The sequence below is a fragment of the Limnohabitans sp. Hippo4 genome (assembly GCF_003063605.1).
Lineage (GTDB): Bacteria > Pseudomonadota > Gammaproteobacteria > Burkholderiales > Burkholderiaceae_C > Limnohabitans_A.
Window position 1 is genome coordinate 226,997 of sequence record NZ_NESE01000004.1, and the last position, 56,844, is coordinate 283,840.

The window sequence follows — 56,844 nt, forward strand, 5'->3', positions numbered from 1 at the left end:
ATTGGGGCAAACCATGGCAGTGCAGGCGTTGAAATTTGGGCTGGCTTGAAAGAGGGTGAGTTGATTGCCGTGGATGCCATTCAAGCCGGCATGAAAGGCGCACATGTCGCACGATAAACATCAGGATCAGCGGCCTGACCCCAGCAAGTTTGGCTTTGCCGGTCAGCTGGCCGCCAAGTTTCAAAACAACGCACTCACGCCTTTGTTGGCCATCGTGGCATTGCTGATGGGCTTGTTTGCCGTGATGGTCACACCCCGTGAAGAAGAGCCGCAAATCAATGTGACCATGGCCAATGTGCTGATTCCGTTTCCCGGCGCGAGCAGTGAAGACGTGCAAAGCAAAGTGGCCCGACCTGCCGAACAAGTGCTTGGACAAATTGCCGGCATTGAACACACTTATTCGGTGTCGCGTCCGGGCATGGCCGTGCTCACGGTGCAATTCAAAGTGGGTGTTCCGCGCACAGAAGCTTTGGTGCGTTTGTATGACGTGCTGAATGCCAATCAAAACTGGTTGCCGCGTGACCTGGGCACCTTGGCGCCCATCGTCAAACCCAAAGGCATCGACGATGTGCCGGTGTTGGCGGTCACTCTGTGGGGCAAAGATGCACCGTCAGCGCTAGAGCTTGAGCGTGTGGCTCGCAGTTTGGAGATGGATTTGAAGCAGGTGAAGGGCACACGTGAAGTGCAAACCATCGGCGGCCCAGGCCGAGCCGTTCAAGTGAACTTGAACCCGACACGCATGCGTGAGCGAGGTTTGGACATGCGCAGTGTGCAAAGCGCCTTGGCGGGTGCCAACGTGGGCGCACTATCGGGGTATGTGATGAACCCCGATCAATCAGCTGGCCAACGCATCCACATTGAAACGGGTTACTTTTTTGAGTCGGCCCAAGACGTTGCCGATGTGGTGGTGGGTGTGCACGCAGGCAAACCCATCTATTTGAAAGAAGTGGCGCAAATTGAAGAAGGTGCGCAGCAAGCCCAGCAATTTGTGAGCTACATGCCTGGCGCTTCACAGGCTGATTTGAAGGGTCAGATGTACCCCGCTGTGACGATGACCGTGACCAAGAAGCCGGGTGAAAATGCGGTCGATGTGGCGCGTGCTGCTCGTGCACGTGTTGAGCAAATGCGCAACACCGTATTGCCCCAAGGCATTGAAGCCACCATCACACGCGACTACGGCGAAACCGCTGCAGAAAAAGCCAACAAGCTGATTCAGAAGTTGGCCTTTGCCACCGCCTCGGTGATTTTGTTGGTGGGTTTGGCACTAGGCAAACGGGAAGCCATCATTGTGGGCGGCGCAGTCATTTTGACCTTGACCGCCACTTTGTTTGCCAGCTGGGCATGGGGCTTCACCCTGAATCGGGTGAGCTTGTTTGCCTTGATTTTCTCCATCGGCATTTTGGTCGACGATGCCATTGTGGTGGTGGAAAACATTCACCGCCATCAACAGTTGTACCCCAACAAGTCATTGAAAGACATCATTCCAGCGGCGGTGGACGAAGTGGGTGGCCCCACCATCTTGGCCACGCTCACGGTGATCGCCGCCCTGCTGCCCATGGCTTTTGTGTCGGGCCTCATGGGCCCCTACATGAGTCCCATTCCCATCAACGCCAGTTTAGGCATGGCGCTGTCTTTGTTGATTGCCTTCACAGTCACGCCATGGTTGGCCCTGAAGTGGATGAAGTCACACCATGGCCGTCACGACCATGAAGCCGCACACACAACTTTGCATGCCCCCGTCACAGGCTTTGCCGCGCGCTTGCCAGATTTGTTTGGTCGCATCTTGCGCCCCTTCTTGAACAGCAGCCGTCAACGCTGGAAGCTCTTGGGCGGCATTGTGTTGGCCATGTTCTTGTCGGTGGGTTTGGCTGGCATGCAGTGGGTCATCATGAAGATGCTGCCCTTTGACAACAAGAGCGAATTCCAAGTGGTGGTCGACATGCCTGCTGGCACGCCCTTGGAAAACACCGCCGCTGCATTGCAAGACTTGGGCGCCTATTTGTCGCAGCAAAAAGAAGTGTTGGACGTGCAAACCTATGCGGGTACCGCCAGCCCCATCACCTTCAACGGTTTGGTTCGCCAATACTATTTGCGTGCCGATGCCGAGCAAGGTGACTTGCAAGTCAATTTGGTCGACAAACACCAACGCTCAGAAAAGAGCCATGCCATTGCACAGCGCTTGCGTCCTGCTTTGGAAAAAATTGCAGCCGAACATGGTGCCAACATCAAGGTGGTTGAAGTACCACCCGGCCCGCCCGTGCTCAGTCCCCTCGTGGCTGAAATCTATGGTCCCGATGAAGCGGGTCGTCAGGCCTTGGCGGCCCATGTGGCAAAAATCTTTGCGCAATCGCCTGGCATTGTGGGTGTGGACACCTCACTGAAAGCAGATGCACCTCGGCAATGGTTGCAAGTGCGCAGACAGCGCGCCGAAACCCTGGGCATCTCTGGTGGTGCCATTGCTCAAACGGTGCAAGGTGCACTGCAAGGTGTCGATGCCACATACTTGCACGATGGCATCAGCAAAATGCCTGTGCCTGTCAGGTTGCAATTGCCGATTCAATCACAAGTAGGTTTGAAAGATCTGTTGGCCTTGCCCCTGCGTGCCGCCAATGGTCAGCTGGTGCCTTTGTCTGAATTGGTGGAAGTCAAATCGGGCGTGATTCAAAAGCCGCTGTTCACCAAAGACTTGCTGCCCGTGAGCTATGTCATGGGTGACATGGCAGGCTCACAAGACTCGCCTTTGTATGGTTTGTTTGGCATTCGTTCTCATCTCAAGGATGCCGCACTGCCAGGTCAAGGCGCATTGGGCGAGTACTGGACGCAGCAGCCTAGCGACTCCTACCGTGAGTACGCCATCAAATGGGATGGTGAATCGCAAATCACGTACGAAACATTCCGTGACATGGGTGCAGCCTATGGCGTCGGTTTGATTCTGATTTATCTCTTGGTGGTGGCGCAGTTCAAGAGCTACCTCACCCCCTTGGTGATCATGGCGCCCATTCCGCTCACCCTGATCGGTGTGATGCCAGGTCACGCTTTACTCAACGCTCAGTTCACCGCAACCAGCATGATTGGCATGATTGCCTTGGCCGGCATCATCGTGCGCAACTCCATCTTGTTGGTGGACTTTATTGAGCTGCAAGTGGCGCAGGGCATGGCCTTCAAAGAAGCCGTCATTCAATCGGCCGCAGTGCGCGCCCAGCCCATTGTGCTCACCGGCTTGGCCGCCATGATTGGTGCGTTTTTTATTCTGGACGACCCCATCTTCAATGGCTTGGCGGTGTCCCTCATCTTTGGCATTTTGGTGTCCACCTTGCTCACCTTGGTGGTGATTCCTGTGCTCTATTTTTCATTGTTCCAACCGAAGGAGTCTGTATGACTGTTGAACGCTACATCCGCATCATTGCTGGTTTATTTATCTTGACCTCACTGGCCCTGGGCATTGAGGGGAGCCCGCTGTTTGTCAGCTCGTGGGCCTTGGCCTTTACAGCTTTTGTGGGCGCTAACTTGTTTCAGTTTGGTTTCAGCAATGTGTGTCCGATGGGCTGGATTTTGCGCAAGTTGGGCGTGCCTGATGCCGCCCCTTGTTCCGCTTCAGAGTAAAGCGACAAAAAGAAACGGTTTGAAAACTCAGGCTTCCGCTGTCTCAACTTGACTGTGTGTCGACAAGCCCGTGCTGGCAATGACTTTTCGCCATCGTTGAATTTCAGTCTGCACATGTCGTGAGAGTTGTTGCGGTGTACCTGGCTTCACCTGCGCACCATCTTGCGCCATTCGGGCCCGCACTTCAGGATCGTTCAGCACTTCATTCAGTGTTTGATTGATCTTGTCCACAATCTCAGGTGAGGTGCCGCTTGGGGCAAACAAGGCGTACCACTGCGTCAGGTCGAAATCGTCCAAACCCCATTCTGACAAGGTGGGAATGTCTGGCCATTCTGTGAGGCGGTTGGGTGTGGCAATGGCCAGCGCTTTGACCTTGCCACTCTTCAGGTAAGGCAAGGCACTGAACAAACTAGGAAACATCCATTGGGCTTGGCCGCGCACCAAGGCATTGATGGCTGGCGCTGCGCCTGCATGGTGTTCACCCGCAGTCAAGCTTGAGCCTTCAACTGACAGTGTTCTGCGTAGCATTTCCGCGGCCAAGTGCGGAATGGTGCCTTCGCCTGCGGAGGCATAGTTCAAGGGCTTGTCAGTGGTCCTCATCAGGTCCATGAAGTCTTGAAAATTCCGAACAGGCAAGGCCGCATTCACTATCAGCAGTGTGGGCGAGTAACCGACCATGCCGACAGGTGCAAAGTCTTGCTCAGGGTTGTAGCGCAGCGATTGCATCACCGGGTTGATGCCATGCGTTGCGATGTAGCCAAACATCAGTGTGTGACCATCGGGCTGAGAAGCCGCAACATACTCTGCGGCCACACTGCCGTTAGCGCCTGTTCGGTTGTCCACGCTCACCACATTGCCCAACAAGGGGCCAATTTTGCGCGTGATGATGCGCGCCATGGTGTCGTTACCGCCCCCAGCACTGGTGGGCACAATGATTTTGACCTCGTGCTGTGGGTAATGGTCTGCCAATTTCTGTGCTTCAATTTTTTCTGAGCTTGGACTTGGAAACACGTACTGCGGCAAATGCAATTCGCCTTGCATGATTTTTCGAGCAGTTCGGACCAAGGCTGCACGCACCACATTGAGGTTGACGCCTTCGCCTGTGAGTTCAACGTCCAAATCAATTTGTCCTTGCGGGTGCACCACTGACAATGGATGCCGGCCTGCTATGCGCGTGATGCCACTGGCCACAGTGCCGGGCATGGCAAAAGCGGTCACCACGCCAATGGCCCCTGTGACCGCGTGTGACATGTGGCATTTGTGCGGCGTGAAATATCTGGAAACAATGCTGTCAGCTTGATCCCCCTCACTCACCAAGACAGGTTTGGGAATCACGCTGTTTGTGACATCGCCCAAGCCCATGCGCCGCCCCATTTCAAGTCGGAGTTTTTCAATGCGCTCTAAGAGGGGGCGGTTGGCGTCCAATTCAGCAGGACGTTCCCGCCCCGTCACGCCCATGTCTTTCGCACGCAAAATCATCAAAGGCATGGCGGCATCAATGCAAGTGATTTCTAAGCCATCGACAACATCAATGCGATTGCCTGTTGGGAAAACTTTGCCAGTCACTGCGCCCCAGGCGTCCAAGAAATTCAGCAAGATGGGTGCAGCGGTACCAGCAACACCGTCAATGCGTGCGTCGCCTTCGTAAGTGACTTTGCGACCTGGCGTGCAAACCGTTGACTCAATGGTGGCGCCCGTGTTGACGTTGTGAATGCGAACGGTGGTGGTGCCTTCTTGCGCTTCAATCAGTCCTTGCTCAATTGCAAAGGGTGCGACGCCGGCCAACATGTTGCCGCAATTAGGCCGTGTGTCGACAGACTGGTGACCTACGCCAACTTGCGCAAACAAATAATCCAAGTCACAGCCGGGCTTTTGGGAAGGAGAGACGATGGCGACTTTGCTGTTCAAAGTGCTGCCTCCGCCCAGTCCATCCAGTTGCAAAGGATCGGAGGCGCCAATCGCGCCAATCAAGGCTTGATCGCGTTCAGCATCGTTGTCTGGTAGCCATTCACGAAGAAAGAAAGGCCCACGAGACGTTCCTGCGCGCATCAACACGCATGGGATGTTGCGATGGGTCATCATCAATCCGCTTGCAGTTTGGCGCGTTGAACGACGCTTCGCCATTTGGCCAGATCTTTTTTAACCAAATCACCCAGCTGCTCGGGGGTGCCCGACTCAACGTCGGCACCATGGCCTTCCAAACGTTTGATGATTTCAGGATCGGCCAGCGCTTTGTTCAAGCTTTGATTCAGTTTGGCAATGGTTTCTTTGGGCGTTTTAGCGGGTGCAAAAAAACCGTACCACTGTTCTACATCGACGCCGTCAATGCCCTGCTCTTTCAGAGTGGGAACGTTAGGCAAGACACTTGAGCGTTTCGCGCCCGCAATGGCCAGGCCGTTGAGTTTGCCTGATTTGATGTAAGGCAAGGCTGTAAAAAGACTGGGGAACATCAATTGGGTTTGACCTCCAATGGTGTCTGTAATGGCTGGTGCTGAGCCTTTGTAGGGCACATGCAGGGGTTGCGTTTGGGTGGTCAGTTTGAACAACTCTGCCGTGAAGTGGGGTGCTGTGCCATTGCCAGCAGAGGCAAAGCTGTAAGCGTCAGGCTTGTCCTTAAGCAACTTGACCAATTCCTTGACATCTTTGGCCTTCACTGTGGGGTTGACGACCAAAACAGTGGGGGAGTAACCGACCAGGCCCACTGGCTCAAAGTCTTTGATGGGGTCGTAACGCAATTTTTGCAAGGCAGGGTTCATGCTGTGCGTCGCAATGTAACCAAACATCAAGGTGTTGCCGTCGGGTGCTGCGCGTGCAACGTACTCGGCCGCCAAAGCGCCGTTGGCGCCTGCTTTGTTTTCCACAATCACGGTTCGACCCAGCAGCACACTCATTTTTTGTCCAACCGTGCGTGCCATGGCATCGTTGCCACCGCCGGCCGCTGTCGGCACGACGATGGTGATCGGTTTGTCGGTTTGAGCCCAAACGGCCATTGCAGGCAGCAAACAGATTGCTGCGATCCATTTTTTCATTGTCATCATGTGAGGTCCTTGGTGGCGCTGAATGCAAACACTGCTCAGCGAATGACCCCGATCTTCGCGAAAAAAATTGTTTTGTTGAAGTGCAATTTTTAATATGATTGATGCATGAAACGCATCAATTTCGATTTGCAGCAGTTGCAAGCCTTCATCGCTGTGGCCGAACGCGGTAGCTTTCGCTCAGCTGCCGATCACATCCATTTGTCGCCCCCTGCGCTCAGCCGACGGATTGAAAAGTTGGAGTCCATCATCGGAACTCGCTTGTTCAATCGCACCACGCGGGAAGTGGAGTTGACCAGTTTGGGTCGGGTTTTTCTAGACCGGGCACGCTCGGCCATTGATGACCTTGAATCGGCCATGCTGGGTATTTCTGACATTGCGGCCACCCGAAGTGGTCGCGTGACGGTCGCCTGTGTGCCTTCTGCTGCACTTTATTTTTTGCCACAGGTTATTCGCAGTTTTTCTGCCAAATACCCGTCCATCCGCATTCGTGTAATTGACGAGTCGATGAACCAGACTTTGCAAAGTGTTTTAACGGGTGAATCAGATTTCGGCATCGGCTTCATGAGCAATCTCATGCCAGAAATCACGTTTGAAGCCATTCACAGCGATCCATTTGTCTTGGCGATGAGAAGGGACCATCCGCTGGCCAAGCAAAAAACCATCAGCTGGTCGGCGATCGAGGGAGAACAACTGATTTCTGTTTCTCGCAGCAGCGGCAACCGTCAATTGTTGGACGATGCCATGACCAAATCGGGCATGCACCCCGACTTTGCCTTTGAGGTCAGTCACATTGGTACTTTGTTGGGCATGGTAGAGGCTGGCCTTGGGTTGGCAGCGGTGCCACGCATGGCCCTGCCCGTGAACCATGCCGCTGTGATTGGCCTTCCCTTACGGCAGCCCACCATTTCTAGAAGTTTGGGTCTGTTGCGCAAGCAAGGCGCTGCGTTGCGACCCGCCGCAGCCATGTTCCATGAGCATTTATCATCTGCACTGCGCAGAAAAAAACAATTGGCCTAGGCTTATTGCTGCCAAGCAGCTTGAATATTTTCAAAATTAGGTAAGCTTGCAACGCTTTTTATCCACCAACTTTCAATCGACGGAATCGCATCATGGATTTGCAACTCAAGAACAAAACAGCACTGGTCACGGGCGCCAGTGTGGGCATTGGCCGCGGTATTGCGAAAGCATTGGCTGCCGAAGGTGTGAGGGTTGCCATCTCTGCACGGCGCAAAGAAAAGTTGGAGGAATTGGCGCAAGAAATTGTGGCCTCTGGTGGCTTGCCGCCAGTGATCATTGAATCGGACTTGTATGCTGAAGACGCCGCTGCCCAACTCACATCAGCTGCCATTCAAGGCTTGGGCCATGTCGACATTTTGGTCAACAACGCTGGCGGTTCACGCAGCTTCAAAGATTTGCATGTGAGCGAGGAAGCCTGGCAAGAAGCCATCACTTTGAACTTTCACCGCCCCCGCCAAGTGGCCGATGCCTTGATTGATCAGATGATTGCACGCAAGTGGGGCCGCATCATCAACATCACAGGCAAGAGCGAACCCGATCACGTGAATGGTGCTTTCTGTGCCAAAGCGGGTATTCACAGTTGGGCCAAAGGCTTGTCGCGCATGGTGGGACCCCACGGCATCACCGTGAACTGCATACCGCCTGGCCGCATTCACTCCGAACAAATTTTCCGCAACTACACCCCTGAATACCGTCAGTGGCAATGCGAAAACGAAATTCCCATGGGCCGCTATGGCGAACCTGAAGACATGGCCAACTTGGTGACCTTCTTGTCGTCCCCCTTGGCCAGCTACATCACAGGTGCCGTGATTCCTGTGGACGGTGGTTTGCGCCGCTATCAGTTCTAAAAGGCAAATAACGCAAGATGTGACTAAACTGTTTGCATCAAAGGAGACACACATGACACAAGAAAAAAAGTACAACCGCCGCGAAGTCGGTACCTTGGCGATGGGCGCTGCATTGGCAACGGGTGGTTTAGGCCTGGCAACATCCAGTGCCCAAGCGCAAAGCAATTGGCCCAGCAAAGCCATTCGCTTTGTAGTGCCCTTTGCCCCTGGCGGCACCAGCGAAATTGTGGCGCGCTCCGTGGCGGCCGAGCTCACCAAGCAATTGGGTGTCAGTGTCTATGTTGAGAACAAACCCGGCGGTGCTGGCGTAACGGCCATGGTGGACGTGTCCAAGGCTGCACCCGATGGACACACCATCATCTTGGGTCACGTGGGCACCTTGGCGGTCAATCCATACATGCTGAAAAACCAACCCTACGACGTCAACAAAGACTTCATGCCGGTCACATTGCTGGCCAAAGTGCCCAATGTGTTTGTGATTCACCCCGATGTGCCCGCCAAAAACTTCAAAGAGTTTGTGGCCTATGCCAAGAAAAATCCAGGTCAACTCAATTATGGTTCTGCAGGCAATGCCAGCGCAGGTCATTTGGCCATGGAGTATTTGAAGTTGGTGACCGGCATGTACATCACGCACATTCCTTACCGCGGCACGGGCCCTCAGTTGACGGATTTGTTGGCCGGACGCACACAAGCTTCTTCTGCGGGCATGCCCGCATTGGGTGCGCACATTCGCAGCGGCAAATTGCGCGCCATTGCGGTGGGTACGCAGCAGCGCATTCCTGCATTGCCCGATGTGCCCACAGTGGCTGAGTTGGGCTTTAAGGATTTCGAAACCTCACAGTGGTACGGCATCATGGCCCCCGCTGGCACACCGCCTGAGATTGTGAAGCGCTTGCAAGAGGAGTCTTACAAAGCGCTCAAATCAAGTGCAGTCACAGAACGCTTCGCGACTGACAACGCGGTGGGCGGTGGCGGCCCTGCGACGGAATTTGCCGCTTTCATTAAAAATGAGCAGCGCATTTGGAGCGACATCGTTAAACGCGCAGACATCAAGGCCGATTGATGTCAATGCAAGCTAAGTTGGAGTTGGCATGAGTTTGGATGTCTTGGTCATTGGAGGTGGAAACGCCGCGTTGAGTGCGGCGTTGATGGCCAGAGAAGCTGGCGCCAGTGTCATGGTGCTCGAATCTGCGCCGCGTGAATGGCGTGGTGGCAACTCGATGCACACACGCAATTTGCGCTGCATGCACGATGCACCGCAAGATGTGTTGGTTGACGCCTACCCAGAAGAAGAGTTTTGGCAAGACTTGCTCAAAGTGACTGGCGGCCTCACCGACGAGCACATGGCGCGATTGGCCATTCGCCACTCCCACCATTGCCGCCCTTGGATGGTCAAACATGGTGTGCGCTTTCAGCCCTCTTTGTCGGGTGCCTTGCACACAGCGCGAACCAATGCGTTTTTCATGGGTGGTGGCAAAGCGCTGATCAATGCGTATTACCGCAGCGCCGAAAAACTCGGCATTCAAATTCACTACAACGCTGAAGTCAACGAACTCGAGTTGGAAAACGGTGTCTTCAAAGCCGCGTTGGTGAAGCACAAGTCACCCCAAGGCGAGGTCTTGCGCACCGAGCGCATCACGGCCAAAGCCTGTGTCATGGCGGCGGGTGGTTTTGAATCCAATATTCCTTGGCTGAAAGAGGCATGGGGTCAAAACGCGCAAGGCGAATTTCCGGCGGACAACTTCCTCATTCGCGGCACCAAATTCAACCAGGGTACTTTGCTCAAGCATTTGCTTGACAAAGGTGCTGACCAAATTGGCGATCCCACACAAGCCCACATGGTGGCCATTGATGCGCGTGCGCCTTTGTACGACGGCGGCATTTGTACCCGCATTGATTGCGTTTCCTTGGGTGTGGTGGTGAACAAAAATGCCGAACGCTTCTACGACGAAGGCGAAGATTTTTGGCCCAAGCGTTATGCCATTTGGGGCCGCTTGGTGGCGCAGCAACCTGGTCAAGTTGGTTACTCCATCACGGATGCCAAAGCCGTAGGCCGCTTCATGCCGCCCGTGTTTGAAGGCACTGTGGCGCAAACACTGCCCGATTTGGCGCAGAAGTTGGGCTTGAGTGTTGACACCTTCATGGCCACCTTGAATGCCTATAACCAAGCTTGCGTGCCCGGTCATTTTGACCACACCGTGCTGGACGATTGCCATACCGAAGGCGTGACGCCGGCCAAAACACACTGGGCCTTGCCGCTCGATACCGCTCCTTTTTATGCGTATCCCGTCAAACCTGGCGTCACTTTCACGTACCTTGGTTTGAAGACCGACGAGACCACCGCTGTCAGGTTTCAAGACCAAGCCAGCCCCAACTTGTTTGTGGCGGGTGAGATGATGGCCGGCAACGTGTTGGGCAAGGGCTATACCGCCGGTGTGGGCATGACCATTGGCACCGCTTTTGGACGCATCTCCGGTGAACAGGCTGCGCGTGCTGCCTTGGGCACACCCGCTTCAGTGCCCACCTTGGCACAGCGTGTCATGCAAGGCACTGCCGACTTAGACACTTTCGTGTCTGCATGAGAAGAACAACAATGCAAACACTTCAGCAATTGACACAAGAAGCACAAGCTTTGGCGCGTGGCGAAATCGTTTTAACGGGTTCTGAAAAAGAGGTTGCCCGTCAACTTCAAATTTGCAATGGCTGCCGTTATTGCGAAGGCTTCTGTGCGGTATTTCCGGCCATGACGCGGCGCTTGGAATTTGGCAAAGCCGACATTCATTACTTGGCCAATTTGTGCCACAACTGCGGCGCGTGTTTGCACGCCTGTCAGTACGCACCGCCGCATGAATTTGCCATCAATGTGCCCAAGGCCATGGCCACCGTGCGCGGACAAACCTATGCCGATTACGCGTGGCCGCCAGCGCTTGGCACGCTTTACCAACGCAATGGTTTGACACTGTCTTTGGCCTTGGCGGCCAGTTTGACTTTGTTCATGTTGCTGGCGTTGCAAAGCAATGGCACCTTGTGGGGTCCGTTGGTGCAAAACGGCCAACAAGGTTTCTACGCCATCTTTCCGCACAACCTCATGGTGAGTTTGTTTGCGCCTGTTTTCTTGTGGGCTGTGTTTGCGCTGGGCATGGGCGTGCGCAAGTTTTGGAAAGATGTGACCCCTGCCACCAGTGGCGCGCCTTTGAGTACACCTGCAGCAGCCGAGGCCACGCACGATGCGCTGAAGTTGAAGTACTTGGGTGGTGGTCATGGCGATGGTTGCAACAACGAAGACGACGCCTTCACCTTGGCGCGCAAACGCACGCACCACCTCACGTTTTACGGGTTCATGTTGTGCTTTGCTGCGACCAGTGTGGCCACCCTGTACCACTATGCTTTTGGCTGGCCAGCGCCTTACGATTTCACCAGCCTGCCCAAAATCTTGGGCACCATCGGCGGCATTTCTTTGGCGCTTGGCACCTTGGGCTTGTGGCGTCTTAATTTGGCACGCGACCCCAAGCACGGCGATGTCCAACAACGCCCGATGGACCGTGGCTTCATTGCTCTGTTGTTCTTGATCAGTGTCACAGGCTTGACCTTGATGCTGTCCAGAAACACCGCCGCCATGCCTTCATTGTTGGCACTGCATTTGGGCTTGGTGATGGCCTTGTTTTTGACTTTGCCTTACGGCAAATTTGCACACGGCATTTTCAGAACGGCGTCGTTGCTGCGTTTCTCTGTGGAGAAACGTCAGCCTAGCAAATTGGCGCTGGGCAACGACTGAGTTTGTTCAGGCCAGCGTGGTGGCGGCGTTGATCACGCCTCCGCCCAAGCACACTTCGCCGTCGTACAGCACTGCACTTTGTCCGGGCGTCACAGCCCATTGGTGCTCATCAAAGGCCAGTGAAAACTCGGCCACTTGCGACGACGTCAAGTGACAAGCGGCATCCGCTTGGCGATAGCGTGTCTTGGCGGCATAGCGTCCTGCAACGGGTGCAGTGCCTGCGCACCAACTGGCATCGGCCGCATCCAACTGCGGCGACAAGAGCCATGGATGGTCATGCCCTTGCACCACCCACAAAATATTCTTCGCCATGTCTTTGCGCGCCACAAACCAAGGCGTGTGTTCACCGCCGCCGCGCTGCGCGCCTTTTTCTTTGATGCCGCCAATCCCTAAACCTTGGCGTTGACCCAGTGTGTAAAAACTCAAGCCCACATGTTTGCCGATGGTGCGACCCGTTGGATCTTTAATAGGACCTGGCTCTTTCGAAATATAGCGATTTAAAAACTCACGAAAAGGTCGTTCGCCAATAAAGCAAATGCCCGTCGAGTCTTTTTTCTTGGCATTGGGCAAGCCAATCTCTTCCGCAATTTGGCGCACTTGCGTTTTAAGTAACTCGCCCACAGGGAACAAAGTTTTGGACAACTGCGCTTGGTTCAAGCGGTGCAAAAAGTAGCTTTGGTCTTTGCTGTTGTCCAGTCCTTTAAGTAATTCATGCAAGCCCGTGGCTTCGTTCAATCGCACACGCGCATAGTGTCCCGTTGCAATTTTTTCGGCCCCCACGTGCATGGCGTGGTCTAAAAAGGATTTGAACTTGATCTCGGCATTGCACAGGATGTCGGGGTTGGGCGTGCGGCCTGCTTGGTATTCGCGCAAAAATTCGGCAAACACACGGTCTTTGTAGTCAGCGGCAAAATTGACATGCTCAATCTCAATGCCCACCACATCGGCCACGGCCGCGGCATCGACAAAGTCGATGTTGGACGAACAAAACTCACTGTCGTCATCGTCTTCCCAGTTTTTCATGAAAATGCCGACCACTTCGTGGCCTTGCTTTTTCAACAAATGGGCGGTGACGGCGGAGTCGACGCCGCCAGACAATCCCACAACGATACGGTGATGCTTCATGGCTTCAATTATCTCTTGATCAACCCCCTGGCGATGAAGAATCTATACTTGGGCGAATCATGAACCCGCCAAGCAGCCCGACCGCCATGCACAAACTGCGAGTGGCCATCAGCACTTTTGTGCGCGATGTGGCCCGCGGCGTGCTGACGCTGACCCACAGTGGCTTGGCCATGTTGGGCTTGGTTTTGGTGGTGGGGCTGGGTGGCGCCGTCTTTCGCCCCGATTTGCTCAGTCAAGCCGAAACCTCGGTCTATGCGTTTCTGCGTGAGCGTCAATTGAGTTTGTGGTGGGAGCCTCAAAATACGGCCGATCGCGCCACAGCGACCGATTTGAAAGACATCCCCAGCAGGCAAGCTGCGGTGGCAGCCTGGCTGGCCAAGAAATACAAGGTGGCGCCTGAGCCCATTGCCGCCTTGGTGTCGGAGGCTTATGCGCTGTCTGAAACCTCACGTTTAAAACCCCACTTGATTTTGGCGGTCATGGCCATCGAGTCGAGCTTTCACCCTTATGTGCAAAGCCAGGCCGGCGCGCAAGGTCTGATGCAAGTCATGACCGAGATCCATGCCCAAAAATACCAAAAGTACGGTGGCAAGCTGGCCGCTTTCGATCCTTTGACCAACATGCGCGTGGGGGTGGCGGTCTTGCAAGAGTACATCCGACTCAAAGGCGGCTCGGTCGAGCAAGGCTTGTTGTTCTATTTGGGCGGTGACAGCATCCAGGGCGAAACCGATTACGTCGCCAAAGTCTTGGCCGAACAGGCCAGGTTGGACCAAGTCGCCGCAGGCATCAAAGTCAGCACCCAGCCCTGAACCGACTGTTGGCCTGGCATTCTCTGACCTTGTAAGTGGATTTAAACCCCTTGCATCCCTTTTCGTGTGATATCGAGCACAATACAGAAACCTGTAAGTTTTGTAAGTTTTCAGAAGACATGATTAAAGCGACCCCATGATGAATGCAGCGCGCGTTTGGTTAGACAGTTACCCTGAGGGCGTACCGACTGACATAGACGCCTCTCAATACGATTCATTGGTGGGCTTGATGGCAGACAGCTTTGCCAAATATGCCGACCGCACCGCCTACAGTTACATGGGGCAAGACATCAGTTATTCGAAGACTGATGTCACAAGCCAAGCATTGGCGGCCTATTTCCAATCCTTGGGTTTAGAAAAAGGCGACCGCGTGGCCATCATGATGCCCAACGTGCCGCAATACCCGGTGGCTGTGGCCGCCATCTTGCGTGCCGGCTTGGTGGTGGTCAACGTCAATCCGCTGTACACCCCCCGTGAACTTGAACACCAACTCAAAGACTCTGGCGCTAAAGCCATAGTCATCATTGAAAACTTTGCCATCACTTTGCAGAAGTGCATTGCAGAAACGCAAGTCAAACATGTGGTGCTGTGCGCCATGGGCGATATGCTCGGCTGGCCCAAAGGCGCCTTGGTGAATTTTGTGGTTCGCAATGTCAAAAACTTGGTGCCTAGCTTTGACTTACCGGGTGCCATCAAATTCAATCAAGCTGTGCATCGCGGCAAGGACGCCTCGTTTGTCAAACCGGTGGTCAAAAGCGATGACATCGCGGTGTTGCAATACACCGGCGGCACCACCGGTGTGTCAAAAGGGGCCGTGCTTCTGCATCGCAACGTGATTGCCAACTTGTTGCAATCGGAGGCGTGGAACGATCCCGTCATGAAGCGTGTGCCGGCCAACGAGCAGCCCACCTCGGTGTGCGCACTACCGCTGTATCACATCTTCGCTTTCACTGTGAACATGATGCTGGGCTTGCGCACGGGCGGCAAAAACATTTTGATTCCCAATCCCCGTGATTTACCAGCGTTGTTGAAAGAGTTGTCTCAGCACACCTTTCACAGTTTTCCGGCGGTCAACACCTTGTTCAATGGGCTGGCCAATCACCCCGACTTTGGCAAAGTGAATTGGTCCAATTTGAAGGTGTCGGTGGGCGGCGGTATGGCTGTCACCAGCGCAGTGGCTGCGCTGTGGCTTGAGAAAACAGGATGCCCCATTTGCGAAGGTTATGGCTTGTCAGAGACCAGCCCTTCGGCCAGCTGTAATCCCACCACCAGCACCCAATTCACCGGCACCATTGGCGTGCCCTTGCCCAGCACCTTCATGAAGTTGTTGGACGATGAAGGCAACGAAGTGACAGAGCTAGGCCAACCTGGTGAAATTGCCATCAAGGGCCCGCAAGTGATGGCCGGCTATTGGCAGCGCCCCGATGAAACAGCACGTTGCATGACGACGGATGGTTATTTCAAATCCGGCGACATTGGCATTCGCGATGCGAAAGGTTTCTTCAAAATTGTGGACCGCAAGAAAGACATGATTTTGGTCAGTGGCTTCAACGTCTACCCCAACGATGTTGAAGAAACCGTGTCTTTGTGCCCCGGTGTGCTTGAATGTGCCGCGGTCGGTGTGCCCGACGAGAAGACGGGCGAAGCGGTCAAATTGGTCATTGTCAAAAAAGACCCCAAGCTCACTGAAGATCAAGTGCGCGTTTATTGCCGCGCCAACATGACAGGCTACAAACAGCCCAAAGTGATCGAGTTCAAAACCGAGCTGCCCAAAACCGCAGTTGGAAAAATTCTGCGACGTGAGTTGCGCGATGCCCCCAAGTGACAGTGTGCCGCGCATGGCCCTGATCGGGGCCATGCAGGAAGAGTTGTCGGCCGTGCTGGCACTGATGCCAGATGCAAGTTGCCAAACGGTGGCCGGGCGTCAATTTTGGCAAGGCCATTTGCACGGTCATGCGGTTGTGGCGGTGTTGTCTGGCATTGGCAAAGTGGCGGCGGCCATCACGGCCACCGTGCTGATTGAAAAATTCCAAGTCAATAGAATTTTGTTCACCGGTGTGGCCGGTGGTTTGGCGTCACATGTGAAAGTAGGTGATGTGGTCGTTGGCAAAGAATTGCTTCAACACGACATGAACGCCTCACCCTTGTTTCCTCCCTACGAAGTGCCCTTGTTGGGACGCGCAAGATTTCAGACTGACGATGTCATGACGCAGTGCTTGATTGAAAGTGCAGCGCTGGCCTTGCCGCACGCTCAAGTGCATACAGGCCTCATCATCAGTGGCGATCAGTTTGTCTCAAGTGCATCTGAAAGCCAACGCTTGCAATCTCACATCCCTGATGCATTGGCGGTTGAGATGGAGGGTGCCGCACTGGCGCAGGTTTGCCATGCGTACGGCATTCCGATGGCTGTGGTGCGAACTTTGTCAGATCGCGCAGATGACGATGCGCACACGGACTTCGTCCAGTTCGTGAAGGCTGTGGCCAGTCCCTTCAGCGCCGCCATTGTGTCGGCGTTTTTAAAGCGATTGCCCACAACGTGAAGCGCCGCCATACGGCGGCGAATCCCATGCGATTATTTCAACCAACCGCGTCTGCGGAAATACCACATCGGCACCACCGCACTGGCCACCATCAGGCAAAGCGCATACGGATAGCCCCAGGTTTGCGACAGCTCAGGCATGTACTGAAAGTTCATGCCGTACAAGCTGGCAATGAGTGTTGGCGGCAGCAAAGCCACGCTGGCCACCGAGAAGATCTTGATGATCTTGTTCTGGTTGATGTTGATGAAACCGACGGTGGCGTCCATCAAGAAGTTGATCTTTTCAAACAAGAACTCGGTGTGTGAGTCGAGCGAGTCGATGTCGCGCAAAATTTGACGCGCTTCTTCAAACTGTTCGGCATTTAGCATCTTGCTTCGCATCATGAAGCTCACCGCACGGCGGGTGTCCATGACATTGCGGCGAATGCGGCCATTCAAATCTTCTTGTCGCGCAATGGCGCCCAGCACTTCGCCGGCCATGGCGTCGGTCACGTCGCCTGACAGCACCAGCTTGCCGGCAATTTCCAATTTGTCGTAAATGTTTTCTAGCGTGTCGGCGGAGTACTCGGCGTCGGCGTCAAACAACTTCAGCAACACTTCTTTGGCGTCTTCCAACAAGCCCGGTGCACGGCGCGCGCGCAAACGCAGCAAACGAAACACGGGCACGTCTTCGTCGTGAATGGAAAACAAGACACCGCGGCTGCGCAAGTCGGCATTGTGTTGGTTCAAGATGAACGCACAACGCACGGTGCGAGGTTCGTCTTCGTCGGCAATCAAAAAGTCAGAGCGAATGTGCAACTCGCCGTTGTCTTCTTCGTAAAAGCGCGCCGATTCCTCAATGTCCTCGTCCATCGCATCTTCTGGAATGGACAGGCCATAGTATTGTTTGATCCAGCGTTTTTCTTCAACGGTGGGTGACTCCAGGTCCACCCAAATAGGCTGGAACTTGGACAACTCTTCCAGAGATTCAATCTCTTCTTGGACGAGGCGGCCGTTGGCCAATGTGAAAATGTTGAGCATGGCAGATCTCCTTCAGCCCCCAAAAAAACGGGGAGCCAGGTGTTCGATAAGGCGGCAGTGTGATGAAGCAGCTTTCGAACGACTGGCAGGGCTGCAGAGCGCTGAAGTGGCGCTAGGTGCAGCGAAGAGACCATATCATTCGAAAGCTACCAACTAGGGTGGCTTTCCACGGAGCAAACTCCAAAATAATGATGGGTGCGATTATGGCACCGCATCGTCGGCAATGAAACCCTGGTCTTGGTTTAGTCGGCAAAAAAAGCCAGAAGCTCTTCTTTTCGCTGCATCACATCGTGTGCGCCCAAGGCCATCAAGGCGCGTAAGAAGCCAGGCTCAAACAGCAAGTAACTGGAGAGCGATGCACCCGAGCCTTTCAAGGCTCCCAAGCCTTCTAAGACTCGGCGCACGGGGCGAGGCAGTTCGTGCACATGGGCCTGTGCCAAGGCATCCAAGGAAGCGCTGGGTTGCAGTGCCAGCACCTCCACTTCATGAAATGGCAAAGATTGCGCCAAGGCGGGGCTGTGATGGTCACTTAAATGGTGCTTGAGTTGCTGGATGCTTTGGTTCACGCGTTGCACCTGCTCCACATCGGCCAGCAAGGTGTCGTTGAAGACGCTGGCCATGGCGTGCCCTGCAATGTTGCCGAGGCTGGGGCGCCGACTGGCCGTGGGGCTTTCATGGGCTTGACCCAGGCGCCCGCGTTGGGGTTGCCCCACCCCAATGGCCAATATTTTGTTGGCGCCCAAGTGAACGGCGGGCGACAAAGGTGAGCTTTGCCGCATCGAGCCATCGCCAAAGTATTCCATGTTGCCATCGACCCAAAGGGGTGTGGCCGGAAACAAAAAAGGGATGGCACTGGACGCCATCAGGTGTTCGATGGTGATGTCTTGCAGTTCAGCGCGGCGACCCGGCCGGCTCCAAGCCGTGGGTTCAATTTGCGCGTGGGTCTGGCAAAAGGTCCAGTGCACACCTGTGGTGTAACTGGAGGCCGTCACGGCCAAGGCTTTCAAATGGCCGCTGTCCAAAGCTTGTGCAATGTTGTTCAGTGCAATGCGGCGATGCAGGGTGTCGACCAAGGGCATGCTGTCCAATGCGGCACCTTGCCGCCTCACCGACAAGGAAACGCCTAAGGCGGTGGCCCATCGGCTGAACTTGGCCAATGGTGTGTCGGGCAGGTGGTACACCAAGTGCGAATGCAGACCATGCCAGAACTCACCCAAGCCATTCAAGGCGTCCAGCCCATCTATGGCGCGACTGGCCAGGTACGTGGCATTCAATGCACCGGCGGAGGTGCCGACCAAAATTTGAAAAGGAAAACGTGTTGCACCCGCTTTCAGGGCCGAGGCAGAAGGCCCTGACGTTTGCTCAGCAGCCAACAATTGGGCCAAGGCCTGCAAGGCCCCTGCTTGATAAGCCGTGCGTGCGCCGCCGCCCATGAGCACCAAGCCGCGCGTTGAATTTGGAGGGCTGTGTTGCGATGGCCCACCCAAAGGGGCATTGCGTGTCAAGTCATTCAAATGCATGGTCGAATGATAGAGTCAGTGGTTCAGGAACACCATAGATGACGACACTTTTGACGCCCCAACGAGAGCGCTGGCTCTTGCTGACTTTGGCCAGCATCCAATTTACCAGCGTGCTCGACTTCATGATCATGATGCCACTGGGGCCCCAACTGACGCAGTTGTTTGGCATTTCGGCGGGTCAATTTGGCTTCTTGGTGTCTGCCTATACCTTCTCAGCGGGTTTGTCAGGATTTTTGGCCTCCACCTACATTGACCGCTTGGGTCGCAAGCGCATGATGCTGACCTTCTACCCCTTGTTTGGCCTTGCCGCCTTGGCTTGCAGCTTGGCACCTTCCTTTGGTTGGTTGATGGTGGCGCGAGTGGCATCTGGTTTCTTTGGCGGCGTATTAATGGCTTTGTCGCAAACCATTGTGGCCGAGGTGATTCCATTCGAACGACGCGGCCGGGCCATGGGCGTGGTCATGACATCTTTCTCGGTGGCCACGGTGGCCGGTGTGCCTCTGGCCTTGTTCTTGGTGTCGCACTTCAATTGGCATGCGCCCTTTGTGGCCATCGCCATCATGGTCGCTGTGGTGGCCACAGTGGCCAGCCAAATTTTGCCCAGTCTCAAAGGCCATTTGCAAACGCACGCTGATGGCAACGCATTGCGTGTGATCTTGGCCAATTTGCGGGCAGTGGTGGTTGACCCCAATCACTTGCGCGCCTTTGCCATGTCCGCCAGCATGGTGTTTGCCGGATTCGCCGTCATCCCCTACATCACTTTGTATTTGCAGGCCAATGCAGGCTTTCAGGCTGAGCAAATCCCTTATGTCTACTTGTTTGGGGGTATCAGCACCTTGGCCACGGCACGCTGGATTGGCCACTGGTCAGATCGCGCAGGCAAGGCCTATGCCTTTCGCCGCTTGGCTTTGCTGATGCCTTTGCCTTTGTTGGGCATGACCCTGTCTGCCGAACTGCCGAAAGCGGGCGTTTTGGTGGTCTCGTCGATCTTGTTTGTCGTGATGAGCGGTCGCATGATTCCGGGCATGGCGCTGATCGGCGCATCTGCTGACCCGCAAAGGCGTGGCAGTTTCATGACCTTGAACTCCGCGGTGCAATCTCTGGCCATGGGCAGCGCAGCCTTGGTGGGCGGCCTGATCTTGGGCCGAGACGGCAACGGTCACCTGACCCATTATTGGGTGGCGGCTTTGGTGGGGGGAAGTGCCAGTGTGTTGAGCTTTGTGCTCTCGTCTAAGCTGCGCCTGCATGGGACCACGGCGCCTTAGGGTTTGGCTTCAAGATGGGAATCTATCAGCTTTTTGGCTGAAAAACCGAACTCCCGACCAAGTTCGAGGGCTTAGCCCCGCTGGCTTGCTTTTCTGAAAGGTGGGGCGCATAGTGGCTTCACCCCACCCCCTTTTGCAGGGTGGTGGTTGTTCAACAAAGAGAGCATCAGGAGGCTATTTATGAATCTCACGATCAGCGGTCATCATCTTGAAGTGACACCCGCCTTGCGAACATATGTGACGGGTAAATTGGACCGCATCACGCGACATTTTGACCAAGTGGTTGATGTCAAAGTCTTGCTCACTGTTGAAAAGCAAAAAGAAAAGGAAAAACGCCAGCGCGCTGAATGCAATATTCATGTGAAAGGCAACGATCTGTTTGCAGAAAGTGCCCACGAAGACTTGTATGCCGCAGTCGATGAGCTGGTCGACAAATTAGACCGCCAAGTGATGAAGCACAAAGACCGCATCACGGACCATCATCACAGCGCACCCAAGCGCATGATGTGAAATTTCATTGCCATTTCCTTTAGCTGGGCCCTGCCGCACCTTCATCGGTGCGGTTTTTTTTCGTCGGTCCCTTGCCAAGGGTGCATAATCCGCCCTCGATATGAACAGACTTGCAGCCATCCTCCCTGTTGAACAAGTGCTGGTTGGCGTTGATGCCACCAGCAAGAAGCGTGCTTTTGAAGAGGCGGGCTTGTTGTTCGAGAATTTGCATGGTCTGTCGCGAGCGCTGGTCACCGACAGTTTGTTTGCACGCGAGCGCTTGGGCTCCACAGGCCTCGGCCATGGCGTGGCCATTCCGCATGGCCGGATCAAGGGTCTCAAAGCCCCCATGGCCGCTGTGTTTCAGCTGGCCCAGTCCATTGGCTTTGATGCCCCCGACGAGCAGCCCGTGAAGCTGCTGATCTTTTTGTTGGTGCCCGAAGCGGCCACCCAAAAGCATTTGGAAATTTTGTCTGAAATTGCCGAGTTGCTGAGCAATGGCAGTTTGCGCGATGGTTTGCTAGGCAGCCCCAGCGCAGATGCCTTGCACAGCCTCATTGCCCGCTGGTCTCCTGCCAGCTAAGGCGCCCTACAGTTCCTAACGAGACGAGGTTGCGATGAAGCCTACCGCTGTCAGCGCTGATGCGCTGTTTGAAGACCACCGAGGCAAACTCAAGTGGCAGTGGATTGCAGGCTTGGGTGCTTCAGAGCGCCGCTTCGATGAAGTGGCCGTGCGCGCTGCGCGTTCGGGCGCCGACTTGGTGGGTTACCTGAACTACATCCATCCTTACCGCGTGCAAATTTTGGGTGAACGCGAAGTGGCCTATTTGACGCGTGGCACGGAAGAGGATTGCGTCCGCCGGGTGTCGCGCATTGTGACCCTCGAGCCACCGGTCTTGGTGCTCGCCGATGGCCAAACGGCGCCTGAAGCTTTGTACCGCGTTTGCGAACGAGCCCAAATACCGATGTTTGCCACACCCGAGTCGTCGGCTTTTGTGATCGATGTGCTGCGGGCGTATTTGTCCAAACACTTTGCCGATCGCACCACCATGCACGGCGTGTTCATGGACATTTTGGGCCTGGGCGTGCTGATCACAGGCGAGTCAGGCTTGGGCAAAAGCGAGTTGGGTTTGGAGTTGATTTCGCGTGGCAATGGCTTGGTGGCCGATGACGCGGTCGATTTGTTCCGCATCAACCAAACCAACATTGAAGCCCGATGCCCAGAGTTGCTGCAGAACTTGTTGGAAGTTCGCGGCATTGGCCTGCTCGACATTCGCGGTATTTTTGGCGAAACCGCAGTGCGCCGAAAAATGCGCTTGAAACTCATCGTGCACTTGGTCCGCCGTGAAAACTTTGAACGTGATTACGAGCGCATTCCCACAGAACCACTCACCCAAGACGTGTTGGGCATTCCCGTGCGCAAGGTGGTGATTCAGGTGGTGGCCGGTCGCAACATTGCGGTGTTGGTGGAGGCTGCAGTGCGCAACACCATTTTGCAAATGCGCGGCATTGACACCTACCAAGACTTCATGGCGCGGCAACGCGCCGCCATGGGATAAAGCCCTTGCGTGCTAGCCTCGTTCCCGATGGGGGCAGGGGTTGCGCGTGCAATGGGCATACAAGCTCAGGGCATGGTCGGCAATGACAAAGCCTTTCGCCAAGGCCACATCGTGCTGTCGCTTTTCAATTTCGGCATCGTAAAACTCTTCCACTTTGCCGCAGTCTAGGCAGACCATGTGGTCGTGGTGCTGACCTTCGTTCAACTCGTAGACCGCCTTGCCGCTTTCAAAGTGGTTGCGGCTGAGCAGGCCCGCTTGTTCAAACTGTGTCAGGACCCGGTAGACGGTGGCCAAGCCAATGTCGGCATTGTCCTTGAGCAACTGCTTGTACACATCCTCGGCGGTCATGTGCCGCTGCATGCCTTTTTGGAAGATTTCCAAAATTTTCTGCCGGGGCACGGTGGCTTTCAAGCCTGTACTTTTGAGTTCGTCCATGTCTTTTCGGTTGCAATTGAAAGTGAGAGGGGATTGGCCCGGGCAAATGTGCCAGAGCCAGATGCTACCGCTACAATGACCCGATCATATGGCCTGCCAAGCATCCATGAAAAAACAAATTCGTCATCCTTTGCGCTCTCCCTGGACCTTGGGTCTTGTCATGCCCTTGCTGTTGGGCTTGCTCAGTGCCTGCAGTGTCCCCCGCTTGAATGTGGCCGCCGATGCGGTTTTGTACATCCCTGAGGTGGTTCAAGGCAACTTTGTGTCCAAAGAGCAAAAAGACTTTCTCAAGCCAGGCATGTCCCGCTTGCAAGTGCGTGAAGTTTTGGGCACCCCCTTGGTGTCCAGCGTGTTCCACGAAGACCGCTGGGACTACGTGTTCACCATCCGCCGGCAAGGTGTCCCACCCCAAAACTTCAGCTTGAGTGTTTGGTTCAAAGGCGAGCTCTTAGACCGGATCACTGGCGATGAGTTGCCTAGCGAAAACGAGTTTGTCACCAAATTGGTGACGCAAAAGCCCAACCTCAAAGTGCCCACGCTCGAAGCCAAAGACGAAGACTTGCGCAAATACCCTGTGCCCGTTCGCAAAGCCGAGTCTGCCGCTGCGCCTGCTGCGCCCTTGCCCTCTTCTTATCCTCCGCTAGAACCCGCTTCGCGTTGATGAACCCCATGACCACAGTTTCTACACATTCTTCAGGCGCTGCGATGCACGCCATTGCCGTGGCTGGCGCCTCTGGCCGAATGGGCCACATGCTCATTGAAGCCATCACCCAATCTGACGACTGCCGCTTGTCGGGCGCATTGGACCTGCCCACCAGCCCTGCTGTGGGCACAGATGCCGGCGCGTCTTTGGGCAAAGCCAGTGGCGTTTTGGTCACAGGCGATCTCAAGGCGGGCTTGCAAAACTCTCATTACCTGATTGACTTCACACGACCCGAAGGCACCTTGGCGCACCTCAAAGTGTGTCAAGCCTTGGGCGTTAAGGCGGTGATTGGCACCACCGGTTTTTCCGATGCCGAAAAAGCCGAAATCAAAGCCATCTCCAAAGACATCGCCATCGTCATGGCGCCCAACATGAGCGTAGGTGTCAACGTCACGCTCAAGCTGCTTGAAATGGCTGCCAAAGCTTTGGCCACAGGCTACGACATCGAAATCATCGAGGCGCACCATCGCCACAAGGTCGATGCGCCCTCGGGCACCGCCCTCAAAATGGGCGAGGTCATTGCGGACGCCTTGGGCCGCGATCTCAAAGATTGCGCCGTTTATGCCCGCGAAGGCGTCACCGGTGAACGCGATCCTTCCAGCATAGGCTTTGCCACCATTCGCGGTGGCGACATTGTGGGCGATCACACGGTGTTGTTTGCCGGCACGGGCGAGCGAATCGAAGTGACGCACAAGTCTTCCAGCCGTGCCACCTATGCCCAGGGCAGCTTGCGGGCGGTGCGTTTCTTGGCAGGCCAACAAACCGGCCTGTTCGACATGTTTGACGTGCTCTCCCTTCGTTAAGTCTGCCCATGAGCTTGCTTACCTTTTGGCTGCAAGGCGACTTTGTCATCCGTCTCGTGGCTGTGGCGCTGCTGGCGCTGTCGGTCAGCACCTGGGTCGTCATTGTTTGGAAGTGGGCAGTGTTGCAACGTGTGCAGCACGACGTGCCTCAAAGCATTGCGGCATTTTGGCAAGCAGCGCAGTTCGATGACGCCTTGCAAAAAGTGGCGCAATTTGACCGCGACCAGTGCGTCAAACCCATGCTGGACGCCACGGTCTTGCCGTTGGGCGGCACTTTGGCCGCTGCGGGCGAGCGCGACCACCAACTCACCCGTGTACTGCGCGACAGCATGCAGGCCACGGTTCGTCGCCTGCAATGGGGCCAATTGATGTTGGCCACTGCAGGCGCCATCTCTCCCTTCGTGGGTTTGTTGGGCACGGTGTGGGGCATTTTCAACGCCCTCAGTGGCATGGCGGAAGCCGGACAAATTACCCTCGACCGCGTCGCGGGCCCTGTGGGTGAAGCGCTGGTCATGACCGCTGCGGGTTTGGCAGTGGCCATTCCTGCCGTGCTGGCCTACAACGTGTTGGGCCGCAAAGTTGCCCACATTGAAATTGAGTTGGAAGGTTTTGCCCAAGACCTGTTGAACTTGCTCACAGGTCGTCAGCGTTAACGCAGCGCTTCCACCCCCCCACCCGCCATGGCCTTCGGTCGCTTTCCCCGCCCCACCCCCGCCAAACCCTTCAGTGACATCAATGTCACGCCTTTGGTGGATGTGATGCTGGTCTTGTTGGTCATTTTCATCCTCACGGCGCCCTTGCTCACCAGCGCCATTCGCTTGGATTTGCCACAAGCCAAGGCGGCCCAAGCAGGTGAAGCGCCTGAATCGCTCACGCTCAGCCTGAATCAGGCGCAAGAGCTGTTCTTAAACGACCAACCCATTGCCCTGACCGCCTTGCCCGAGGCCCTGCAGCGCATGGCCACGCAAAAGCCGCAGCTCGAGGTGCAGCTTCGGGTAGACCAATCGGTGCCCTATGGCCAGGTTTTAGAACTGATGAGCCTGGCCCAGCAAGCTGGGTTGAGCCGCATTGGCTTCGTGGCGGCGCCAGGATCGGGCAACAGTCCTGCACGCTAATGGCCCTGTGCCTGCCTTGACGGGGAATTCACCCCGCCAAACACCTACAATTTGCACCATCATGCAAGACAAGTACAACCACCTCGAAGTTGAGCCCGCGGCGCAAAGCCAGTGGAACGCTCGCGATGCCTACCGCGTTACCGAAGACGCCAGCAAAAAGAAGTTTTACGCCTGCTCCATGCTGCCCTACCCCAGCGGCAAGCTGCACATGGGCCACGTGCGCAACTACACCATCAACGACATGCTCACGCGCTATTTGCGCATGAACGGCTACAACGTGCTCATGCCCATGGGCTGGGATGCGTTTGGTTTGCCCGCTGAAAACGCCGCACTTAAAAACGGCGTGCCGCCCGCCAAGTGGACCTACGAAAACATCGCTTACATGAAGAAGCAGATGCAGGCCATGGGCTTGGCCATCGACTGGAGCCGCGAAGTGGCCACCTGTGATGCCAGCTACTACAAGTGGAACCAATGGTTGTTCTTGAAGATGCTCGAGAAGGGCGTGGCCTATCGCAAGACTCAGGTTGTCAATTGGGACCCGATTGATCAAACCGTGTTGGCCAACGAGCAAGTGATTGACGGCAAAGGCTGGCGCACAGGTGCGGTGGTTGAGAAGCGCGAGATCCCTGGCTACTACTTGAAGATCACCGATTACGCTGAAGAGTTGCTCGACTTTGTCACCGGCGACAAGTTGCCCGGTTGGCCCGAGCGCGTGAAGCTCATGCAAGAAAACTGGATTGGCAAATCCACTGGTGTGCGTTTTGCCTTCCCGCACGACATTCGTGGAGCCGATGGTCAGCTGATTCAAGACGGCAAGATGTATGTGTTCACCACACGACCCGACACCATCATGGGCGTGACCTTCTGCGCTGTGGCCCCGGAGCATCCATTGGCTGCGCATGCAGCCCTTACGCAACCTGCTTTGGCGGCCTTCATTGAGACCTGCCAAAAGGGCGGCACCACCGAAGCCGAGATGGCGGTCAAAGAAAAAGAAGGCATGCGCACGGGCTTGACGGTGACGCATCCACTGACAGGCAAGCCTGTGGAAGTGTGGGTGGGCAACTATGTGCTCATGAGCTATGGCGATGGCGCCGTGATGGGTGTGCCGGCGCACGACGAGCGCGACTTTGCGTTTGCGTTGAAGTACCAATTGCCCATTCAACAAGTGGTGGCCTCCAAAGGCGTCACTTTCAGCCACACCGAGTGGCACGATGGTTTTGGCGACAAGGTCAACGGCGTGCTGGTCAACTCCGGCAAATACGATGGCTTGAATTTCAAAGACGCCTTAGAAGCCGTGGCCGCCGACTTGGCTGCCAAAGGTTTGGGCGAGAAGAAAACCACTTGGCGTTTGCGTGACTGGGGCATCAGCCGTCAGCGTTATTGGGGCACTCCCATTCCCATCATCCATTGCGATGAACACGGCGCCGTGCCCGTGCCCGAAAAAGATTTGCCTGTGGTGCTGCCGCAAGATTGCATCCCCGATGGCTCTGGCAATCCGCTCAACAAACACGAAGGCTTCCACGCCGGTGTGGTGTGTCCCGTGTGCGGCAAACCCGCGCGCCGCGAAACCGACACCATGGACACGTTTGTCGATTCGTCTTGGTACTTCATGCGCTATTGCGATCCCAAGAACACCGAGCAAATGGTGGCCGAAGGCGCCGACTACTGGATGCCGATGGACCAGTACATTGGCGGCATTGAACACGCCATTTTGCACTTGCTCTATGCGCGCTTCTGGACCAAAGTGATGCGCGATTTGGGCTTGGTCAAAGTGGACGAGCCTTTCACCAAGTTGCTCACGCAAGGCATGGTGCTGAACCACATTTACTCTCGCCGCACCGACAAAGGTGGCAAGGATTATTTCTGGCCCCACGATGTCGAGCATGTGTTGGCCGACGACGGCAAAGTGATCGGCGCGCGTTTGAAAAATGCCGTGGGCGATTTGCCTGTGGGCACCGCCATCGATTACGAAGGCGTGGGCACCATGTCCAAGTCCAAAAACAATGGCGTCGATCCACAAGACCTGATTGAAAAATACGGCGCAGACACTGCGCGTCTGTACACCATGTTCACGGCACCGCCCGAAGCCACTTTGGAGTGGAACGACGCGGCCGTGGAAGGCAGCTACCGTTTTGTGCGCCGTGTGTGGAACTACGCGGTCAAAGTGGAAAGCGCTTTGAAAGTGGGTCTCACAGTCGACCGTTCTCAGCCCATCACCTTCAGTGCCGAGGCCAAGAAGTTGCGCCTCGAAATTCACTCGGTGCTGCGCCAAGCCAATTACGACTACGAGCGCATGCAATACAACACGGTGGTGTCGGCGCTGATGAAGATGCTCAACACGTTGGAAGACTCTCCGCTGTCGACTTCCAAAGATGTGAACGACAACGCCGCTTTGGCCGAGTGCTATTCCGTTTTGCTGCGCGTGATGTACCCCGCCTGCCCACACTTGGCCTTCCAGTTGTGGAACGAGTTGGGCTACGGCACTTGCTGCGGCGATTTGCTCGATGTGGCTTGGCCTGGTGTGGACGAAACGGCTTTGCAACGTGACGAAATTGAACTCATGTTGCAAATCAACGGCAAGCTGCGTGGCTCGCTCACGGTGCCTGCGAATGCTGACAAAGCCGCCATTGAACAAGCGGCGGCGGCGCATGAGCAAGTGACCAAGCAAGGCACGCAGCCCAAGAAAATCATTGTGGTGCCGGGCCGATTGGTCAACGTGGTGTTGTAAGCACACTGCCGCACGCCAATCGCTTCAAAGCACACACCATGAACAAAGCCCCACAGTTGCTAACCCGTCGCCAATCGCTGCAAACCTTGGGGCGCAGATTGGCGGGTGGCGTGCTGTTGAGTGGCGTGGCCGCTGCAGGCTTGTCGGGCTGCGGTTTTCAATTGCGCCAAAGTGCCGACTTGCCCTTCAAGTCTTTGTTCCTGATCTTGCCGCGTCAATCGGCATTGGGCGTAGACCTGCGCCGTCATTTGGCCAGCAATGCCAACTTGACCGTCTTCACCGAAGCCAAAGACATGGCGGCCAGTGAGGTGGTGCTGGACGTGATGTCTGAAGTTCGTGAGCGCGTAGTGGTCGGCCTCAACGCATCGGGTCAAGTGCGTGAATTGCAACTGCGCTTGAAAGTGAAATTTCGCTTGCGCACACCGCATGGCAAAAATTTGATTCCCGAAGTGGAGTTGCAGCAGCAGCGCGACCTGAGCTTCTTGGAGTCTGCGGCTTTGTCCAAAGAAATTGAAGAAGCCATGATGTACCGCGACATGCAAGTGGACATCGTGCAGCAAATGTTGCGACGCTTGGCCGCCGTGAAGTCGCTTTGACAAGCCTGCACTTGTTGCGCGATTAAAGTTTTCTCCCATGCAACTGGCCCTGCCTCAAATCCAAGCGCATTTGCAAAAAGGTTTGCGCAGCTTGTACACCTTGCATGGCGATGAGGCTCTGTTGGTGCAAGAGGCCGCAGACGCCATTCGCGCCGCAGCACGCAGCCAAGGCTTTACCGAGCGCAGTGTGCATGTGGTGTCGGGTGCGCATTTTGATTGGAGCGAAGTGTTGGCAGCCGGCGGCTCGATGAGCTTGTTTGCCGACAAGCAACTGTTGGAGATTCGCATTCCCACGGGCAAGCCTGGCAAAGAAGGCAGCCCCATGATTCAGCAGCTGGCACAAACCGCAGAAGGCAATGACAGCACCTTGACCTTGTTCATCTTGCCGCGATTGGACAATGCCACCAAGAAAGGTGCTTGGTTTGGTGCACTCGATCAGTACGGCGTCACGGTGCAGATTGATTCACTCGACCGTGCGCAGTTGCCGCAATGGATTGCGCAGCGCTTGAAGTTGCAAGGGCAAAGCGTGGTGGCAGGCCAAGATGGCCAAAATTGTTTGCAATTTTTTGCCGACCGTGTTGAGGGCAACTTGTTGGCGGCCCACCAAGAAATTCAAAAACTGGGATTGCTGTATCCGGCAGGCGAGCTGACGCAGTCCCAAGTTGAAAGCGCAGTGCTCAATGTGGCGCGCTACGATGTGTTCAAACTCTCAGAGTCAGTGTTGTCGGGGCAAGTGGCACGTGTGCAGCGCATGCTCGATGGCTTACAAGCTGAAGGCGAAGCTGCGGTGTTGGTGCACTACACCTTGGCCGAAGACATTCGAGCGCTTAAGCGCGTCAAAGACGCGATGGCCGAAGGAAAGCCCTTGCCCATGGCCTTGCGCGAGCAACGCATTTGGGGCGTTCGTGAAAAACAATTTGAGCGGGTCTTGCCACGTTTGTCGGCCAGCCGCCTGGCGCAATTGCTGCAAAACGCCCACCAAGTGGATGGCATTGTCAAAGGTTTGAAAGTAGCAGATTGGCCTACCGACCCCTGGCAAGCATTGCACCGTCTGGCCTTGCGCGTAGCCAGCGCTTGTGCTGCCAAAAACTAAAGTCATTTGACTTGTGGCGCGCTGTGAGGGCAACTCACAGACGCAAGCTCAAACCCCAGTCATTTGCTTGCAAAGAGGGGGCTTGGGCCTACACTCACCGCATCCCAATTCAGGAGAGACAAGCCATGCCATTTGCTTTTTCGTCGTTGCGCCGTCAAGCCTTATTGACTGTGGCACTGCTCGGTGCCCAAACTTTGTGTTCTGTGCAAGCCCAAACGGCAGCAGACAGCAACTTCCCTTCACAGAGCATCAAAATATTGGTGGGCTTTGCCCCCGGTGGCAGCTCCGACACGGTGGCCCGCATCATGGTGCCCAAGTTGACAGAGTTGTTCAAGCAAAACGTGGTGATCGACAACAAGCCCGGTGCTGGCGGCAACATTGCCACCGACTTGTTAACCAAGGCGACGCCCGATGGTCACACCATCATGCTGGGTACCGTGGGTTCTTTGTCTGTGAACCAGCACTTGAACAAGTTGAACTACGACCCCGTTGCCGACACGGCAGCCTTGACCTTGTGCGTGGTGTTCAGCAATGTGTTGGTGGTCAACTCGGCCAGCGATGTCAAAACCTTTGACGACTACCTGAAACAAGCACGTCAAGAAAATTCCAAGATGTCCTTCGGCTCATCTGGCATTGGCGGCGGCGGTCATTTGGCCGGTGAATTGCTCAAAATTGCGGCCAACTTGAACAACCAGCACGTGGCCTATCGCGGGGGTGCGCCTGCCATGAACGATTTGCTCGGTGGCGTGTTGCCCTCCATCTTCTCGAGCCCCACCGATGCAGTGCAGCACATTCAAACAGGCAAGTTGCGCCCGCTGGCCACCACCGGTGCCAAGCGCTTAGAGGCTTTGCCCAATGTGCCCACCATTGCAGAGTCAGGCTATCCTGGTTTTGAAGCAACCAATTGGTATGCCTTTGCGGCACCTGCCAAAACTTCACCTGAAGTCATCAAGCGTTTGAACGCGGCCTTGGTGGCCACTTTGAAAGATCCCGGTGTGGTGGCGCAATTGCGCAAGCTGGGCTTAGAGCCTACGCCCACCACGCCAGCTGAAGCGGCCCGTTACATCAAGGCCGAGAGCGACAAGTGGGGCAGTGTGGTTCGTAAAGCGAACATCAAAGGCAGTTAATTTTTCAGAAAGCACATCATGGGTTTGACCCTCGCAGAAAAACTATTGGCGCGCCATGCCGGTTTGCCAAGCACCCGCGCGGGTGACCTGGTGGTGGCCAACGTCAGCTTCGCCATGGTGCACGATGCACGTGCGCCCAATGCCATTCGCATGGTCGAAAAAATGGGCGCCAAATCTTTGCCCTTTGCCAACAAAACGGCTTGGGTGCTCGATCACTTTTCACCACCGCCCACGGTGGAGGCGGCACAAGGCCACACGGCCATGCGCAAATTTGCCGACGAACACGGCAGCGTGTTGTACGACATTGGCGATGGCATTTGCCACCAAGTGATGCCCGAAGGTGGCCACCTCACATGCGGTGATTTGATTGTCGGAACCGACACGCACTCTGTGACGTATGGCGCTTTCAATGCGTTTGGCACAGGCATCGAGGGCACCGACGTCAGTGCCGTGATGGCCACAGGCAAAGTGTGGTTGCGAGTTCCCGAGTCTGTGCGCGTCACCCTTAAGGGTCGCTTGCAGCCTGGCGTCTGGGCCAAAGATGTGACCTTGCACATGCTGGGCAAATTTGGCGCAGAAGGTTTGAACTACCGCGCCATTGAATACGTCGGTACGGCTGTACAGGCCATGGAAATCGACGACCGCATGACGCTGTGCAACCACGCCGCCGAGCTGGGGGCCAAAGCTGCATTGCTCGAGGCCGACGAAAAAACCTTTGCCTGGCTCAAAGCCCATGGCGCCAAAACGCCCGCGCCTTTGAGTGCCGATGCCGATGCGCATTACGCCGATCACTTTGAGATCGATGCTTCGCAACTGGCCCCGCAAGTGGCGCGCAAACATTCCGTCGACGACATCGTGCCGGCGCACGAGGTGGTGGGCCAAAAAATCAATTTCGCTTTGATTGGCACTTGTACCAACGGCCGCTTGGACGACATCCGTCAAGCCGCTGCGGTGCTCAAAGGCAAGCGCGTGGCCAAAGGCGTGCGCATGATCATCACGCCCGCTTCACGCCAAATTTATTTGGCGGCTGCGCGTGAAGGCCTGATCGAAGCTTTGACCGAAGCCGGTGCGTCCGTCGAAGCCGCCGGCTGCGGCACCTGCGTTGGCATTACCAATCACCTGATTCCAGGCGACCGCGAAGTGGTCATCTCCAGTGCCAATCGCAATTTCCAAGGCCGCTTGGGCAACCACGATGCCGACATTTGGTTGGGCTCTGCAGCCACCGTGGCGGCCTCGGCATTGACCGGCTACATCACCGATCCCCGCACTGTGGCGGGCGGCCAGTGGGAGGCTTCACATGCTTGATCACACCCTTCAAGGACGTGTTTACCGTTTGGGTGACGACGTCAACACTGACCTTAATTGCTCGGGCAAGTACCTGCCAGGCAAAGACGAAGCCTTTATTGCTGCGCAAGCCTTTGATGCGGTGTCACCCGGTTTTGCGTCTCGCTTTGTCGCGGGCAGCGTCATCGTGGCGGGCACGCACTTTGGCATCAACTCTTCGCGTGAACAAGCTGTTCACATCTTGCGTCGCATGGGTGTGGCAGTCATTGTGGCGCCCTCGATTGGCCGCCAATTTTTCCGCAACGCCATCAACAATGGCCTGCCCGTGATTGAGTGCGATGTGGCCGGTATTGAAGAAGGTGACACGCTGCGCATCGACATGGCTGGCCAAAAACTAGAAGTCACCAACCGCCATGTGGTGCGACCTTTGGGCGCAGTGCCTGAAGCCATCCTGGCCATTTTGGCCGAAGGCGGCCTCATTCCATTTTTGAAAAAATACCCTGATTGGAAAATCACAGCATGAGCGCAACGCCAATCCCTGCAGAAAGTCAGCGCGCACTTACGCCGACTCAGTTGCGTCAACAGTTGCGGGCCAAGCTCAAGCAAGCACAGCAGGGCGGCCCCGCGGTGGTGGCGCCTGGCGTGTACGACGGCTATGGCGCGCGCATGGTGCAGCAACTCGGATTTGAAGCGGTCTACATGACAGGCAACGGCGTGTCGGCCTCCTTGTTGGGCCGCCCCGATGTGGGTTTGGTCGACTTGTCTTTGATGTCCGGTCATGCCCGCCGCGTGGCCGCGTGCGTCAACTTGCCCCTCATTTGCGATGCCGATACCGGTTATGGCAACGTGGTGGGCGTGCGCCGCACCATTGAAGAATTTGAAGCGGCAGGGGTGGCGGCCATCCACATGGAAGACCAAATTTCGCCCAAACGCTGCGCCCAATTGCCAGGCGATCGCAGTGTGTTGCCGTTCCGCGAGGCTGTTGCCAAAATTGAAGCGGCCGTGGCGGCGCGCAAAGACGATCAGTTCATGATCATTGCCCGCACCGACAGCGTGGGCGCCGAAGGCCTGGCAGCAGGCATTGCCCGTGCGCAAGCCTTTCAAAAAGCAGGCGCCGATGCGGTGTTCGTCGAGCTGAAAGCCCATCCCGGCTTGCTGGACGATCTGAAGCAAATCTCAGCTGCTTTGACCATTCCTTGCACCGTCAACATCGATGCCGGTGGCCCTTTGCTCGGCTTGCCCGCAACCCAGTTGCACACCCATGGCGTGGCCTTGGCCATTTACCCCGCCTTGCTGCGCAATGCGGTGGGTTTTGCCATGCGTGAGGCCTTGCAGCACTTGCATACCGACGGCCACACCCTGGCGGCCAAGCCGCGTCAGCTCACTTCCAAAGAGTACAACGACTGTTTAGGGCTGCCAGAAGTTGAGAATTGGGAGCGTCAGTTCCCCGTTTGAGCACAAGAGTGCGAAAATAGGGGCATGAACGCATCCATGCAGACCCTCGGGCAACAGGCCAAAGTTGCCTCCGCCTTGATGGCCAAAGCCTCTACGGCATCAAAAAACAAAGCCTTGAAACGCTTGGCAGCCTTGCTGCGCGAGAGTACGGCTGCTTTGCAAATCGACAATGCCAAAGACTTGTCTCGCGCAGAGTCTGCCGGATTGTCTGCCCCCATGGTCGATCGCTTGCGCCTCACGCCCAAGGTCCTTGAAACGTGTGCAGAAGGTTGCGAACAGCTGGCCGCCATGCCCGATGTCATTGGCGAAATTTTGGGCATGAAACAACAACCCAGCGGCATTCGGGTGGGTCAAATGCGTGTGCCCATTGGTGTGTTCGGCATGATTTTCGAAAGCCGTCCCAACGTCACCATTGAAGCTGCCAGCTTGTCGATCAAGAGCGGCAACGCTTGCATCTTGCGCGGCGGCTCTGAAGCCATTGAGTCCAACAAAGCGCTGGCCTTGTTGGTGCAGCAAGCCCTGCAAGAGTCAGGTTTGCCAGCCGATGCGGTGCAGTTGGTGCAAACCACCGACCGTGAAGCTGTGGGTCAACTGATCACCATGCCCGAGTATGTCGACGTCATCATTCCTCGCGGCGGCAAAGGCTTGATCGAGCGCATCAGCCGTGATGCCAAAGTGCCCGTCATCAAGCACCTCGATGGCAATTGCCATACGTATGTGGACGACCCTTGCGATGTGGCCATGGCCGTCAAAGTAGCCGACAACGCCAAAACGCAAAAGTACAGCCCCTGCAATGCCAGCGAAGGCTTGTTGGTGGCCCAAGGCGTGGCCGCTGAATTTTTGCCACTCATTGGCAAGGTGTATGCCGACAAAGGCGTTGAAATGCGCTGCTGCCCCAAATCCAAGGCCATCTTGTCGCAAGTGGCTGGCGCCAAACTGGTGGAAGCCACCGAGCAAGATTGGTTTGAAGAGTACTTGGCGCCCATCATCAGCATCAAGGTGGTGGACGGTCTCGACCAAGCCATTGCCCACATCAATCATTATTCAAGCCATCACACCGATGCCATCCTCACGCGCAACCACATGCATGCGCAGCGTTTCTTGCGCGAGGTCGATTCGGCCAGCGTCATGGTCAATGCCAGCACGCGTTTTGCCGATGGTTTTGAATTTGGACTGGGTGCCGAAATCGGCATCTCAACCGACAAGTTTCACGCCCGAGGTCCTGTGGGGATCGAAGGCCTCACATCACTCAAGTACGTCGTACTGGGTGAAGGTGAAGTGAGAAATTAACAAAGGCTGCTATGGTTCCGCATTTAGTCACTGCCCTCAACGGGCCCATCAACGAACTCGAGCAGCGCGTGCTCGACTCCATGCCCGCCATCGAGCGTTGGTTTCGCTTGGAGTGGATGGAGCACACACCGCCCATTTACACCTCGGTCGACATTCGAAACGCCGGCTTCAAGCTGGCGCCCGTGGACACCAACTTGTTTCCTGGCGGCTGGAACAATCTGTCGCAAGAAATGCTGCCTTTGGCCGTGCAAGCGGCACAGGCGGCCATTGAAAAGATCTGCCCCGAGGCCAAAAACCTGCTGATCATTCCCGAGAACCACACGCGCAATACGTTCTACTTGAGCAATGTGGCGCAACTTCAGCGCATCTTCCACATGGCCGGTTTGAATGTGCGCATTGGTTCGATCAATCCCGAGATCAAAGAGTTGACGACGATTGATTTGCCAGGCGGCGATCAAGTGACCCTTGAGCCCGTCTTGCGCTCCAAGCACCGTGTGGGTTTGAAAGACTTTGACCCCTGCACCATTTTGCTGAACAACGATTTGTCGGCCGGTGCGCCTGGTATTTTGGAAGACTTGCACGAGCAGCATCTCTTGCCACCTTTGCACGCAGGTTGGAGCGTGCGTCGCAAAACTTTGCACTTCCAAAGCTACGAAGAAGTCTCAAAGCGTTTTGGCAAGCTGTTGGGCATTGACCCCTGGCTCATCAATCCCATGTTCAACCAATGTGGCGATGTGAACTTTGCAGAGGGCCTTGGCATTGAGGCACTGCGCAGCAACGTCGACGCCTTGCTGACCAAAATCAAGCGCAAGTACAAAGAGTACGGCATCAACGAAAAGCCTTTTGTGGTGGTCAAAGCCGACAACGGCACCTATGGCATGGGCATCATGACCGTGCGGGATGTGGCCGACCTCGATGTGCTCAACCGCAAAACGCGCAACAAGATGAGCGTCATCAAAGATGGTCAGGTGGTCAGCGACGTCATCATCCAAGAAGGTGTGCTCACCAATGAGCGCATGAACGATGCCGTGGCCGAACCTGTGGTCTACATGATGGACCGCTATGTGGTGGGCGGTTTCTACCGCGTGCATGCCGAGCGCGGTGTGGACGAGAACCTGAATGCACCAGGTGCCAGCTTTGTGCCGTTGGCCTTTGCAGATACACCGCATTTGCCACAGCCTGGCATGAAGCCCGGTGCCAGTGTGCCCAACCGCTTCTACATGTACGGTGTGATTGGCCGTTTGGCCATGTTGGCGGCCAGTTACGAGCTGGAAGCCACCGACCCAGAAGCCGAAGTTTACGACTAAAGTATGCGTAAATGATCTCCAGTTGCTGCACTGCAACAACTGGGGACAGCGCTGTCTTTTAGAGCGCAGACTCCATGGCAATCTTTTGAAAACAGGCGCAAAATCGCGGTCATTCTGAACTAAGGCCCAGACTGGTTGCTGGGCTAATTTTTTGTGTCTTCAAGCAAATCTTCTTTAATGGCCCTGACCGTTGGCGCCATCGGCGTGGTCTATGGTGACATCGGTACCAGTGTTTTGTATGCGTTGAAGGAGGTCTTTGGCTCTGGTCATGTGGCTTTCACACCAGAGAACATCTACGGCATCCTTTCTATTTTCTTCTGGACGCTCACCACCATTGTGTCGGTCAAGTATGTGACCTTGGTGCTGCGTGCTGACAATCACGGCGAAGGTGGCTTGGTGGCCATGTTGGCCTTGGCCTCACAGTCCGTTAAGGACAAGCCGCGTTTGCGCAAAGTGCTCTTGATGGTTGGCATTTTTGGCACATGTCTGTTTTATGGCGATGGCGTGATCACACCTGCCATTTCGGTGCTCTCTGCCGTTGAAGGTTTGGAGATTGTGTCGCCTGCCTTTAAGAAGGCGGTCATTCCGCTGACCTTGTTGATTTTGTTTGTTCTGTTTGTGGTGCAAAAACGCGGCACTGCGGGCATTGGCAAATTTTTTGGCCCTATCACTTTGGTTTGGTTTGCGGCCATTGCCGTCTTGGGTCTGTACCACATCGCATCGCACCCTGAAATTTTGTGGGCCATCAGCCCGCACTATGCCGTGATGTTCATCTGGGAAAACCCAGGTACGACCTTCATCATTTTGGGCGCTGTGGTCTTGTGTGTCACCGGCGGCGAGGCGCTGTATGCCGACATGGGCCACTTCGGCAAACAGCCCATTCGACTGGCTTGGTTTACCACCGTGATGCCTGCGTTGACTTTGAATTATTTTGGCCAGGGTGCGTTGTTGTTGTCCAACCCCGAGGCTGTCAAGAATCCTTTTTACATGATGGCCCCTGAATGGGCGCTCATCCCCTTGGTCTGCTTGGCCACCATGGCCACGGTGATTGCATCGCAAGCCTTGATCACCGGGGCCTTCAGCGTCACCAAACAAGTGATTCAATTGGGTTACTTGCCCCGCTTACAAGTGCTTCACACCAGCGTGAAGGAATTGGGTCAAATCTACATTCCCTTTGTGAACTGGGGCTTGTTTGTTTTGATTGTGTTGGCGGTGGCCTTGTTCAAATCTTCCAGCAATTTGGCGGCGGCTTATGGCATTGCGGTGTGTACCGACATGTTGATCACCACCACGCTCACTTTCTTTGTGATTCGTTACGGCTGGAAATTGCCGCTGTCACTTTGCATTGGCGCCACCGGGTTTTTCTTTGTGGTTGACTTTGCATTCTGGGCCTCCAACTTGATGAAGCTCTTTGAAGGCGGTTGGTTCCCACTGGTCATTGCCGGCGGCATTTTCTTGCTCATGGTCACTTGGAGCGATGGCCGACGTTTGTTGAACGAATCCATGAAGGCCGATTCATTTGGCTTGGTCGATTTCTTGGAAGCTATTTTTGTAGCGCCACCTGCCCGCGTGGAAGGCACGGCTGTGTTTTTAACTGCCGAAATTGGCAGCGTGCCCAACGCGCTGTTGCACAACCTCAAACACAACAAAGTGTTGCACCGACAAAATTTGTTTGTGACGGTGCGAAGCCATGAGGTGCCTTGGATTGGTTTGAACAAGCGCTTGGAAATTGAATCCTTGCATCACGATTGCTGGCAAGTGATCGTCAACTATGGCTTCAAAAATGATCCTGATTTGCCCAAGGCCTTGGAGCAGTTGAAAGTACATGGCGCTGATTTGGATCCCATGACGACCAGTTACTTCTTGTCACGCGACATTGTCATTCCCACCATCGGTGGCGGCATGGCCACATGGCGTGAAAAGTTGTTTGCGCAAATGCACTTGAATGCCAGTGCGGCGGCCGAGTTCTTGAAATTGCCCAACAACTCTGTGGTGGAGTTGGGCTCCAAGATCGAGATTTAACGGAAGCTTAAATGCTGCTCATCGCCTCGCCCATGCGAAGTGGGCGAGTGCTGAGCCAATCGGCTGGAAATTGAATGCTGTTTTGCGGAAACAGCATCACCACCGTTGAGCCCAATAAAAACCGGCCCATCTCTTCGCCTTTTTGCAGTTGCACATCTTGCGTGTCGTAGCGCCATTCGCGCACCATGCCAGGACGCGGTGGGTTCACTTGGCCATGCCACACGGTGGCCATGCTGCCTACGATGGTGGCACCCACCAAGACCAAGACCATCGGTCCTTTTTCAGTTTCAAACTCGCACACCACGCGCTCGTTGCGCGCAAATAAACCTGGCACACCTCGCGCCGTGGTGGGGTTGACCGAAAACAAATCGCCAGGCACATGAATCATGCGCAGCAACTTACCTCCAATGGGCATGTGAATGCGGTGATAGTCGCGTGGGCTTAAATACAAAGTGGCGAAATGGCCATTTTGAAATTGCGCAGCCAGCTTTTCATCGCCGCCCACCAAAGCACGCGTGCTGTAGTGATGACCCTTGGCCTGAAAAATTTGATCTTTGTCGATGGGGCCGCATTGGCTGATGGCACCGTCCACAGGGCAGACCCAGCTACTGGCCGCCATGGGACGTACACCGTCTCTCAAGGGCCGCGTGAAAAATTCGTTGAAGCTTTTGTAGTGCGCAGGATCAGCGTGAACGGCTTCGTCCATGTTGACTTGGTAACGCTTGACAAAGCGTTTGATCACCCAAGTGGTGAAACTGCCCCACTCGGCGCTGGCCAAACGGCCCGCCAGTTGGGTCATGGCCTGCTTGGGCATGAGGTATTGCGGCAATACTGCCAATTGATCGGACACAGGGGCTCCCTCGTTTCACTTGGGAGCTTATTGTAGGAGGCTTGCAGGCCGGATCCCTGCTGCCTGCCAACAAGACGCGATGGGACGCGATGTCCAGCTTAAAACTCTTGGTAAAAGCCCAAGGCGCGCTGGGTGGGGGCGTCGTCCACATGGAACAGGTAAGCGTTGCCGTTGCTGGCGCGGTGCTTGATCTGTGCGTGGGTGGGGATGGCCACGGTATCGCCTTCTGACCATTTCAGGGTGACACCGTCGATCTCCGATTCACCGCGGCCTTCAATGACGTGCATCACCGAGCTGGCCGAGCGCGGACGAGGGCTGAAGTCCAAGCCATCCCGCAGCAACTGCGCAGAGAAGCCCAGCGTGGGCAAACAGGGCGCGCCAGTTTCGGGGTTGACATACGCCAGTTGAACCGCAGCGTCTTTGGGGGTACCTTTGTCGAGGGCATTCAAGGCCTCTCGCACATCGACCCAGGGGTAACGAATTTGGGGGTATGCGGCGCGTGTCTTCAAACTGAGAGACTCAAAGGGCACCAGGCCTGCACGGCGGTACTTGGTTTGCGAGGCGTCCAAATCTGCGCGGGCATTTTGCGATGGACCTTCAATGGCGTACGAGGCCTCCATGCTGTAAACCATGGGCAAATCCAAGGCATCCAGCCAGACTACGGGGCCCTTGCCTTCGTGGCCATGCTCGTGCCACAGACCTGCCGGTGTGAGGATCAAATCGCCTTTGTGCATGGGGCATTTTTCGCCTTGCACAGTGGTGAAGCCGCCTTCACCCTCCACCACAAAGCGCACGGCGCTGGGTGTGTGGCGGTGGTTGGGGGCAACCTCTCCGGGCAAAATCAATTGCATGCCCACGTAAATGTTGGGTGTGGCCACCAATTTTTCAATGCCATGGCCCGGATTGCACAAGACCAAGACACGGCGCTCGGCTTTTTCAATCGGTGTCAACTCGCCAGCGCGCATGAGTTGAGGTCGGACCTCTGCATAGTGCCAAACAAAAGGCTGGGTGGCCCGCGCTGGTTTACCGCGCGGCAACAGCCCGCGCAATTGCGGCCACAGCGGTGCAATGGACAGGGCGGTCATGTCGGCGATGTAGTCGGCTGGCAAATCTTCCAAGCGGCCCAAAGCGTCAGAGTGGTTGGCGGGGTTCATGGTGTTCTTAAAGTCTCATTGGAGGGTTTTAATAAGTATACATATTGATGGGCGCTTCACCAAGTTCTCGCAGATTTCTAAAGGCGCTGATGGCTTGGGTCAGTCTGGCCTAAGGGTCTGCGAGGCACAATCGAGGGATGACAGATTTATTGAACGTAAAAAACCTCGTTAAACGCTTTGGCGACAACACCGTGGTGAACGATTTGTCGTTTCACATCGCCCCTGGCGAATGCTTGGGCGTGATTGGTCCGAACGGTGCTGGCAAGACCACCACCTTGCGCATGTGTTTGGGGCTCACCACACCCGATACAGGCAGCATCACTTACTTCGACAATTTGTCGATGCCCCAAGATGCGCTGGCCATCAAATCGCGCTTGGGTGTGGTGGCGCAAATGGACACCTTAGACCCCGACTTCACGGCCGAAGAAAACCTGTTGGTCTATGGCCGCTATTTCGGCATGAAAGACCGTGACATCAAAGCGCGCATTTCACCGCTGCTTGAGTTTGGCGCCTTGACCAGCAAGGCCAAAGCCAAGCCGGGTGAATTGTCGGGTGGCATGAAGCGCCGCTTGAGTTTGGCGCGGGCCCTCATCAACCAACCACAAATGCTGATGTTGGACGAGCCCACCACAGGTCTCGATCCACAAGCGCGCCATTTGATGTGGGAGCGTTTGCAAATGCTGATGCAAGAAGGCAAATCGATTTTGCTCACGACGCATTTCATGGACGAAGCAGAGCGCTTGTGCGATCGCTTGTTGGTGATTGACCATGGCCAAAAAATTGCAGAAGGCAAGCCGCGCGATTTGATTGCACAGCACCTCGAGCCCGATGTGGTGGAGTTGTATGGCCAAGGCGCCTTGGCTTTGGCCGCCAAAGACTCGCCACTCAGACAACATGCGGCGCGTGTTGAAGTTAGTGGCGAAACGGTCTTTTTCTATACCTCACAAGCTGAGCCTTTGCTGCTGGCATTGCATGCTTGGCCGCACATTCGCAGTCTGCACCGCCCTGCCAATTTGGAGGATTTATTTTTGAAACTCACCGGCCGTCAAATCAGGGAGAACGCATGATGAACACACAGCATGTCATCCCTTCAGTATGGGCGCCGCCGCAACTCTCAATGCGCTGGTGGCCTGTGTTCTTGCGCAATCTGTTGGTGTGGCGCAAGTTGGCCATTCCCAGTTTGGTGGGCAACATTGCCGAACCCCTCATGTGGTTGGTGGCCTTTGGCTATGGCCTGGGTGCTTTGGTGGGCGAGGTGAACACCGGCGGGCAGCAAGTGCCCTACATCTTGTTCTTGGCCAGCGGTAGTATTTGCATGAGTGCCATGAATGCGGCGTCTTTTGAAGCTTTGTATTCAGCCTTCTCTCGCATGCACATGCAAAAGACGTGGGACGGCATCATGAACGCACCGGTTCGCCTCGACGATGTGGTGATGGCCGAAATGCTGTGGGCCGCTTACAAAGCGATCTTCACAGTGACCGCCATTTTGGGCGTCATGTTGGTGTTGGGCATCACGCACAGCTGGAAATTGTTGTTGGCGTGGCCCATTTTGTGGTTGGTGGGGGTGACCTTCAGCTGCATTGCCTTGATCTTCAATGCATTGGCAAAAGGCTACGACTTTTTCACGTATTACTTCACCTTGTTTCTCACGCCCATGATGTTTTTGTCGGGCATTTATTTTCCGCGCACGCAATTGCCTGAGTGGTTGCAAACCATCACCTCGTATTTGCCATTGACGGCCGCCGTTGAAATGGTGCGGCCACTTTTCCTCGACCAATGGCCCCAACACTTTGTGGGCAACGTGTGTTTGCTGGTGGGTGTAGCGGCGGCTGCGTTTTGGGTGGCACTGGCCTTAACGCGCAAACGTTTCAGGGCTTGATGCCCGGTTGTCATTTTCTTTTTCTTAACTTTTCATTTTTCAAATCATGATCATTCAAAAAGTAGGCATCATTGGCGCGGGCACCATGGGCAACGGCATTGCACAAGCATGCGCCGTCGCAGGCATTCCCGTGGTGATGGTGGACATTTCTGAAGCGGCAGTGGCCAAGGGCATCGCCACAGTGTCTGGTAGTTTGGACCGCTTGCTTAAAAAAGAAAAAATCACAGAGGCTGACAAAGCCGCTGCCTTGGCCAAAATTCAGGGCAGCACGCACTATGAGGATTTAAAGCAAGCCGACTTGGTGATTGAGGCGGCTACTGAAAACCAAGACCTTAAAGTCAAAATTCTGAAGCAACTCGACGGCATGCTGGCGCCTGATGTGATCATCGCTTCCAACACCTCTTCGATTTCGATCACCCAATTGGCCGCTGTCACAAGCCGCGCCGATCGTTTCATTGGCATGCACTTTTTCAATCCCGTGCCCATGATGGCTTTGGTGGAAATCATTCGCGGTTTGCAAACCAGCGATGCCACCCACGATGCCGTGCATGCCTTGGCCACCGCTTTGGGCAAAACCCCCATCACGGTGAAGAATGCGCCGGGCTTTGTGGTCAATCGCATCTTGGTGCCCATGATCAACGAAGCGCTGTTTGTGTTGTCAGAAGGCTTGGCCACACCCGACGACATCGATGCTGGCATGAAGCTCGGTTGCAACCAACCCATTGGCCCGCTGGCCTTGGCCGACATGATTGGCCTGGACGTGTGCTTGGCCGTGATGGAGGTGTACCTCAAAGAATTTGGCGACAGCAAATACCGTCCTTGCCCCTTGCTGAAAGAGTTGGTGGCTGCAGGCCGTTTGGGTCGCAAGACCGGTCACGGCGTTTACCAATATTGATGTGGGTCAAGTGCACGGGGTGCACTTGTCTTTATTCTGAGTGCAAGGCGATTTATGACAAACATTCATCCTGAAGGCAGCATTGACTTGGAAGTGCGTGACGGCGTGCTGTTGATCGGTATCAACCGACCCAACAAGCGCAACGGTTTCACCCCCAAGATGTACCGCGAGTTGGGCGAGGCCTACACACGCCTAGACGATGAGCCTGCTTTAAGGGTGGGCGTCTTGCACGCCATGGGCGATCACTTCACGGCGGGCCTTGATTTGCCCACCATCGCACCGCTCATGCAGCGCGGCGAAAAAGCCGTGCCCTTGGGTTTGGTCGATCCGCTTAACTTGGGCATGGAGGGCTATCGCCGCCGCACCAAGCCCATGGTGGTGGCCGTGCAGGGCATTACCTACACCTTGGGCATTGAGTTGATGCTGGCAGCCGACATCGTGGTGGCCGCCGACAATTGCCGCTTCTCGCAGCTCGAAGTGAAGCGCGGCATCATGGCCACGGGCGGCGCCACCTTGCGCATGTCCGAGCGTGCGGGCATGGGCAATGCCTTGCTGCATTTGCTCACGGGGGATGAGTTCAACAGTGCAGAAGCTTTGCGATTGAATTTTGTGCAACGCGTGGTGCCTGTCGGTGAGCAGTTGAATGAGGCACTGAAGATTGCACAAGCCATTGCCGCACAAGCACCCTTGGCCGTCGTAGCCACACGCCAAAGTGTTTTAAAAGCAGTGGAGCAAGGTCCTTTGGTGGCCATGCACGAATTCATCTCGGTTCAAAAAACACTGTCCAACAGTGAAGACGCCAAAGAAGGCGTGCAGTCCTTCATCGAAAAACGCGACGCACGCTTCACTGGAAAATGACGTTGTGAGAATTGCGCTGCTCTCAGACATTCATGCCAACCTGCAAGCGCTGAATGCTTGCATGGCACATGCCAGAGCGCAGGGCGTTGACCGCTGGGCCTTGCTGGGTGACTTGGTGGGCTACGGTGGCAATCCGCAGGAGGTGGTCGACATGGCCATGCAGTTGGCCGACGAAGGTGCATGGGTGCTGCAAGGTAACCACGACGCGATGGCGGTGAAACCGCCCGTTGGCGATGACAGCTTGGGCAGCAGCTCGGCCCAATGGACGTTTGAACAATTGGGTGCTTCGCAGCGTGGCTTTTTAAAGGCCTTGCCTTTGACCGTCTTATCGGGGCCATTGTTGTTGGTCCATGCCAGCGCCCATGCGCCCGAGCGTTGGCATTACGTCGACTCTGAACGCGCTGCCGATTTGTGCGCAGACCATGCCTTGCAACACTTCGACGCACGCCATGTGGTGGTGGGCCATGTGCATCACCAAACGGTTTATTACCGTGGCACGGGGCACAACATGATGAAGTTTGAACCCACAGCGGGTGTGCAGGTGCCCATGCCTTCGCACCGCCGATGGGTGGCGACGGTGGGTTCGGTCGGACAACCTCGCGATCACAAACCGCAAGCCATGTATGCGCTCTACGATGAGTCGGCCGGGCGCATGACTTTTCACCGCGTGTCCTACGATCATCAAGCCGCCGCTAAGGCCATCCGCGAAGCAGGGCTGCCCGAATTTTTTGCTGAACGATTGGCGCTAGGGCGATGAAACTTCTCAATCCTGGCCATGTGATCGATGGCTTTGAAATTCAAGCTTGTTTGCATGCCGGTGGCATGGCGCACATTTACACCGTTCAGTACGCTTTGAGCGAAGACGGCACACGCCGCGAATCAGAGTTCCCGATGGCCATGAAGATTCCGCGCATGACGGCTGGCGATGGTGCAGAAAACATTGTGAGCTTTGAGGTTGAGCATCAAATCTTGCCCGCACTTTCGGGCTCCCATGTGCCGCGCTTTGTGGCAGCCGGTGATTTGTCTCGCACACCCTATTTGGTCATGGAGTATGTGCAGGGGTCGACACTTGAAACCTGGCGCGAGAATTTTCACAAAGAATCATTTCAAGCAGGTTTACACGACAGGGCCATTGCTCGCGTCGGTGCTGAGTTGGCGCATGCAGCGCACAGTTTGCATAAACAAAACGTGTGTCACTTAGACCTCAAGCCAGCCAATGTCTTGATCCGCCCCAACGGCAAAGTGGTGTTGTTAGATTTTGGTTTGTCATGCCATGCACATTACCCTGATCTGCTGGCTGAAGAAATGCGCAAAGCGGTGGGTTCACCTGCGTGGATTGCACCTGAACAAGTGGTGGGTGTGCGCGGTGATCCCCGCTCGGATATTTTTGCCATCGGTGTGATGCTTTACGAGCTGGCAACTGGCGAATTGCCGTTTGGCGAGCCTGCCACAGCAGGCGGCATGCGTCAGCGTTTGTGGATGGACCCTGTGCCACCTCGCAAGCGCAACCCCCAGGTGCCGGAGTGGTTGCAAGAAGTGATTTTGAAGTGCCTGCATCCTGAGGCTGCCAAGCGCTACCCCTCGGCGGCGCACTTGGCCATGGACTTGGGCAACCCCGATCAAATTCGCATCACAGAGCGCGGTCAACAAATCAAGGGCACTGGCTTCAAAGAGCATTTCAAGCGATGGCTGAAAGCTGCGGGCATGCATTACCAGCCCAGCCCCTTGCCTTCCAAACAGATCAAAGAAGTACCGATCTTGATGGTGGCCTTGCCACATGCCGATGTGAGCGATGCCACGTGGTATTCGCTGCGCGAAGCGGTCGACCGATCTTTGGGCATTCGACCGGGTGCGCGTTTGGCATGCGTGACGGTCATATCGCCCAATGACACTAGCAGCACCGATTCAAGCAAAAGCGAAAGCAGTGTGCATCGCATGCACTTGGCGCGCATGCAGCAATGGTCACAAGGCTTGGATTTGCATGATCATCAAGTTTCGTTTCACGTTCTGGAAGCCAGCGATGTGGCGCATGCACTGGTGACGTATGCTAAAAGCAATGAGGTTGGCATGGTGATCATGGGTGCGGCCACGCATGGTCTGCAAATGCAGCGCTTTGTAGCCACTGTACCCATCAAGGTGGCCATGAACGCACCATGCACCGTCATCTTGGTCAAGCAAGATGTGCCGTTTGAATTTTTAGGAACATTGAATGACAAATGAAGTCCCCCAAGGGCCATCCGAGTGGGACGCTTTGCATCCATATGCTTCACTCACGCCTGATGCCGTTCTCGATGCATTGGCCGACATCGGCTTGATGGGCGATGGTCGCCTGACGGCGCTCAGTTCCTACGAAAACCGCGTCTATCAAATTCAATTGGAGTCGGAGCGCACACCCACGCAAACCGATGGCACGCCTGTGCCCACCAGTGTGGTCGCTAAGTTTTACCGGCCCGGCCGTTGGACGGATGCGCAGATTCAAGAAGAGCATGACTTTGCGGCGGAGTTGGTCGCTGCAGAAGTGCCCGTGGTGCCGCCGCTCAATTTGCAAGGCCACACCTTGCATCACAAAGCGTTTGCAGAAAATTCTGCGAAGCTTGCTTTGCAGGGTCAGGCGTTTCAAGGTTTCTCTTTTTCCGTCAGTGAACGACGCGGCGGTCGTCCGCCTGAGTTGGACGATGACGAAGTGTTGGAGTGGATTGGCCGTTTTCTAGCGCGCATTCATACCGTGGGGGCTGCCAAGCCCTTTCACAATCGACCCGCCCTCAGCATCGACACCTTCATGCAAGAGCCCAAGGATTGGTTGTTCAAGCACAAAGCGATTCCCATGGAAGTCGAGCGCGCATGGCAAGACGCGTGGCAACAGGCCATGGACGTGATGCATGCCGCTGGCTTAGGGTCTGCGCATGGCAGCGATTGGCCGCATTTTCAAATGTTGCGTTTGCATGGCGATTGCCATCCAGGCAATATTTTGTGGACACCTGCAGACCTGCCAGGCGGTGGTCCGCACTTTGTGGACTTAGACGATGCGCGCATGGGACCTGCTGTGCAAGACTTGTGGATGCTCTTGTCGGGAGATCGCAAGCAGCGCTCAGGTCAACTGATCATGTTGCTGGAGGGGTATGAGCAAGTACGTGATTTTGATCGACGTGAACTGGCCTTGATTGAGCCGCTGCGAACACTGCGCTTGGTGCACTACAGCGCGTGGCTAGCCCGCCGATGGGATGACCCCATTTTCCCGATCAACTTTCCGTGGTTTGGCACGCCCGACTATTGGCGCGGCCAAGTTCAAATGTTGGAAGAGCAGATCGAGCAAATGCAAGAACCGCTGTTGGTGGTTTGAGCAGAAACGAACAAGCCGCCCGAAGGCGGCTTGTTCATTGAAATGCAAATGGTTTGAATTAAACCAACAGCGCATTCACACGGCGCACATAAGCTGCTGGATCATCTGGCATGCCGCCTTCAGCCAACAAAGCTTGGTCAAACAAAATGTTGGCCAAGTCATGGAAGTGCACAGAGCCCTCAAGCTTCTTCACCAAGGCGTGTTCGGGATTCACCTCCAACACAGGCTTCGATTCAGGCGCTTGCTGACCCGCTTGCTTCAACATGCGTGCCAGCTGCATGCTCATCCCGTTATCGGTCACCACCAGGCAAGCAGGTGAGTCCACCAAGCGGCTGGTGACGCGCACGTCTTCGGCTTTGTCTTTCAAAGCTTCTTTCAATTTGGCCAGCAAAGGCTTGAAGGTTTCAGCGGCTTCTTCAGCTGCTTTCTTTTCTTCTTCGTCTTGCAAGCTGCCCAAGTCAAAGGCGCCCTTGGCCACGCTTTGCATGGGGGTGCCATCAAACTCGTGCATGAAGTTCAAGGCCCACTCGTCTACGCGGTCGGTCATGAGCAAGACTTCAATGCCCTTTTTCTTGAACACTTCGAGTTGTGGGCTGTGTTTGGCAGCAGCCAGGGTGTCGGCGGTGATGTAGTAGATGGCTTCTTGGCCTTCTTTCATGCGCGCTTTGTAGTCGGCCAAGGACACGCTCACTTCGTCAGAAGACGTGGAGGCGAAGCGCAAGAGTTTGGCCAAGCGCTCGCGGTTGCCAAAGTCTTCGCCCAAACCTTCTTTCAGCACCGCACCAAACTCTTTGTAGAAGCGGGTGTATTGACCTTGTTTGGCTTTGTCTTCTTCACTCACCACATCGGTCACACCATCTTCAGATGCCTTAGGCGCTTCGTTGTGTTTGGCCAAGTCTTCCAACATGGACAACACGCGCTTGGTACAACCTTCGCGAATGGCTTTGACGTCACGGCTTTCTTGCAGCAACTCACGGCTCACGTTCAAAGGCAAGTCCGCAGAGTCGACCACGCCTTTGACAAAGCGCAAGTAGCTGGGCATGAGCGCTTCGGCATCGTCCATGATGAACACGCGCTTGACGTACAACTTGATGCCCGCTTTTTTGTCACGGTTCCACAGGTCATGCGGGGCTTGTGAGGGAATGTACAAAAGTTGTGTGTACTCGGTGCTGCCTTCCACGCGGTTGTGTGTCCAGGTGAGCGGCTCGGCAAAGTCTTTGCTGATTTGCTTGTAGAAGTCTTTGTACTGATCGTCGGTGACGTCTTTTTTGGGGCGGGTCCACAAAGCGGTGGCTTTGTTGATGGCTTCCCATTCGCCAGTCTTGACCATGCCGCCGGGCTTACGGCCTTCGCTCTCGTCCTTGCCAATCAGTTCGCCGTCTTTCCACTCTTCTTTTTCCATCAAGATGGGCAAGCTGATGTGGTCGGAGTATTTGCCAACGATTTCTTTCAGTTTCCAAGTGTTGGCGTATTGCAAGGCGTCTTCGCGCAAATGCAAGATGATGCTGGTGCCGCGTTGTGCGCGTTCAATGTTTTCAACTTCAAAGTCGCCGGTGCCGCCGCTGATCCAGCGCACACCTTCGGACGCAGGCGCGCCTGCCCGGCGAGTCTCAACTGTGATCTTGTCGGCCACGATGAAGCCAGAGTAAAAGCCCACACCAAACTGGCCAATCAGTTGCGCATCAGACTTTTGATCGCCCGATAGTTTGCTCATGAAGTCTTTGGTGCCGCTCTTGGCAATGGTGCCCAAGTTGTCGATGGCTTCTTGCGCCGTCATGCCAATGCCGTTGTCGGCAATGGTCAAGGTCTTGGCTTCGGTGTCAAATGACAAACGAACTTCCAAGTTGGGTTGGTTCTCATAAAGCGCATCGTTGTTGAGCGCTTCAAAGCGCAGCTTGTCGCAAGCGTCAGAAGCGTTGGACACCAACTCGCGAACAAAAATTTCGGGGTTGGAATACAGCGAATGCGTTACCAAATGGAGCAGCTGGGCTACTTCGGCCTGAAAGGCATGGGTCTTTTTGGTCATCTTCAAATCGATACAAAGCGGTTAAAAAAGAGTGTTTGCCTTTGCAAATAAAGAGGCAAGCGCAGGGTTGAAACAACCCACCACCCCCTGAGTTGGGGATAGCTTTTGAAATTTCAAGGGGGTTGAGAATTAGCGGGCTTGGGCGCCCACTTCTTTGTTCCAACGGTCTAGCAGGCGTTTGCGCTCAGCAGCTTTGCCGTATTTTTCAAAGTCGTACTTGATCAAGCGCACATCGTCTAAGCTGGGGATGCGTGGGTCGGGCTTGAAGGTCTTGTTGGCCGGAAACTGCAAGCTGCCCGACAAGCCGCCAATTTTTTGACCTTCAGGGCTCATCAACCAGTCGTAATACTGCTTGGCGGCTTCGGCGTTGCGTGCGCCTTTGATCAATGCAATGCCGCCAATTTCGTAGCTGGTGCCTTCGCAAGGAGCGCCGGATTGGACGGGGTATTTGTTGTGTTTCCAAAGATCGAAGCCGAAGATAAAGCTGACACCCACGGCCACTTCGCCTTTGGCTACATTGGGCGCTTGGGCGGTGCCACTGCGGGTGTATTGCGTCACGTTGGCGTTCAGCTTCTTCATGTAATCGAAGGCAGCCTCTTCGCCCATCAACTGCACCAAGCCTGCCAAGATGGTGTAAGCCGTGCCACTGGAGGCGGGGTGAGAGGTTTCGATTTCGCCTTTGTAAATGGGCTTGAGCAAATCGGACCAGCATTTGGGCGCAGGTAAGTTTTTCTTTTTCAACAACTCCGTGTTCCATCCAAAGCCGATGGCGCTGGTGTAGAAGCCGCCCACTTTGTTTTCAGACATGGCGTATTGGCGCACGCTCCAGCCATACAAATCATTGATGTAGGCGGGGCGATAGGGAGCCAGCAAACCCATTTCGGCCGCTTGCAAGAACGGATCGCCAGTGCCGCCCCACCAGATGTCGGTTTTGGGATTGGCGGCCTCTGCGCGAATTTGCGCCAAGGCTTCGCCAGTGGCTTTGCGGGTTTGCAAGACCGTGACGCCGGTGGCTTTGGTGAAAGCTTGCGCCGCCATCTCACACCAGCTTTGGTCGGTGCTGCAGATGGCGTTGACGGTAGCCGCTTGTGCGTTGATGGCCATTAGGCCGCTGGCCAAGATCCAGGTGAGGTTGTGTTTCAAAGTTTTCATGGCTTTGTGTTCATGATGTTTGTGCGCTCGAAATAGGAATGCAGTGCAAGCATTCAATCTTAAAAACTTTCTTTGGGACCCAGATAACGCCATTGCCCCACAGGCAAGGCACCTAAATGAACACGGCCCATGCGAATGCGCTTGAGGCCCACCACCTTTAAGCCCACTTGCTCGCACATGCGGCGAATTTGACGCTTCTTGCCTTCCTTCAACACAAAGCGAAGTTGTTCGGGGTTTTGCCATTCCACTTGCGCGGGTTTCAAGGGCTTGCCATCTAAGCTCAAGCCGTGTCGCAGTTTTTGCATTTGTGCGGCAGGGAAGTGGGCCTGCACGTTCACCGTGATATCGCCCTGCGGGCCGGCACAGGTGACGCGCACCAAATACTCTTTCTCCATGCCCGAGTCTTCGCCAATCAGTTGACGCGCCACGCGGCCATCTTGCGTCATGACCAGCAAGCCCACAGAGTCAATGTCCAAGCGACCTGCAGGCGCCAGTCCTTTGAACTGTGCAGGACTGAACCGAATGTTCGTGGTGTCGCCCGACCATTGATTGCGCGCTTGAAACAGCACCATGGCGGGCTCGTGTCCGTCTTCCGCTTGACCGCTCACATAGCCCATGGGTTTGTGCAGCAGCACGGTCACTTGTTGTTCTTGATGCGCTTGTGCAGCGCGTTCGATCGTGATGCGATCGACAGAGCCCACTTGCATGCCCATTTCTGCCACTTTGCCGTTTACCAAGACCCAGCCTTGTTCAATCCATGCATCGGCTTCGCGGCGAGAGCACATTCCTAGCTCTGCCATGCGCTTGTTCAGGCGCACGGTGGTCGCGCCGGTCGCGCTCGGGTGAGCGGTTGACACCGCGTTGGCAGGTCGAGGCGCACGGGTAAAAGTGGGTTTGGCGGGTGGCTGGTTCATAGAATCTTTTCTGTGAGCTGATTGTCTCTGTTTCTGCGGTCAATCATGCGCGTGCGCAAGCCCTGCAAATCCAAAATTCTCAAGCCCCCATATTCCACGCGGATCAGTTCTTCTTCTTGCAGGTGGATCAAGGCCTCGTTCACGCGCTGTCTGGACAAGCCGACCAGATAAGCCAGTTCTTGTTGGGTGATGCGCAGCAAATCGCCCACCCCAGAAAACAGCACAGGATTGAACAAGGCGGCCAAGTTGCGCGCCACGCGCAAGTCGGGGTTGTTCAAACGGTCAAATTCCCGCGCAGCAATGAACTGACCTAAACGCTCATTCAGTTGGTTCATCACAAAGCGGTTAAAGCCCAGAGAATTGTCGATCAGCCAATGGAAGGTCTCCAGGGGCAAACCCGCCACCACACTGGCCCGCAAGGCTTGAATGTTGTATCGGTAAACCTCGCGCTTCAAGGCGGTCCCCTCGCCAAACCAGCCGCCTGGCGGCACACCCGTGAAGGTCATGGTTTGGCCATCCTCGTTGTCGCTGCTCATCTTGAGCAGGCCAGACACCGTGCCAAACCAGTAAGTGACAGGGCGACCCACGCGGCACACAAAATCACCTTTTTCGGCGTCGCCCACACGCAAGGCGTTGATGGCGCGCTCACGTTCTTTTGGCAAGAGCAAGGGCAACCAAGGGATGTTGGCCAATTCCTCGTCGGTTGGGGGGCGTCTTCTTTGATGCAGGTCAGATGTCATGTCAACTTCATGTAAGACGTTGAAAATCCTAGGGAAAATCCTAGTGGGCGATACCTTAGATTGTCGTCGAAACGACAACTTGACGTCAAATCAAAGTCTAGCATCCAGTCCAAGAAATCAACAAGTCTCTTCTTTTTGGAAGAGACGGTGACCTAACCAGGACCCGTATGCAGACGACCTTTCCTCAATTGCTTCTGGCACATGCCGCCCAGCGCCCCACTGCGCCGGCCATGCGTGAAAAAGAATATGGCATTTGGCAAACCATCAGCTGGCAAGACATGGCCACCATGGTGACCCACATGGCCTGTGGCCTGCACCAAGCCGGCCTGAAGCGCGGTGAGCACATGATTGTGGTGGGCTCCAACCGTCCCCGTTTGTACGCCACCATGTTGGCTGCACAGTCTTTGGGCGCAATTCCTGTGCCTTTGTACCAAGATGCGGTGGCTGCTGAGTGTGTGTTCCCCATGACCAACGCCGAAGTGCGCTTGTGCGTGGTGGAAGACCAAGAGCAAGTCGACAAAATGCTGGAAGTGCGCGAAACCTACACCGCGCTCGAGCACATTTATTACGATGACCCAAGAGGTTTGCGCAAGTACGACGAGCCTGGCCTTGGTTCTGTGGATGAGTTGTTGGCTGCAGGTGCCGTATTTGCAAAACAGCACCCCAACTTCTACAAAGAGCAAGTGGAGATGGGCGCTAAAGAAGACGTGGCCGCCATGTTCTTCACATCGGGCACCACAGGCAATCCCAAGGGTGTGGTGCACACGCACGGTACTTTGATTGACCGCGCACAAGCGGGCGCCGAGTTCGATCACCTCACCTCCAACGAAGACGTGCTGGCCTATTTGCCACCCGCTTGGATTGGTCAAAACATTTTCAGTTATGCACAGTGGTTGGTGGCCGGTTATGTGGTCAATTGCCCCGAGTCGGCCGCCACGGTCACCATCGACTTGAAAGAAATTGGCCCAACCTATTACTTCGCACCACCCCGCGTGTTTGAAGGCATGCTCACCAGCGTGAGCATTCGCATGGAAGATGCCAGCAGTCTCAAGCGCAACATGTACAAGTACTTCATGAGCTTGGCCAAAAAAGTCGGACCCAAGCGCATGGATGGCGAGTCGATTGGTTTGTTCAACAGCCTCATGTATGGCCTTGGCAACTTGTTGGTCTACGGTCCCTTGCGCAACAACCTCGGCTTTAGCCGTGTGCGAGTGGCCTACACCGCCGGTGAAGCCATCGGTCCCGATTTGTTCACCTTTTATCGCTCCATTGGCGTGAACTTGAAACAGTTGTACGGCTCCACCGAAACCGCGGTGTTTGTCTGCTTGCAGCCCGACAACCAAGCGCGCGCCGACACGGTGGGCGTGCCTTGCCGTGGTGTTGAAATCAAGGTGGCCGACAACGGCGAGATCTTGGTGAAGTCGCCAGGCTTGCTCAAGGGCTATTACAAAAACCCAGAAGCCACAGCCGAAGTGTTGACGGCCGATGGTTGGTACCACACCAGCGATGCCGGCTTCTTGGACAGCCATGGCCACCTCAAAATCATCGACCGTGTGAAAGACGTGGGTCGCATCAAAGGCGGCAGCAATGACGGCGCCATGTTCGCACCCAAGTACGTCGAGAACAAGCTCAAGTTCTTCCCGCACATCAAAGAAGTGGTGGCCTATGGCGACCAGCGTGAAAAAGTGTGCGTCATGATCAACATCGACTTTGATGCGGTGGGCAACTGGGCCGAGCGTCGCAACTTGCCTTATGCCGGTTACACCGACTTAGCTCAAAAGCCAGAAGTTTATGAGTTGATCAAAGAGTGTGTAGAGCAAGTCAATGCCGACTTGGCAGAAGACGAATTGCTCGCTGGTAGCCAGGTCAGTCGCTATTTGGTCTTGCACAAAGAACTGGATGCCGATGATGGTGAACTCACCCGCACCAACAAAGTTCGCCGTGGCTTCATTGCAGAAAAATACCAGCCCTTGGTCGATGCCTTGTATGGCGGTTTGACCACGCAGTTCATTGAAACGGTTGTGAAGTTTGAAGACGGTCGCACTGGCAGTGTCAGTGCCACCCTCAAAATTTCTGACGCTAAAACATTTGCCCCCGTGAAGGCAGCAGCATGACAAAACACATTGGCGACGTCATCCTCGACGTTCAAAACATCAGCCTCCGATTTGGTGGCGTGAAGGCGCTGACCGACATTTCTTTCAATGTGAAAGAACATGAAATACGCGCCATCATTGGCCCCAACGGTGCCGGCAAAAGCTCCATGCTCAACTGCATCAATGGTGTGTACACCCCGCAAGAGGGCAGCATCACATTCCGCGGTCAAACCTTTGACCACATGAACAGCCGCCAAGTGGCCGAGATGGGCGTGGCACGCACTTTCCAAAATTTGGCCTTGTTCAAGGGCATGAGCGTGATCGACAACATCATGACAGGCCGCAACTTGCGCATGAAGAGCAATTTGCTCTTGCAAGCCTTGCGCATCGGCCCTGCCGAAAACGAAGAAATGAAACACCGCGAGCGTGTGGAAGAGATCATCGATTTCTTGGAAATTCAGGCCTATCGCAAAACGCCAGTGGGCCAGCTGCCCTACGGTTTGCAAAAGCGCGTCGACTTGGGTCGCGCCTTGGCCATGGAGCCGCAAGTCTTGTTGCTCGATGAGCCGATGGCCGGCATGAACGTCGAAGAAAAACAAGACATGTGCCGTTTCATCTTGGACGTCAACGATGAGTTTGGTTGCACCATTGTTTTGATTGAGCACGACATGGGCGTGGTGATGGACATTTCCGACCGCGTGGTGGTGCTCGACTACGGCAAAAAAATTGGCGACGGCACCCCCGAAGAAGTACGCAACAACGAAGAAGTGATCAGTGCCTATTTGGGCACTTCACACTAAGCACAAGGACAGCAAAATGGGATTTTTTCTTGAAACCTTGATTGGCGGTCTGATGGCCGGCATGCTCTATTCCTTGGTGGCCTTGGGCTTCGTGCTCATTTACAAAGCCTCGGGTGTGTTCAACTTTGCGCAAGGCGCGATGGTGTTGTTTGCAGCCTTGGCCATGGCGCGTTTTGCTGAATGGATTCCTGCGTATGCAGGCATCACCAGTTCTGTGGCGGCCAACCTGATTGCCTTTGCATTGGCTGCAGCCGTCATGTTCATCGTGGCGTGGGTCATTGAGTATTTGGTGTTGCGTCATTTGGTCAATCAAGAAGGCACCACCTTGTTGATGGCCACTTTGGGCATTACCTATTTCTTGGACGGTGTGGGCCAATCCATTTTTGGCAGCGACATTTACAAGATCGACATTGGCATGCCCAAAGAACCTTTGATGGCATTTGAGAAAGCCTTTGAAGGCGGCATCATGATCAACCAAGAAGACCTGGTGGCAGCGGCCATTGCGGCAGTTTTGGTGGCAGGCCTCAGCGTGTTCTTCCAAAAAACCACCACTGGTCGCGCCTTGCGCGCTGTGGCCGATGATCACCAAGCGGCGCAATCGATTGGTATTCCTTTGAACCGCATCTGGGTCATTGTGTGGTGTGTGGCAGGCATTGTGGCCTTGGTGGCCGGCATGATTTGGGGTTCTAAATTGGGCGTGCAATTCTCACTGTCGACGGTCGCGTTGCGCGCACTGCCTGTGGTGATTTTGGGCGGTTTGACTTCTGTCCCTGGCGCCATCATTGGTGGCCTCATCATCGGTGTGGGCGAAAAGTTGTCTGAAGTTTTCTTGGGCCCTTATGTAGGTGGCGGCATTGAAATCTGGTTTGCCTATGTGCTGGCCTTGGGTTTCTTGCTCGTCCGCCCTCAAGGTTTGTTTGGTGAAAAGATCATCGATCGCGTTTAAACCCAAACGCAAGCACTGAACATTCACGATCGCAGAAAGAATTTATGTTTTACAGAGAAAACGGCCAATTCAAAACCAGCTACAAAGCTGACCAGCAAATTTTCCCCATCGCGCAAGACCGCTGGGGTGTTTTGCTCATCGTTGCGTTTGCATTTCTCGCGGTGCCTTTCTTGGCCGACGAGTACATGATGCGCGCCATTCTGATCCCTTTCCTCATTTTGTCGCTGGCCGCTTTGGGCGTGAACATCTTGGTGGGTTACTGCGGCCAGATTTCTTTGGGTTCAGGCGCTTTCATGGCGGTGGGTGCTTATGCTGCCTTTAACTGCTGGGTTCGCTTAGAGGGCATTCCGTTGGTGGCGGCCTTGTTGGTCGGTGGCTTCTTTGCCACGCTGGTGGGCATCTTCTTTGGCATTCCCAGCTTGCGCGTAAAGGGTTTGTATTTGTCTGTGGCCACCTTGGCTGCACAGTTCTTTTGCGACTGGGCTTTCTTGCGCATCAAGTGGTTTACCAACGACTCTGCTTCTGGCACAGCATCGGTGGCCAACCTCACAGCCTTTGGCTTTGATGTGGTCACGCCTTTGCAGAAATACATTTTCTGTTTAAGTGTCTTGGTGGTGTTTGGCTTGTTGGCC

52 protein-coding genes (2 of these 52 only partly in view) are annotated in these 56,844 nt (G+C 55.2%); 40 read left to right on the plus strand and 12 right to left on the minus strand.

Annotated elements, in window-relative coordinates; genetic code table 11:
- The 3 genes in view from B9Z46_RS12055 to B9Z46_RS12065 are tightly spaced (each overlapping or abutting the next) and all read left to right on the plus strand, a layout consistent with a single transcriptional unit that may run on beyond the window.
- Positions 1-117, plus strand: the 3' portion of a protein-coding gene (locus B9Z46_RS12055; protein ID WP_108256769.1) for an efflux RND transporter periplasmic adaptor subunit. The gene continues 954 nt to the left of window position 1, outside the view; only the last 117 of its 1,071 coding nucleotides appear in the window; its start codon lies beyond the left edge, outside the window; the stop codon is at positions 115-117.
- Positions 104-3,379, plus strand: coding sequence for an efflux RND transporter permease subunit (locus B9Z46_RS12060; protein ID WP_108256771.1), 3,276 nt, complete (start codon positions 104-106; stop codon positions 3,377-3,379). Before B9Z46_RS12055 ends, B9Z46_RS12060 begins: the two co-directional genes overlap by 14 nt.
- Complete coding sequence (locus B9Z46_RS12065) at positions 3,376-3,603, plus strand: DUF2892 domain-containing protein (RefSeq protein ID WP_055359303.1); 228 nt, start codon at positions 3,376-3,378, stop codon at positions 3,601-3,603. Before B9Z46_RS12060 ends, B9Z46_RS12065 begins: the two co-directional genes overlap by 4 nt.
- 27 nt (positions 3,604-3,630) lie before the next feature.
- Here B9Z46_RS12065 and B9Z46_RS12070 read toward each other — a convergent pair whose 3' ends face one another.
- Together B9Z46_RS12070 and B9Z46_RS12075 are read right to left on the minus strand one after the other, a co-directional pair.
- Positions 3,631-5,682, minus strand: coding sequence for a 4-oxalomesaconate tautomerase (locus tag B9Z46_RS12070; protein WP_108256904.1), 2,052 nt, complete (start codon positions 5,680-5,682; stop codon positions 3,631-3,633).
- 2 nt (positions 5,683-5,684) lie between these two features.
- The gene (locus B9Z46_RS12075) at positions 5,685-6,638 is read right to left on the minus strand and encodes a Bug family tripartite tricarboxylate transporter substrate binding protein (RefSeq protein ID WP_369907448.1); all 954 of its coding nucleotides are present in this window, start codon (positions 6,636-6,638) and stop codon (positions 5,685-5,687) included.
- Positions 6,639-6,746: 108 nt separating this feature from the next.
- Here B9Z46_RS12075 and B9Z46_RS12080 point away from each other — a divergent pair, with 108 nt between their 5' ends.
- The 5 genes from B9Z46_RS12080 (at position 6,747) to tcuB (ending at position 12,281) form a co-directional block, all read left to right on the plus strand.
- Entirely contained in the window at positions 6,747-7,658 is a 912-nt protein-coding gene (locus tag B9Z46_RS12080; protein WP_055359302.1) for a LysR family transcriptional regulator, read from the plus strand.
- 92 nt (positions 7,659-7,750) lie between these two features.
- Positions 7,751-8,506 (plus strand): SDR family NAD(P)-dependent oxidoreductase, encoded by a 756-nt coding sequence (locus B9Z46_RS12085; protein WP_108256773.1) that lies wholly within the window; start codon positions 7,751-7,753, stop codon positions 8,504-8,506.
- Positions 8,507-8,558: 52 nt separating this feature from the next.
- Positions 8,559-9,569: a tripartite tricarboxylate transporter substrate binding protein gene (locus tag B9Z46_RS12090; protein WP_199220601.1), complete on the plus strand. Its 1,011-nt coding sequence runs from the start codon at positions 8,559-8,561 to the stop codon at positions 9,567-9,569.
- A 28-nt stretch (positions 9,570-9,597) separates the two neighbouring features.
- Positions 9,598-11,088, plus strand: a complete 1,491-nt coding sequence (gene tcuA, locus B9Z46_RS12095) for an FAD-dependent tricarballylate dehydrogenase TcuA (RefSeq protein ID WP_108256775.1) — start codon at positions 9,598-9,600, stop codon at positions 11,086-11,088.
- Between the two features lie 11 nt (positions 11,089-11,099).
- Complete coding sequence (gene tcuB / locus B9Z46_RS12100) at positions 11,100-12,281, plus strand: tricarballylate utilization 4Fe-4S protein TcuB (RefSeq protein WP_108256777.1); 1,182 nt, start codon at positions 11,100-11,102, stop codon at positions 12,279-12,281.
- 6 nt (positions 12,282-12,287) lie between these two features.
- Here tcuB and mnmA read toward each other — a convergent pair whose 3' ends face one another.
- The gene (mnmA, locus tag B9Z46_RS12105) at positions 12,288-13,406 is read right to left on the minus strand and encodes a tRNA 2-thiouridine(34) synthase MnmA (RefSeq protein WP_108256779.1); all 1,119 of its coding nucleotides are present in this window, start codon (positions 13,404-13,406) and stop codon (positions 12,288-12,290) included.
- An 86-nt stretch (positions 13,407-13,492) separates the two neighbouring features.
- Between mnmA and B9Z46_RS12110 the strand changes: the two genes are divergently transcribed.
- From B9Z46_RS12110 to B9Z46_RS12120, 3 genes are all read left to right on the plus strand, one after another.
- A complete protein-coding gene (locus B9Z46_RS12110) occupies positions 13,493-14,215 on the plus strand; it encodes a lytic transglycosylase domain-containing protein (protein ID WP_108256781.1) in 723 nt (240 codons plus the stop codon).
- A 139-nt stretch (positions 14,216-14,354) separates the two neighbouring features.
- Entirely contained in the window at positions 14,355-16,040 is a 1,686-nt protein-coding gene (locus B9Z46_RS12115; RefSeq protein WP_108256910.1) for a long-chain-fatty-acid--CoA ligase, read from the plus strand.
- A complete protein-coding gene (locus B9Z46_RS12120; RefSeq protein WP_233246002.1) occupies positions 16,027-16,755 on the plus strand; it encodes a 5'-methylthioadenosine/adenosylhomocysteine nucleosidase in 729 nt (242 codons plus the stop codon). The genes B9Z46_RS12115 and B9Z46_RS12120 overlap by 14 nt, the downstream gene beginning before the upstream one ends.
- 32 nt (positions 16,756-16,787) lie before the next feature.
- On the opposite strand, the gene corA is transcribed toward B9Z46_RS12120, so the two are convergent.
- The gene (gene corA, locus B9Z46_RS12125) at positions 16,788-17,774 is read right to left on the minus strand and encodes a magnesium/cobalt transporter CorA (RefSeq protein WP_055359294.1); all 987 of its coding nucleotides are present in this window, start codon (positions 17,772-17,774) and stop codon (positions 16,788-16,790) included.
- A 242-nt stretch (positions 17,775-18,016) separates the two neighbouring features.
- Complete coding sequence (locus B9Z46_RS12130) at positions 18,017-19,294, minus strand: patatin-like phospholipase family protein (RefSeq protein ID WP_108256783.1); 1,278 nt, start codon at positions 19,292-19,294, stop codon at positions 18,017-18,019.
- 38 nt (positions 19,295-19,332) lie between these two features.
- On the opposite strand from B9Z46_RS12130, the gene B9Z46_RS12135 reads away from it, so the two are divergent.
- The 4 genes from B9Z46_RS12135 (at position 19,333) to hprK (ending at position 22,607) form a co-directional block, all read left to right on the plus strand.
- On the plus strand, positions 19,333-20,559 hold the full coding sequence (locus B9Z46_RS12135) for an MFS transporter (protein ID WP_108256785.1): 1,227 nt from the start codon (positions 19,333-19,335) through the stop codon (positions 20,557-20,559).
- 180 nt (positions 20,560-20,739) lie between these two features.
- Positions 20,740-21,069 carry a ribosome hibernation-promoting factor, HPF/YfiA family gene (gene hpf, locus B9Z46_RS12140; RefSeq protein ID WP_055359288.1) on the plus strand — a complete coding sequence of 110 codons (330 nt, stop codon included), beginning with the start codon at positions 20,740-20,742 and terminating at the stop codon, positions 21,067-21,069.
- Positions 21,070-21,169: 100 nt separating this feature from the next.
- Complete coding sequence (locus tag B9Z46_RS12145; RefSeq protein WP_055359287.1) at positions 21,170-21,631, plus strand: PTS sugar transporter subunit IIA; 462 nt, start codon at positions 21,170-21,172, stop codon at positions 21,629-21,631.
- A 34-nt stretch (positions 21,632-21,665) separates the two neighbouring features.
- Positions 21,666-22,607: an HPr(Ser) kinase/phosphatase gene (hprK, locus tag B9Z46_RS12150; protein ID WP_108256787.1), complete on the plus strand. Its 942-nt coding sequence runs from the start codon at positions 21,666-21,668 to the stop codon at positions 22,605-22,607.
- 12 nt (positions 22,608-22,619) lie between these two features.
- On the opposite strand, the gene fur is transcribed toward hprK, so the two are convergent.
- Entirely contained in the window at positions 22,620-23,042 is a 423-nt protein-coding gene (gene fur, locus B9Z46_RS12155; protein ID WP_055359285.1) for a ferric iron uptake transcriptional regulator, read from the minus strand.
- A gap of 106 nt (positions 23,043-23,148) precedes the next feature.
- On the opposite strand from fur, the gene B9Z46_RS12160 reads away from it, so the two are divergent.
- The 14 genes from B9Z46_RS12160 (at position 23,149) to B9Z46_RS12225 (ending at position 38,565) form a co-directional block, all read left to right on the plus strand.
- Complete coding sequence (locus B9Z46_RS12160) at positions 23,149-23,703, plus strand: outer membrane protein assembly factor BamE (protein ID WP_233246003.1); 555 nt, start codon at positions 23,149-23,151, stop codon at positions 23,701-23,703.
- Positions 23,704-23,711: 8 nt separating this feature from the next.
- Positions 23,712-24,548: a 4-hydroxy-tetrahydrodipicolinate reductase gene (dapB, locus tag B9Z46_RS12165; protein ID WP_233246004.1), complete on the plus strand. Its 837-nt coding sequence runs from the start codon at positions 23,712-23,714 to the stop codon at positions 24,546-24,548.
- A gap of 8 nt (positions 24,549-24,556) precedes the next feature.
- Positions 24,557-25,201, plus strand: coding sequence for a MotA/TolQ/ExbB proton channel family protein (locus B9Z46_RS12170; RefSeq protein ID WP_055359284.1), 645 nt, complete (start codon positions 24,557-24,559; stop codon positions 25,199-25,201).
- A gap of 27 nt (positions 25,202-25,228) precedes the next feature.
- Positions 25,229-25,663 carry a biopolymer transporter ExbD gene (locus B9Z46_RS12175; protein ID WP_055359282.1) on the plus strand — a complete coding sequence of 145 codons (435 nt, stop codon included), beginning with the start codon at positions 25,229-25,231 and terminating at the stop codon, positions 25,661-25,663.
- A 61-nt stretch (positions 25,664-25,724) separates the two neighbouring features.
- Positions 25,725-28,391, plus strand: coding sequence for a leucine--tRNA ligase (gene leuS, locus B9Z46_RS12180; RefSeq protein WP_108256789.1), 2,667 nt, complete (start codon positions 25,725-25,727; stop codon positions 28,389-28,391).
- Positions 28,392-28,429: 38 nt separating this feature from the next.
- Positions 28,430-28,987: an LPS assembly lipoprotein LptE gene (lptE, locus tag B9Z46_RS12185; RefSeq protein ID WP_108256791.1), complete on the plus strand. Its 558-nt coding sequence runs from the start codon at positions 28,430-28,432 to the stop codon at positions 28,985-28,987.
- 37 nt (positions 28,988-29,024) lie between these two features.
- A complete protein-coding gene (gene holA, locus B9Z46_RS12190; protein ID WP_055359280.1) occupies positions 29,025-30,080 on the plus strand; it encodes a DNA polymerase III subunit delta in 1,056 nt (351 codons plus the stop codon).
- 125 nt (positions 30,081-30,205) lie between these two features.
- On the plus strand, positions 30,206-31,207 hold the full coding sequence (locus tag B9Z46_RS12195; RefSeq protein WP_108256793.1) for a tripartite tricarboxylate transporter substrate binding protein: 1,002 nt from the start codon (positions 30,206-30,208) through the stop codon (positions 31,205-31,207).
- Positions 31,208-31,225: 18 nt separating this feature from the next.
- Positions 31,226-32,512: a 3-isopropylmalate dehydratase large subunit gene (locus B9Z46_RS12200; RefSeq protein WP_108256795.1), complete on the plus strand. Its 1,287-nt coding sequence runs from the start codon at positions 31,226-31,228 to the stop codon at positions 32,510-32,512.
- Entirely contained in the window at positions 32,505-33,014 is a 510-nt protein-coding gene (locus B9Z46_RS12205; protein ID WP_108256797.1) for a 3-isopropylmalate dehydratase, read from the plus strand. The genes B9Z46_RS12200 and B9Z46_RS12205 overlap by 8 nt, the downstream gene beginning before the upstream one ends.
- Complete coding sequence (locus tag B9Z46_RS12210; RefSeq protein ID WP_108256799.1) at positions 33,011-33,946, plus strand: oxaloacetate decarboxylase; 936 nt, start codon at positions 33,011-33,013, stop codon at positions 33,944-33,946. The genes B9Z46_RS12205 and B9Z46_RS12210 overlap by 4 nt, the downstream gene beginning before the upstream one ends.
- A 24-nt stretch (positions 33,947-33,970) precedes the next feature.
- A complete protein-coding gene (locus B9Z46_RS12215) occupies positions 33,971-35,236 on the plus strand; it encodes a glutamate-5-semialdehyde dehydrogenase (protein ID WP_108256801.1) in 1,266 nt (421 codons plus the stop codon).
- An 11-nt stretch (positions 35,237-35,247) separates the two neighbouring features.
- Positions 35,248-36,543, plus strand: a complete 1,296-nt coding sequence (gshA, locus tag B9Z46_RS12220) for a glutamate--cysteine ligase (protein WP_108256803.1) — start codon at positions 35,248-35,250, stop codon at positions 36,541-36,543.
- A gap of 153 nt (positions 36,544-36,696) precedes the next feature.
- Positions 36,697-38,565 carry a potassium transporter Kup gene (locus B9Z46_RS12225; protein WP_055359273.1) on the plus strand — a complete coding sequence of 623 codons (1,869 nt, stop codon included), beginning with the start codon at positions 36,697-36,699 and terminating at the stop codon, positions 38,563-38,565.
- 7 nt (positions 38,566-38,572) lie between these two features.
- Here the strand turns inward: B9Z46_RS12225 and asd are convergent, their stop codons facing one another.
- Positions 38,573-39,415: an archaetidylserine decarboxylase gene (asd, locus tag B9Z46_RS12230; RefSeq protein ID WP_108256805.1), complete on the minus strand. Its 843-nt coding sequence runs from the start codon at positions 39,413-39,415 to the stop codon at positions 38,573-38,575.
- Between the two features lie 98 nt (positions 39,416-39,513).
- Positions 39,514-40,569, minus strand: a complete 1,056-nt coding sequence (locus tag B9Z46_RS12235) for a cupin domain-containing protein (RefSeq protein ID WP_108256807.1) — start codon at positions 40,567-40,569, stop codon at positions 39,514-39,516.
- 137 nt (positions 40,570-40,706) lie between these two features.
- Between B9Z46_RS12235 and B9Z46_RS12240 the strand changes: the two genes are divergently transcribed.
- The 7 genes from B9Z46_RS12240 to B9Z46_RS12270 are packed head-to-tail and all read left to right on the plus strand — an operon-like array spanning position 40,707 to position 47,541.
- Complete coding sequence (locus B9Z46_RS12240; RefSeq protein WP_055359270.1) at positions 40,707-41,636, plus strand: ATP-binding cassette domain-containing protein; 930 nt, start codon at positions 40,707-40,709, stop codon at positions 41,634-41,636.
- Complete coding sequence (locus B9Z46_RS12245; RefSeq protein WP_055361748.1) at positions 41,636-42,448, plus strand: ABC transporter permease; 813 nt, start codon at positions 41,636-41,638, stop codon at positions 42,446-42,448. The genes B9Z46_RS12240 and B9Z46_RS12245 overlap by 1 nt, the downstream gene beginning before the upstream one ends.
- Positions 42,449-42,494: 46 nt before the next feature.
- Positions 42,495-43,343, plus strand: coding sequence for a 3-hydroxybutyryl-CoA dehydrogenase (locus B9Z46_RS12250; protein WP_108256809.1), 849 nt, complete (start codon positions 42,495-42,497; stop codon positions 43,341-43,343).
- 54 nt (positions 43,344-43,397) lie between these two features.
- Positions 43,398-44,201, plus strand: coding sequence for a crotonase/enoyl-CoA hydratase family protein (locus B9Z46_RS12255; protein ID WP_108256811.1), 804 nt, complete (start codon positions 43,398-43,400; stop codon positions 44,199-44,201).
- 4 nt (positions 44,202-44,205) lie between these two features.
- Entirely contained in the window at positions 44,206-44,958 is a 753-nt protein-coding gene (locus B9Z46_RS12260) for a metallophosphoesterase (RefSeq protein WP_108256813.1), read from the plus strand.
- A complete protein-coding gene (locus tag B9Z46_RS12265; protein WP_108256815.1) occupies positions 44,955-46,421 on the plus strand; it encodes a bifunctional serine/threonine-protein kinase/universal stress protein in 1,467 nt (488 codons plus the stop codon). The genes B9Z46_RS12260 and B9Z46_RS12265 overlap by 4 nt, the downstream gene beginning before the upstream one ends.
- Entirely contained in the window at positions 46,411-47,541 is a 1,131-nt protein-coding gene (locus tag B9Z46_RS12270; protein WP_108256817.1) for a serine/threonine protein kinase, read from the plus strand. Before B9Z46_RS12265 ends, B9Z46_RS12270 begins: the two co-directional genes overlap by 11 nt.
- Before the next feature lie 58 nt (positions 47,542-47,599).
- Here the strand turns inward: B9Z46_RS12270 and htpG are convergent, their stop codons facing one another.
- From htpG to B9Z46_RS12290, 4 genes are all read right to left on the minus strand, one after another.
- Positions 47,600-49,567 (minus strand): molecular chaperone HtpG, encoded by a 1,968-nt coding sequence (htpG, locus tag B9Z46_RS12275; RefSeq protein ID WP_108256819.1) that lies wholly within the window; start codon positions 49,565-49,567, stop codon positions 47,600-47,602.
- Positions 49,568-49,696: 129 nt separating this feature from the next.
- Positions 49,697-50,719, minus strand: coding sequence for an ABC transporter substrate-binding protein (locus B9Z46_RS12280; RefSeq protein ID WP_108256918.1), 1,023 nt, complete (start codon positions 50,717-50,719; stop codon positions 49,697-49,699).
- Positions 50,720-50,778: 59 nt separating this feature from the next.
- Entirely contained in the window at positions 50,779-51,633 is an 855-nt protein-coding gene (locus B9Z46_RS12285; protein ID WP_108256821.1) for a pseudouridine synthase, read from the minus strand.
- A complete protein-coding gene (locus B9Z46_RS12290) occupies positions 51,630-52,373 on the minus strand; it encodes a Crp/Fnr family transcriptional regulator (protein ID WP_108256823.1) in 744 nt (247 codons plus the stop codon). Before B9Z46_RS12290 ends, B9Z46_RS12285 begins: the two co-directional genes overlap by 4 nt.
- 167 nt (positions 52,374-52,540) lie before the next feature.
- Here B9Z46_RS12290 and B9Z46_RS12295 point away from each other — a divergent pair, with 167 nt between their 5' ends.
- The 4 genes in view from B9Z46_RS12295 to B9Z46_RS12310 are tightly spaced (at most 44 nt apart) and all read left to right on the plus strand, a layout consistent with a single transcriptional unit that may run on beyond the window.
- Complete coding sequence (locus tag B9Z46_RS12295; protein ID WP_055359260.1) at positions 52,541-54,487, plus strand: long-chain fatty acid--CoA ligase; 1,947 nt, start codon at positions 52,541-52,543, stop codon at positions 54,485-54,487.
- Entirely contained in the window at positions 54,484-55,266 is a 783-nt protein-coding gene (locus B9Z46_RS12300; protein WP_108256825.1) for an ABC transporter ATP-binding protein, read from the plus strand. Before B9Z46_RS12295 ends, B9Z46_RS12300 begins: the two co-directional genes overlap by 4 nt.
- Before the next feature lie 16 nt (positions 55,267-55,282).
- Positions 55,283-56,212, plus strand: coding sequence for a branched-chain amino acid ABC transporter permease (locus tag B9Z46_RS12305; protein ID WP_108256827.1), 930 nt, complete (start codon positions 55,283-55,285; stop codon positions 56,210-56,212).
- 44 nt (positions 56,213-56,256) lie between these two features.
- Positions 56,257-56,844, plus strand: partial view of a branched-chain amino acid ABC transporter permease gene (locus tag B9Z46_RS12310; protein WP_108256829.1) — the 5' portion only. It continues 489 nt past the right edge of the window; only the first 588 of its 1,077 coding nucleotides appear in the window; the start codon lies at positions 56,257-56,259; its stop codon lies off the right edge, out of view.

Bases quoted from the DNA above. Each gene is read 5' to 3' on its own strand.
- B9Z46_RS12210 (WP_108256799.1), top strand. From the start codon at position 33,011: ATGAGCGCAACGCCAATCCCTGCAGAAAGTCAGCGCGCACTTACGCCG.
- corA (WP_055359294.1), bottom strand. From the start codon at position 17,774: ATGCTCAACATTTTCACATTGGCCAACGGCCGCCTCGTCCAAGAAGAG.
- holA (WP_055359280.1), top strand. From the start codon at position 29,025: ATGCAACTGGCCCTGCCTCAAATCCAAGCGCATTTGCAAAAAGGTTTG.
- B9Z46_RS12130 (WP_108256783.1), bottom strand. From the start codon at position 19,294: ATGCATTTGAATGACTTGACACGCAATGCCCCTTTGGGTGGGCCATCG.
- B9Z46_RS12070 (WP_108256904.1), bottom strand. From the start codon at position 5,682: ATGACCCATCGCAACATCCCATGCGTGTTGATGCGCGCAGGAACGTCT.
- B9Z46_RS12060 (WP_108256771.1), top strand. From the start codon at position 104: ATGTCGCACGATAAACATCAGGATCAGCGGCCTGACCCCAGCAAGTTT.
- B9Z46_RS12255 (WP_108256811.1), top strand. From the start codon at position 43,398: ATGACAAACATTCATCCTGAAGGCAGCATTGACTTGGAAGTGCGTGAC.
- B9Z46_RS12280 (WP_108256918.1), bottom strand. From the start codon at position 50,719: ATGAAAACTTTGAAACACAACCTCACCTGGATCTTGGCCAGCGGCCTA.
- B9Z46_RS12265 (WP_108256815.1), top strand. From the start codon at position 44,955: ATGAAACTTCTCAATCCTGGCCATGTGATCGATGGCTTTGAAATTCAA.
- B9Z46_RS12250 (WP_108256809.1), top strand. From the start codon at position 42,495: ATGATCATTCAAAAAGTAGGCATCATTGGCGCGGGCACCATGGGCAAC.
- B9Z46_RS12205 (WP_108256797.1), top strand. From the start codon at position 32,505: ATGCTTGATCACACCCTTCAAGGACGTGTTTACCGTTTGGGTGACGAC.
- B9Z46_RS12300 (WP_108256825.1), top strand. From the start codon at position 54,484: ATGACAAAACACATTGGCGACGTCATCCTCGACGTTCAAAACATCAGC.
- fur (WP_055359285.1), bottom strand. From the start codon at position 23,042: ATGGACGAACTCAAAAGTACAGGCTTGAAAGCCACCGTGCCCCGGCAG.
- B9Z46_RS12200 (WP_108256795.1), top strand. From the start codon at position 31,226: ATGGGTTTGACCCTCGCAGAAAAACTATTGGCGCGCCATGCCGGTTTG.
- B9Z46_RS12080 (WP_055359302.1), top strand. From the start codon at position 6,747: ATGAAACGCATCAATTTCGATTTGCAGCAGTTGCAAGCCTTCATCGCT.
- B9Z46_RS12270 (WP_108256817.1), top strand. From the start codon at position 46,411: ATGACAAATGAAGTCCCCCAAGGGCCATCCGAGTGGGACGCTTTGCAT.
- B9Z46_RS12290 (WP_108256823.1), bottom strand. From the start codon at position 52,373: ATGACATCTGACCTGCATCAAAGAAGACGCCCCCCAACCGACGAGGAA.
- B9Z46_RS12160 (WP_233246003.1), top strand. From the start codon at position 23,149: ATGAAAAAACAAATTCGTCATCCTTTGCGCTCTCCCTGGACCTTGGGT.
- B9Z46_RS12215 (WP_108256801.1), top strand. From the start codon at position 33,971: ATGAACGCATCCATGCAGACCCTCGGGCAACAGGCCAAAGTTGCCTCC.
- B9Z46_RS12195 (WP_108256793.1), top strand. From the start codon at position 30,206: ATGCCATTTGCTTTTTCGTCGTTGCGCCGTCAAGCCTTATTGACTGTG.
- B9Z46_RS12075 (WP_369907448.1), bottom strand. From the start codon at position 6,638: ATGACAATGAAAAAATGGATCGCAGCAATCTGTTTGCTGCCTGCAATG.
- B9Z46_RS12090 (WP_199220601.1), top strand. From the start codon at position 8,559: ATGACACAAGAAAAAAAGTACAACCGCCGCGAAGTCGGTACCTTGGCG.
- dapB (WP_233246004.1), top strand. From the start codon at position 23,712: ATGACCACAGTTTCTACACATTCTTCAGGCGCTGCGATGCACGCCATT.
- B9Z46_RS12240 (WP_055359270.1), top strand. From the start codon at position 40,707: ATGACAGATTTATTGAACGTAAAAAACCTCGTTAAACGCTTTGGCGAC.
- B9Z46_RS12120 (WP_233246002.1), top strand. From the start codon at position 16,027: ATGCCCCCAAGTGACAGTGTGCCGCGCATGGCCCTGATCGGGGCCATG.
- hprK (WP_108256787.1), top strand. From the start codon at position 21,666: ATGAAGCCTACCGCTGTCAGCGCTGATGCGCTGTTTGAAGACCACCGA.
- B9Z46_RS12085 (WP_108256773.1), top strand. From the start codon at position 7,751: ATGGATTTGCAACTCAAGAACAAAACAGCACTGGTCACGGGCGCCAGT.
- hpf (WP_055359288.1), top strand. From the start codon at position 20,740: ATGAATCTCACGATCAGCGGTCATCATCTTGAAGTGACACCCGCCTTG.
- B9Z46_RS12175 (WP_055359282.1), top strand. From the start codon at position 25,229: ATGGCCTTCGGTCGCTTTCCCCGCCCCACCCCCGCCAAACCCTTCAGT.
- htpG (WP_108256819.1), bottom strand. From the start codon at position 49,567: ATGACCAAAAAGACCCATGCCTTTCAGGCCGAAGTAGCCCAGCTGCTC.
- B9Z46_RS12065 (WP_055359303.1), top strand. From the start codon at position 3,376: ATGACTGTTGAACGCTACATCCGCATCATTGCTGGTTTATTTATCTTG.
- B9Z46_RS12245 (WP_055361748.1), top strand. From the start codon at position 41,636: ATGAACACACAGCATGTCATCCCTTCAGTATGGGCGCCGCCGCAACTC.
- B9Z46_RS12295 (WP_055359260.1), top strand. From the start codon at position 52,541: ATGCAGACGACCTTTCCTCAATTGCTTCTGGCACATGCCGCCCAGCGC.
- B9Z46_RS12305 (WP_108256827.1), top strand. From the start codon at position 55,283: ATGGGATTTTTTCTTGAAACCTTGATTGGCGGTCTGATGGCCGGCATG.
- B9Z46_RS12145 (WP_055359287.1), top strand. From the start codon at position 21,170: ATGAACAGACTTGCAGCCATCCTCCCTGTTGAACAAGTGCTGGTTGGC.
- B9Z46_RS12135 (WP_108256785.1), top strand. From the start codon at position 19,333: ATGACGACACTTTTGACGCCCCAACGAGAGCGCTGGCTCTTGCTGACT.
- lptE (WP_108256791.1), top strand. From the start codon at position 28,430: ATGAACAAAGCCCCACAGTTGCTAACCCGTCGCCAATCGCTGCAAACC.
- B9Z46_RS12115 (WP_108256910.1), top strand. From the start codon at position 14,355: ATGAATGCAGCGCGCGTTTGGTTAGACAGTTACCCTGAGGGCGTACCG.
- gshA (WP_108256803.1), top strand. From the start codon at position 35,248: ATGGTTCCGCATTTAGTCACTGCCCTCAACGGGCCCATCAACGAACTC.
- B9Z46_RS12235 (WP_108256807.1), bottom strand. From the start codon at position 40,569: ATGAACCCCGCCAACCACTCTGACGCTTTGGGCCGCTTGGAAGATTTG.
- leuS (WP_108256789.1), top strand. From the start codon at position 25,725: ATGCAAGACAAGTACAACCACCTCGAAGTTGAGCCCGCGGCGCAAAGC.
- B9Z46_RS12170 (WP_055359284.1), top strand. From the start codon at position 24,557: ATGAGCTTGCTTACCTTTTGGCTGCAAGGCGACTTTGTCATCCGTCTC.
- B9Z46_RS12110 (WP_108256781.1), top strand. From the start codon at position 13,493: ATGCACAAACTGCGAGTGGCCATCAGCACTTTTGTGCGCGATGTGGCC.
- B9Z46_RS12285 (WP_108256821.1), bottom strand. From the start codon at position 51,633: ATGAACCAGCCACCCGCCAAACCCACTTTTACCCGTGCGCCTCGACCT.
- tcuA (WP_108256775.1), top strand. From the start codon at position 9,598: ATGAGTTTGGATGTCTTGGTCATTGGAGGTGGAAACGCCGCGTTGAGT.
- tcuB (WP_108256777.1), top strand. From the start codon at position 11,100: ATGCAAACACTTCAGCAATTGACACAAGAAGCACAAGCTTTGGCGCGT.
- mnmA (WP_108256779.1), bottom strand. From the start codon at position 13,406: ATGAAGCATCACCGTATCGTTGTGGGATTGTCTGGCGGCGTCGACTCC.